Below are 55,521 nucleotides of genomic sequence, written 5' to 3'. Positions count from 1 at the left end.
GGCGGTTTCGTGATGCCCAAGACGACCGCCGATGCTCTGCGCACGGGTGATCCTGCAAGCCTCGGGCCATTCCGAAGCGGGTCCGACCGTGGAACAGCGGCCCGAGATTTCTCGGGACGAGCAGACTCTCTAGATGAAGGAGGTGAGCAATGCACAAGGTAATCGTCAGTCCATTCCTTGACGGGTTTCTGGCCGTCCAACCAGGCAACGCGGCAGGAATCCGACTGCCGGAAAGCCACTACAGCGAACTGCGCTCGTTGACCGGGACGGAATCCCCGTGTCCTTCTTGGCTCGTCAACGCAGCCAGGGAAGCCTGGGGGCTCGAACTCGAACATGAGTCTGCCAACGGTGCCCTGCTCGTCCGTGAACCGTCTGAGTACGGATTCGGGCGAGCAAGCTGGGAAATCAACCTCGGCTGTAACTTCGCGTGCAAGCATTGCTATCTGGGACTCAAGGAGTTTTCCGGGTTATCCTGGGGCGAGAAAGTCACCCTGCTCGACATCATGCGTGACGCCGGGGTTCTCTGGCTTCAAATCACGGGCGGTGAACCGACGATCGACAAGCATTTTCAGGATGCTTATCGGTACGCGGCTTCCTTGGGCATGATGCTCACGATTTCCACGAACGCATCCCGGTTGTGGGAATCGTCGCTTCTCGCGATGTTCGAACAGTACCCCGCATACCGCATCGTGGTAAGCATCTACGGCGCAAGTGAAGCAAGCTTCGACGGCCTCACCCAACGTCGTGGTGCGTGGAAGTCGTTCCAGCGTGGTATGGCCGCAGCGCGCGAGGCCGGACTTCCGGTGCGGCTGAATATCGTGGTCACGGAAGACAGCGCCCAGGAGATTGATGCCATGGTCGCCATGGCCGAAGACTGGGGACTGAAGCACCACGTCTACACCAACATGACGCCGACCATCTACGGCGGCCCCGAATCCCTGCTGGCACAGTCCAGCAAGCACCTGCGCGAACGCACACCCTTCCAGGGCTGCAATGCGGGCCACACGTTCTTCCATGCCGACCCGCACGCCAAGGTCAGTATCTGCAAAGTCGGTCGAGACGATCAGATTGACCTCATGGCTGAGGGAATTAAAGGACTACGCCGACTTCCTGGCGTGGCCGACAAATTGATGCTTCGCACCGGGGGCTGTTCCGGTTGCCAGTTGTCGGGCTCATGTCTCGTGTGCCGACCACTGGCCAAGCAGTTCCAGGAGGCGAAGGCACCACTACACAACTACTGTCAGCACGGCCAACCAAAGAAGGAGACGGTTACCGCATGACCGCAGTATCTGTGACCATTCTCCCGGCCCCGCCGAAGACTCGGCCGGAACTGCCGGAAACCCTCGTGGCGACGCCAACGCTTGTTGTCGTGAGCGACGTGGATGACCTCATGAGCGGCATCGCCTGCTCGTGCAGTGGCAGCGACGACAACCCGCACTGATCCCGACCGGTCAACTACCGCGCAGGCCCCGACGTTTAGGCGTCGGGGCCTGTGTGTCGTGTGGGCAAGGAGAGTAGTCTGCCCCCATGCGACTTCGTTGGGACTGGCTCCGACCGGTTGTAACCGTTCCCTTCGTGCCGACCCTCGGCCCTGTACATCCATCGGTATTCACCGATGACCTGTTCAGACATACTCTGGAAGTCGCGCCCAGCCGCCGTTTTCTCAGGTATGACAAAGACGTTCGTTGGTCTGAGTCCAAGGAAGAGACTATTCTCACCGGGGATGTGATCCATGGCCCGGGTGAGACCCTGATTCCTACGATCACCCGCCGTGGCTCAGGAACAGTGAAGCTCCACGTTTACAGCGTTCGTCCGGACAGCGCCATCGTGGCGACTGAGCTAGCCCAGAAACTCAGCGCCATTCACGGCACAGCCACAGCGCGCGTCGTTCACTTCCTCGGTCCAGAGACGCCGCACGCACGTGGCACACGAATTCAGCTCAAAAACTTCCCTTCTTTCCCATGCCACAAGCCTGACGGACCCGTGCGCCCATTCGCAGAGTGGCCCGTCAGCGTCCAGCAGAGTTTCGGGGACTTCGCACAGGAGATGGCCGCAGACGGGTTCTCCTTCCTCTATGACCAGATGCAGGCGGGAAGGGTGGGCCCGGTTCTAGTAGCTGCCCGGTCGGGCAAGGCCGTTGCAGCAATCGGACCCATGGAGATCAGACCCGACGCGATTGGCTCCCCGCAACTCATGCCACAATACTTTGGTGTCCTTCCCGAGCACCGGGGGAAAGGACTCGGGCGGCTGCTCTGGCGCGCCGCGATGCACTGGGGGAAATCCCACGGAGCGGCGTACCAACTGCTGCAAACCGAAGTCGGCGGAGCCTCAGACCGACTGTGCCAGTCCGAAGGGCTCAAGTCACTGGGCTTTGTGCACTCGGATCATGTCTAGCCGGTAGTCCGCACAGAGCAGTGGGTGCGGGTGCGGGCGTGGGTGTGCGTGTAGAGGTCGCGCAGCAGGCACACCTCGGAGAGATGGTGGATCAGCTCGCGGTGGATGTGCAGCACGAGATCGGCCATCGGGGCCTCCGGGTAGGGCTCCTTCTCGCCGACCGGGACGGCGAGCCCGGCGCCGCCGAGGCCGCGCACCCCGGCTGTCCACAGGCCGAGCTGGGCCTTGAGCTGGTCGAGCGCGGCGGACGCGCTCCCCGCGTACTCCCATGTCTCGTACGACGCCGCGGGCGCCCCGAAGTGCGCGGCGTTGCGCGCGGCGAGCACGCCGACGATGACATGGCCGAGCCGCCACGCGATGGTGGTGAACGGCGCGGGAACGGGCTCGGGGAAGGCGTAGTCGACCGTGAAGTCCCCCGCGCCGAACGAAGAGGTCCCCGCGGAGGTGCCGCGCGGGCGCACGGTCCAGGCGTTCGGGACCGGCGACCAGAGGTACTCGTCGTCGGTGAGGCCGTCGAACCGTGGCCTGAGGTGGTGGTTCCAATGGAACTCCCACTGTTCGAGCAGCGTGCGGTTCCAGTCGAGCGCGGGTGCGGCGGTGGTGTCTGCGTTCATGGCGCCACCCTGGCAGGCCAGGCGGACAGGAACGGTCCGCTTTCCGCGCTTGTCTGGCGGGGTGGATGGCATGGACGGGGCGGCGAGCGGTGACGATCTCGGGACGACGGAGCGGGTGCTCACCCTGCTCGGGCTGCTGCAAGGGCGCCGGGTGTGGACCGGGCCCGAGCTGGCCGAACGCCTCCGGGTCACGCCGCGCACCGTGCGGCGCGACGTCGAACGGCTGCGGGCGCTCGGCTACCCCGTGCACGCCGCCCAGGGCGTCGGCGGCGGCTACCAGCTCGGGCCCGGGCGTGACCTGCCGCCGCTGCTCCTCGACGACGAGGAGGCGATCGCCACGGCCGTCTCGCTGCTGGCCGGGGCGGGCGGCGCGGTCGCGGGGGCTGGCGAGGCGGCGCTTCGCGCGTTGACCAAGCTCGACCGGGTGCTGCCCACCCGCCTGCGGCAGCAGGTGCGCGCGCTCTCGCACGCGGTGGACTACTTCGACGGGGGGCGCGCGCCGGTCGACCCCGAGGTGGTCATGACGCTGGCGCGGGCCTGCCGCGACGAGGTGGAGGTCGGCTTCGCCTACGCGCCCGCGAAGGGCGAGCCGCGACGGCGGCGGGTCGAGCCCTACCGGGTGGTCGCCTCGGAACGGCGCTGGTACCTCTTCGCGCACGACCTCGACCGCGACGACTGGCGCAGCTTCCGCGTCGACCGGATGACCGAAGTGGCCGCCCGCACCTGGCACTTCCGTCCGCGGGCCGCGCCGGACGCGGCGGCGTATGTGCAGGAGGGCGTGGCGAGCAGGGTCTATGCGCACCAGGCGCGCTTCCTGGTGCGCGCGCCAGCAAAGACGGTGCGGCGGCAGATCCCCGCGGCGGCGGCCGTGGTGCGGGCGCGGGGCGATGGCCTGTGCGAGGTGGTCAGCGGCGCGGACAACCTGGACTTCGTGCTCATGCGGGTGGTCCTGCTGGGGCACGACTTCGAGGTGATCGACCCTCCTGAGCTGCGGGAGCGCTGTCGCGCGCTGGCGGAACGGCTGCTGTCGGCCGGGGAGTCGTGAGACCCGCCATGACCAGGGCGACGAGACGGTCGGACCGCGCCCGCGCGTCCGCGGTGAGGTCCGTGGGGTCCATGGGTCCCGTGCGCTCCGCGAGCCAGGCGATCGCGCTGGTGAGGGCCAGGATGTCGGGTGGGGGCACATCGGTGCGGATCGCCCCGGCGTCGCGGGCGCGTTCGATCAGGGCCAGGCCGGTTTCGGTCACCGCGAGGCACGGTGTGTGCAACGGCGAGCGTTCGTCGTGGGACGCGGCCAGCAGCGCCGCGGGCAGGCCAGGGTAGACCGTCGTCCTGCGGGTGAGCGACCGCAGCCAGGCGGCCAGGGCCTCATGGGGCGACTCGGAGCGCAGCAGGGTCGCGCCGCGCGCGACGAGCGCGTCGAGGCGGTCGCGCAGCAGCGCGGCCAACAGGGCGTCGCGCGTGGGGAAATGACGGTACAGCGTCCCCGGGCTGACGCCCGCGCGGCGGGCGATTTCCCCCAGCGAGGCCCCGGTGCCGCGTTCGCCGAAGACGGCGTGGGCGTTGGTCAGCAGCAGGTGGCGATGGCGGCGCGCATCGGCGCGCTGGGGCGGGCTCGACACGCCTCAGGGTATCCCTGGCCGGGGCCCCGCGGGCGGCGGTGGGGGCCGCTACGGGCTGCACGTCCTCCCGCTCGCCGTCCGCCGAGCGCCGCTTTCGTGTAGCCGTCCTCACCCCTCCACCGCGAGGCGCGACGCCGCGTACGGATTCGTCAGCAGGCCGCGGGCCATGGCCGCGTTGACGAGGAAGAGGCCGCGCGTGACCAGCGGAGCGGTCAGGAGCGCGACCAGGCCGAGGCCCGTGGTGAACGCGATGTTCGCGCTCTCCGACGAGATGTCGTACGTCAGGTCGAGCAGCCCGGTCTCCTCGTCCTCGGGCAGCGCCCACGACCACGTCACATAGAGCAGCATCCCGAGGCCGCCGACGACCCAGGTCACCGTGAGGCAGAAGTTCACGATCCGCAGCGGGAACGAGACGATCGCGTGCGCCAGATCCCGCCACGACTGCGGCTCGGCCAGCGCCGCGATCAGCCCCTTGACGCTCCTGTCGCCGCGCTCACGGTAGACGTGCGGCGGAAGCGGGCGCCCGGTGACGGACTCGACGCGGCGGCGCTCGCCGCGCGCCAGGCCGCGCGCCGCCAGGAGCGTGCCGACCAGGATCGGCACCCCGAGGTAGACGATCGCGGTCGCGACGCCCGCCGCGAGGCCGAGGAAGCCGACCGTGAAGGACACGACGCCGATCGGCAGCGAGGAGACGAGATAGCCCAGCTCGCGGCCGAACCGGACGGCGGCGGACGGGGGTTGGGCCGCCGCGGGAGCGGCGGCGGCGCGGGGGAAGGTGTCGGGGGAAGTCATCGGCGTCATGGTTCCACCCTGTCGCGCCCGCCCGCGCTCCTCCAGCCGCCTAACCCGCCGAGGACAGGTGGAGTCAGCACCACCCGACGCCGGAAGAACGCCCGTTGATGAGACATTCGCCCGAAGAGGGCGCCATGGGCGCGCCGTTGACCGCGCGCCGCGGCGCACGCGCCGCGCACCCCCCGAGCCCCATCCACAACTGCCCTCTTCCCACGCAACAGTTGGCGCATTGGCGCGCTTGTGTGGCCCCCGCCCCCCGCTTAACGTGACGGTGCGCGATCGATCATCTCCGTGTCGCAATCAGGAGGTTGTTGCCGTGAACGAGTCACAGGACATCGAACAGGCGGAGCCCACCGAGGTGTACGAGACCCCGCTGATGGTGGAGGTCGGGGAGTTCAGCGCCGACACCCAGGCCCTCTACCAGTACACGCGCCCCGAGGGCAATGGCCTGCGGTGGTACTGAGCGAGCCATGCGGCGGGTGCTGGTTCGTGGTCATCCCTGACCACGAGGCGGCGCCCGCCGCGCTCCGCGCGCTGCGCGGGCGCCACTGCCGGACCCTCACCCATGCGTCAGGGCGCCCCTGGCTGATCGGCTGCTGGAACGACGAACAGCTGACGTTCGCCACCGCGGGCGAGACGCGCCTGGCCGTCACCAGCCCCTGCTCGCTCGGCCCTGACGCGTTGAACGCCCGGGCCGCGACGGTCCGTTCGGCCGCCGACGCGGAGGGCGCGGTCAGGGGCGCGGTGGGGCGTTTCCACGTTCTGGCGTCGCACGCGGGTGAGGTCTACGCGCGGGGCAGCGCCTCGGGCGCGCGGCGCCTGTACCGGGCGGCCGTGGACGAGGTGACCGTCGCGGCCGACCGGGCGCGCACGCTGGCCTGGCTCATCGGGGCCGAGCCCGACCCCGCCCACCTGGCCGCGCGGCTCGCGGGCCCCAGCCTGCCCCACCCGCTCGACAGCGCCGCCCCCTGGCGCGGCGTGCACGAGGTGCCCGCGGGCCACGCCCTGGCGATCGACCGGCGCGGGCGCGCGTCCACCGGCGCGTGGTGGAGCCCGCCACCGGGCGAACTCCCCCTCGCGGAGGGCGCGTCGGCCGTTCATGACGCGCTGCGCGCCGCGGTGGCGCTGCGCGTCAAGCCGGGCGTGCCCCTGGCCGCCGACCTCTCGGGCGGCCTCGACTCCACATCGCTGTGCTTCCTCGCCGCGGGCGAGGGCGCCGAGCTGGCGACGGCCACCCTGCACTGGTCCGACCCGGCCAACGAGGACCCCCGCTACGCCCAACGCGCCGCCGCCGCGCTGGCCGGGCGCACGCGGATCACGCGGCTGGTGTTCGAGCCGCGCGACCTGCCGCCGCTGTTCGCCGGGGCCGACGAGCCCGACGACCCGGACGACGAGCCGTCCACGGCGCTGCGGGACCGCGTTCAACAGCGGCTCATCGGCGAGGCGTTGAGCGCCAGGGGCGCCACGCTGCGGCTCACGGGGCTCGGCGGCGACCACGTCGCGACACCGCCCGCCTCCTACCTGCGCGCCCTGCTGCGCCGCCGCCCCGTCGCCGCGCTGCGCAGAACCGCGGCCCACCGGGCGCGCCAGCGCTGGTCGTTGGCCGACAGCGCGCGCATGCTGCTCGCCGGAGGCTCCTACGCCCGATGGCTCGCGGGCGCGTCGCGCGCGCTGCGCGCGGGTGAGCCCGCCCCCGCGCCCCTGACCGAGCCCCCCGGCTGGGGCATCCGCCCCCGGCTCCCCGCCTGGGCGAACGACCGCGCCACCACGGCGTTCTGCGATCTGATGGACGCCACGGCCGAGAACGCCGAGCCGCTGGCCGCCGAGCGCCACCTCCACGGCTGGATCCGCCAGATGCGGCAGGGCGGCCGCACCGCGGCCCGGCTCGCCCACCGAACTGCCCTGTGGGGCCTGCCCCTTGACGCCCCGTTCTGCGACGACGCCGTGCTTGAGGCGTGCCTCGCCCTGCGCCCCGATGACGTCTGCACCCCCTGGTCCTACAAGCCGCTGCTGACCGAGGCGCTGCGCGGCGTGCTGCCCGACACCATCAGGGCGCGGACGACGAAGGACCACTGCGAGCCCGAGTGGTTCGCGGGCCTGCGGGCCGGGCGCGCGGTGTTCGCCCGGTGGGCCGATGACTCGCGCCTTGCCGCCGCCGGGCTCGTGGACCAACGGACCCTGCACCGCGCGGTGTCGAGCCCCGATCTGCTCTCGGCGGGGGCCGCAGAGCTGGAGGAGACCCTTGGCGTCGAGTCCTGGCTGCGCGGCATCGAGGCACATCCCGTCCCCGCCCACCTGCGACTTCATGAGGAGAACGACCTTGCGGGAGAAGCCCCTTGGGCCCCTGAGGCTGCGCGCTGACGTCACCGCCGCCGACACCGAAGGGGCGACGGTCCTGCTCGACGGGCGCAGCGGGCGCTACTACCAGCTCAACGCCACCGGAGCGCTCGTCCTGCGCGACCTCCTCGCGGGCGCGGCACCAGGGGAGATCGCCGGGCGCCTGGCCGCCACCCGCCCGGTCACGGCCGAACGTGCCCGCGCCGACGTGGCCGCGCTCCTCGACCACCTCACGCGCGCCGGACTCGTGGTGCCCGCATGAGCCAGGTGCTTCCCTCCCCCGCCGCCAGGCCGCCGCTGCGCCGCCGCGTTCCCGCGCACGCGGCCGTGGCCGTCGCGCGGCTGCTCGCGCACCTCTCCCCCGCGCGCCTGACGTCGCTGCTGCGCGTCGCGCGCCGGGGCGCCGCGCCCGCGAGCCATGAGCAGGCGCTCGCCGCGCGCCGGGACGTCACCGGCAGCAGCACGTTCTGCTCGGGGCGTTACTGCCTGCAACGCTCCCTCGCGACCGCCCTGCTCTGCCGCCTGCGCGGCACATGGCCGACGTGGTGCACGGGCGTGCGCACGCCGCCGTTCGCGGCGCACGCGTGGGTCGAGGCGGAGGGCCGCCCGGTGGGCGAACCCCCGGAGATCACGGCGTTCACGCCCTTGCTCCAGGTCCCTCCCGGGAGGTGAGCGGACCCCTCCGGGGGCCTGGTCGGCGGCTTCGAAGGACATAGTCGGTCTCTCGTCAGGCGAACTCGGGTGTCATGGCGGCGACCATCTTCAGGTGCATGACCGCCTCGTCGTCTCTGCCGAGGCGCTGGAGGGTCCGCCCGAGCATGAGTCTCGTGTACGAGTCGTCCGGCGCGTCCGCCACCAGTTGCCGCAGCATGTCGTGGGCCCGTGACAGCTGGGCCGAGTGGAAGTAGCTGCGGGCGGCGAGGCGTCGGACGTTCAGGTCGTCGCCGTGGTGGGCGAGCAGGGGCTGGAGCAGGGTGAGGGCGCCCAAGGGGTCGCGCTGGTCCAGCAGGGATTCCGACCAGCGCAGGCGCTGGACCTCTTCGGGTGTTTCCCGTATGGGTACGCTCGCTGCCGCGGTGATGAAGTCGGCCATCACCGCGGGGGGCTGGGCACCGGCGAGCGCCCGATCGCCGACCACGATCGTGGGCGAGGTCGCGATGCCCCGGGCCTTGCCGATCAGGAGGAGTTCACGTACCTCGCGGGCGGCGGCTCCGCCGTCCAGGAGTGTGCCGGCGTCGGGGATGCCGGCCCGGTCGGCGATACCGTCCAGCAGGCGGCGGTCGCTGATGTCGAGGTGGTCGAGGAAGTGAGCATGCAGGAGCCGCTCGGCGACCTGGTCCTGCGGGACGCTGCCGCCGTGTTCGTAGGCCAGGGCGAGGAGGCCGTGGGCGTCGAGGCTGTCGGCCCGCCAGGCGGCTCCAAACTCCGGCCCGAACCCCTCTTCGGCAGCAACCTGAGACACGAGCACCCGGTCCTGCGCCGGAGACGGATCGAGGGTGCGCGAGGCCGCGTCGCCGTCCGTCACCGCGTCGGGGGAGGACTCGTCCACTGGGGTGGCTTGCGCGGGCGCGGTCGGATCGATCCGGTACGGCCGCCATACCACCTCGGCGTAAAGGCCAGCCAGCGCCGGGTCGGCCAGGGCCTTCTCCAGGCGTCGCTTGCCGATGTAGGCCCATGGGCAGACCATGTCCGCCCATACTTCGATTCGCATGGCGGTCGCCTCCTGTCGCGTCCTGCGTTGCGTCACTGCTGGTAGCGCACGTCGCGGACGTGGGCCTCGTCGGGATTCCGGCCGAACTCGCGGCGGGCGACACGCTGGCGCAGCAGGTCCCAGCACTGGTCGAGGGTCTGCTCCGCGGTCGTGAGCCGGGATCGCCTGTCCGCGGTGGTGTCCGCCTGCCCGTCACGCAGTTGGTGCTCCTCCCGTACGAGCTCATCGATGCGACGGTAGATGTCCTGTTCCCGCACAAGTGTGCCCTTCTTGGGCCGGTCTGAACGCAACGTCATGTCAGCCCGTCGATCTTGCCGGTGGACACGGAGGTCAGGGGCGGGCCCGGCGGCCCGGGCCCGCCTTCCCTGACGTGGCTGTCCTGCCCGGGGGTTACCGCCCCTGGCTCTTCGCCTCTTCGGCGATCTGCTTGCGTACCTCGTCCATGTCGACCTTCCGCGACTGCTCGATCACATCGTCGAGGGCGGACGCGGGTAGTGCGCCGGGCTGCACGAAGATGGCGACCTTGTCCCGGATGATCGCAAGCGTCGGGATCGACTGGACGGAGAATGCCTGCGCGAGCCCCGGCTGCGTCTCGGTGTCGACCTTGCCGAAGACGAGATCGGGGTGACGCTCCGATGCGGCCTCGAAGACCGGGCCGAACATGCGGCACGGAGGGCACCATTCCGCCCAGAAGTCGACAAGGACGAAGCCGTTCTTCGACACGATCTCGTCGAAGTTCTCCTTGGTGAGTTCCAGAGTGCTCACGGGTTGCTCCCTTTCGGGTCGATGGGTTGTGTCAGAGCTGGGTGCTGCCGCCGTCGACGGGCAGGTCGGCTCCGGTCATGTAGCTGTTGTCGTCGGAGGCGAGGAACAGGACCGCCTTGGCGATCTCCTCCGGCTCAGCCAGGCGGCCCATGGGGACGGTGCCGGCGAGTCCGGCGCGCACGGCCTCACCGTCGGCGGCGGTCTGGCCGGCGTACAGGCCGTCGAGGATGGGGGTCTCGACCGGCCCCGGGGCTGACGGAGGTGACCCGGATCCCGAGGTCCTTGAGCTCGACGGCCCAGCTGCGGGCGTAGGAGCGCACGGCGGCCTTGCTGGCCGAGTAGGCCGTGAAGTCCGGCCAGCCCACCCGATGGGCGACACCCGACATGAGGACGATGGGTCCTCCGTCGTTGAGCGGGGCAACGCCTTCTGCACGGTGAAGAAGGTGCCGCGGGCATTGATGGAGAAGACCTTGTCGAAGTGCTCGGGCGTGGCCTGGGGCAGGGTGGCCGCCTCGGCGATGCCGGCGTTGGTGAAGATGATGTCGACGGAGCCGCGCTCCTCCTTCACCCGCTCCCACAGCCGGTCGAGGTCGTCGAGGTCGGCGATGTCGCCCCACACGGTGGCGACGTTGTCGCCGATCTCGGCCTTGGCCTTGGCGAGCTCCTCCTCGCGGCGGCCGGTAATGTACACGTACGCGCCCTCGGCACGTACGCGCCCTCGGCGACGAACTTCTTCGCGGTCTCCAGGCCGATCCCGCTGCCGCCGCCCGTGATGACCGCGGTCTTGCCGTCCAGCTTGCCCACGGGGTGATCCCAACTTTCTTGTTTAGTTGTCGTTAAAGAAGAGGACGCCTACACTGTAACGAGCCCTAAAGAAAAAGCAAGCCGGAGCCCGCGGCCGGTCCGGAAGGGAGATCGGGAGATGCCGAGAGGACGCAAGCGCACGTTCGACGAGGACGCCGCGCTGCAGACGGCCATGGAACTGTTCTGGCGCCAGGGTTACGAAGGCACCTCGATCGCCGACATCTGCCAGGCCCTCGGCATCCAGCCGCCCAGCCTGTACGCGGCCTTCGGTAGCAAGCGCGATCTTTTCGAGAAGGCGCTGGACCGGTACATGTCCCGCCCGACCGCCGACCTGCGGGAGGCGGTGGAGCGGCCGACCGCTCGCGAGGCCGCGCTGCATCTCCTGACGAGCAGGGTGGAGGCATTCACCGCCCCCGGTCTGCCTCGCGGCTGCATGACCGTGCGGGCGGGGCTCGCGTGCGGCGAGGCACACAGTGAGGTCGTCGACCTCCTCGCGGCCGTGCGGGACGAGACGCGGAAGACGGTGCTGGAGCGGTTCGAGAAGGCGGTTGCCGACGGTGACCTGCCCGCCGGGACCGACTGCGGCGCCCTGGCGCGCGGCCTCATGGCCACCATCTACGGACTCAGTGTCGAGGCCGCGTCCGGCGCCCAGCGGGATGAGCTGCTGGCCGCTGCCACCCTCGCCGCGCAGCTGGTACCCGCCGGCTGACCTTCCGGGCCACGGACCCGGACGTCGCCGGCGCTACCGCTGGGCGGGCAGGGGGCGCGTGGCGACGACCTGCTTCATGACGATGGTGGAGTTGATGCGCTGCACACCCGGCAGCCGGATCAACTTCCCTCGTAGAGACGCTGGTACGCGGGGAGGTCCGCTGTGACCAGCCGCAGCAGGTAATCGGGGTCGCCGAAAAGGCGCTGTGCCTTCACGACGTCAGGGATCGCGGTGACGGCCTCATCGAAGGCCGTCAGGGTGTCCGCCGACTCCTGGCGCAAGCTGACGAATACCCGCTGCGCCGACTCACCGTTGACCAGCTCCGGCGCCGTACGAGCCCGAAGTGGAGGACGTACCCGGAGGATGTGCTGCCGCTGTGGGTTGCCGAGATGGACGTTCCCCTGGCCGAGCCCGAGCTCGGCCAGGCCACCATCTCCGTCAACGGCTCTTGGCAGGACGGTGTCCGGCTCGCCGCGCAGAACGGCGCGATGCCCCAGGGCGGACCGCCACCGATCTCGCGGTGATGCTCGCCGACGGCGGTGAGGCGATAGCGGATCTGGCCGCGCTGCGGGACCAGGGCGAGCTATTCGGGTCGGTCTCCTCCACGCCCACCGCCTGGCGGTTACTCGCCGACACCGACGGGGCAGTACTCGCTTCGCTGCGAGCGGCCCGCGCCTCAGCCCGGGAAGTCGCCTGGACGCAGGCCGCCGAGACCGGCCAGGGCATACCCGCCGTCCAGGCCGGCGGACGACAACTTCCCGGCCTGGTCCTGGACCTCGACGCCACGCTGATCACCTCCCACTCGGAAGAGGAACAGGCCGCGCCCACTTACAAAGGCGGCTTCGGCTTTCATCCGCTGCTGTGTTTCCTCGCGAACACCGGCGAGGCCATGTCTGGTCGACTGCGGCCCGGCGATTCCGGCTCCAACACCGCCGCCGATCACATCGCGGTGCTGGACGACGCCCTCGCGCAGATCCCCGACGCTCACCGGTACGGCACCCAGATCCTGGTCCGCGCCGACAGCGCCGGATCCGCGAAAGCCTTCCTCACCCACATCCGGACCTTGCGCGAGCACGGGTTGAACCTGCGGTTCTCTGTCGGATACGCGGTCACCGAGCCAGTCCGTCGTGCAATCCGCTCACTGCCCGAAGCTCTCTGGCCGATCTCGGCGCCCTGACCCTTCAGACACGAACTGGCCACGGCTTTCCACCGCCTTGCCGCACTGCCCCGACCGGTTGACTGACCTGCGGCCCCCCGCCCACCCACGATCCGAAGGACCCGGAGAACCCGACCATTGCGCCGGGACTCCACCATGCCCAGGCAACAGAATCGCCTCGACCACCCAAGGGTTGATGATCAACCCAGCCGCCTCAGCCCAACCGAGACGGCGAGGTTAAGGGTCAGGGCGTTGCCGCGCCGTCGAGGGTGATGGCCACCTTGATGTCGCCGGGGCGCGACTCGTATGCCTCGTGGCAGCGCTCCAGCGGGACGCGGCGCGTGATGAGGCGGTCGAGCCAGTCGAGGTCGGCGTGGGCGAGGGCCTGGGCGGCCTGCTGGTAGTGGCGTGGGTTGGCGTTGACCGAGCCGACGACGGCGTCGTTCTCCAGGACCAGCTCGCGGTTGAGCGAGCTCGCGTCAACGGCGAGAGGGCGGCCGGATGAGGAGACGCCGGTGAGGCAGACGACGCCGTAGCCGCCGGTGCCGGTCAGCACGTCGAGCACGACGGGGCCCGCGCCTGTGGCCTCGATGACGACGTCGGGGCGCAGCGCGTCGGCGACCTCGGCGGCGTCGTCGGTGTGGTAGGTCGCCCCCAGGTCGGCGACGAGCCCCGGCTTGGGCCCCTCGGTGACGCGGTCGAGGACGTGCACGTCGAGGCCGCGTTTCACGCCGAGCAGGGCGGCCAGCAGGCCGACCGGGCCCGCGCCGGTGACCAGCACGCGCCGGGGGTCGAACCACGCGCGGGCGCCGACGCGTTCGACCTGCTCCCACGCCTTGGCGACCACGGAGGTGGGCTCCATGAGCACGCCGACGCGTTCGAGGCGGGCGTCGAGGGGGATCGCGTAGTCAGGCTCGATGGTCCAGCTCTCGCTGGCGTAGCCGTCGCGCTCCTTGATGCCGCGCTCGGTGTAGCGGCCGTTGCGGCACATGTCGAACTCGCCGCGTCGGCACGCCCCGCAGGGCTCGGGGTCGGGGCGGCGGACGACGCCCATCACCAGGTCGCCCTGGGTAAAGCCGCTGCCGGGGGGCGCGGCGCGGACGCGGCCCAGGGACTCGTGGCCGATGACCAGGCGCTCGTGCCCCAGGGGCGCGGCGCCGTAGTCGCCCGCGACGATCTCGTGGTCCGTGCCGCACACGCCGATGGCGAGCGCGTCGACGAGCAGCTCGCCGTCGGCGAGGGCGGGCTCGGGGACCTCGTCCACCCGCAGCGAGCCGGATTGTCTGGGTTGCACCGTAATCGCACGCATCATCTCCCACGGTCGCACGGCGGCGCCGGGTCGGCCACCCGGGGGCGCCCCTGCCCCCTTCCGCCGCCCACGGTCTGCTCGATCATCGTGATCACGGGCGCGGGCGGGATGTTCGGGGCGGTGCCGCGCGGGCCAGCGGCAGCGGGGAAGCGCTCTCGGAGAGCCTGTCGGAGCTCGGACTGCCGGTCGTGGTCGCCGCGTTCATCATCGCCGGGGCCCCGCGGGTGGCCCAGGGCTCGGCCACGGTGGCGCTCACGACGGCCGCGGGGCTCGTCCAACCCCTCGTCGACGGCGGCGACTTCAGCTCGGTGGCGGTGGCCGCGCTGGTGCTCGCCCTGGCGGCCGGGTCGGTGATCGCCAGCCATGTGAACGACTCGGGGTTCTGGCTCGTCGGCCGACTCATGGAGACGGACGTCAAGACGACGCTCAAGACGACGTTCAAGACGACGCTCAAGACGTGGACGGTGATGCAGAGCACGATCCCCCTGAGGGGCTTCGCCCTCGCCTCCCCGCTCTACGCGGCCGCGTGATCGCCGGAGGGCGGCGGGGAGATCGGGGTCGTCGCGGTCTCGCGGTCAAGCAGCGTCGCCGACGCGCAGCCGCGCGGCAGGCGCCCGGCCTCCAGCTGCGCCACCAGCCGCGCCACCGCGCGCCGGTGGCGGGCGAACGCGCGCCGTGACACGCTCCTGCCGCGTTCGCGCTGCCCGGCCAGGGCCGTCTCCGGCGCGACGTCGAGCACCACCAGGTGGAAGCCGGTGCCGCGGCGCCCGGCGTCGCGGCCAAGCCAGTGGCGAACCCACGCCGCGCGCCCGCAGTCGTGCACCAGGACGCCGCGGCCCGAGCGCAGCGCGCGGTGGAGCCTGACGTAGTGCGCGAGGCGCGCGGCGGGGCGGTAGACGGCGTAGGGCAGCCAGCGCGGCAGGCGGCGCTCCCAGCGCTCCCTGACCTCCTGCGCGTCGATCAGCAGCACCGAGCGGTGCGCCTCGGCGGTGAGGCGCATCAGCGTGGACTTGCCGCTGCCCGGCAGCCCTGAGATGACGACGCGTTGGCCCTCGGGCCAGCGCGGCGGATCGTCCGTCAGCGGAAGGGCCGCCGAACAGCCCTGACGGGCCGTGGGACTTCGAAGGTCTCGCACGCGGTGCGCCATGGCCGACGCTCCCTTCCGGACCGGTGCAGCGCGCCCTCGCGCGGGCGCCGGGCGCCGGGCGGCGCGCGACGGCGAGACCTGACCGCGGACTTGGTGAAACCGTAACCTTTGCGTCCGCCGCCGCGCAACGCCCACTCCACCCCCGCCCACCTCGCCGAACTCCCGTACGACCCAAGGGAGTCAGGCGCGGGCGACCGCCTCGGCGACGCGGTGGGCGAGGGCCAGGATGGTGAGAACGGGGTTGACGCCGCCGTTGGTGACATGGAGGGAGGCGTCGGCGACCCACACGTTGCGCATGCCCCACACCCTCCCCCACGGGTCGGTGACGGACGTGGCCGGGTCATCGCCCATCCGGCACGTGCCCGCCTGGTGCTGGCCGCCGCTCGGCACCCCGACGGGCGGGGCGCCATAGGGGAAGACGGTCTGCGCGCCGCTCGCGGTGAGCCACTCGGCGGCCTTGCCGGCCAGGAACGCGGCCGTGCGCGCGTCCTCGGGGTGCGTCGTGCCGCCGAGCCTGGCCACCGGGATGCCGAAGCGGTCGCGCGTGGCCCGGTCCACGGTGACGCGGGCGGCCGGGTTGGGCACCTCCTGGATCGGCCCCGTGACCAGCGCGAGGCGCCGGTAGAGGGTGCGCATCCCATCCCGCGCGCCCGCCCCCGTCGCGGGGATGACGCCGAGCCGCACCAGCGTGGCGTAGGTCCCGAGCGGCGTGGGCACGAAGTCGTTGGCCAGGAGGCCGCCCCCGACGATGCCGTCGTTGTGGTGGCGGTGGTCGTTGGTGGCGATGCTGGGGCCAGGGCCGACGCAGTCCTGCACGTCCTCGTCGAACAGGCCGAACGCGCCCGCGTAGACGTGGCCTTGGAGGTGGCGCCCGAGCTGGTCGTGGCCGTTGCCGATTCCGGCGCCCTCGCCCTCGGCCCAGCTGTTGAACAGCAGCCGCGGCGTCTCGACCGCGCCCGCGGCCAGGACGAAGCGGGAGGCGGACACCGAGCGCCTGACGACCTCGCCGCCCCGCTCGGCGAACAGGGTCACGCCGGTGACCCTGGGGAAGCGGGGGTCGGCGTTCAGATATCCGGCCTGCACGCCCGTCATCAGGTCGCAGCGGCCCGTGGCGATGGCGCGCCTGATGACGGTGTTGCGGGTGTCGTTCTTGAAGTCGCCCCGGCAGCCGAATCCCACGCACGTCGCGCAGCCCACGCACGCGCCACGGCCGTCGCGCGGCACGGAGTTGATCAGCAGCGGCACGGGCGAGGTGCGCAGGCCCAGCCTGCGGGCGCCGTCGGCGAGCGGGCGCGCGGTGCCGTTGGGGGCCAGGGGCGGCATGGGGTAGCCGCGGGTGCGCGGGCCCGCGTGGACGTTGCCCTCGGGGTCGCCGCAGACGCCGATCTCCCACTCGGCGCGGTCGTAGTGCGGCGCGAGGTCGTCGTAGGAGAGCGGCCAGTCGGCCAGGGAGCTGCCGTCGGGGACGCCATAGGTGCGGGCCATGGCGAAGTCCTCGGGGCAGAAACGCCACGCCTGCGCGCCATAGACGCGGGTGCCGCCGCCGACGGTCATGGCGTTGTTGGACCAGCGGGAGTCGCCCGGGGCGACGGTCACGTCGCCCTCGGGGCCAGCGGAGACGCGGGGGTTGCCCTCGGCCGGGGGGCCAGCGGGGGTGTCGTAGCGGTCGGTGTAGCCGGGTATGACGCGCTGGTTGCGCAGGTGGTCGGGGGCCAGGTCGCGCGCGGTGAGCCAGGGGCCGCGTTCCACCAGGAGCACGCGCTGACCCGCCTCGGCGAGCACGCAGGCCACGACGCCGCCGCCCGCGCCCGCGCCGATGACCACGGCGTCGTAGTGGCCGCTCGCCTCATCGAAGGCGAGGGTGGGCGGGGTGTCGTCGGGGGCGAAGGGCGCGGCGCCCTCGGGCGCGGCCCGGTAGCCGATGGCGTCCCAGGCCGGGCCAGGGCGGCCCCAGTAGCCCTGGGCGCACAGCCGCACCAGGTCAGCGAGCCCTGGGTCTTCGGCGAGCAGCCGCTCCTCCTCATCGGCGGTGCGGCGCCCGTCGAGCAGGGCCAGCGGGGCCAGGTCGGCGCCCGAGGCGGCGATGAACTCGCCCACCCCCGCGGCCCAGCCGCCCGGCACCACCCGTTCGACAAACGCCCTGAGCAAGTCCTCTCGCGCCATGGCCCCTCCTCGCACACCGGCTGACGGCCGGGGCCCACGGTACGGCGGTCAGAGCTCCTTCGTCTCCTCGGGGAGGCGGGCCATGACCCGGCCCGTGGTGACGCGCGTCTCGAAGACGGGCTGCGGCGCGGTCGCCGGGCCCCTGATGTTCCAGCCGTCGCTCAGCCGGAAGACGCTGCCGTGCCACGGGCAGGTCACGCAGCCGTCGGCGATCTCGCCCTCGGAGAGCGGCCCCGCCATGTGGCTGCACCGGTCGGCGATCACCCTGACCGTGTCGTCGGGCTCGCGCAGCACCATGACGGAAACGCCGCTGGAGACCCGCACCACGGGCGTTCCCACGGGGAACTCGCTGAGCGAGCCCAGCAGGTGCCAGCCCGGCTCGACCACGGCGGCGACCTGCTCGGCGTGGTTGGCCCCCGCGGCCTGCCGGTAGGCGAGGTGGCCGCCGAGCGCGCCGCCGACGGTCGCACTGGTCAGCCCGGCGAAGCCGAGGGCGCGGCCGCGCAGGCGGCGGCCCCTGAGGCGGGCGAGCAGCGAGGCGGCGTAGAACGCGATGGCCGCCGAGTTGGCCGCGGCGTGCACCAGGCCGACCCTGGCCTGCGGCTTGCGCAGGTCCGCCCAGTCGGCCAGGCCCGCGGCGGCGGCCGGGGCGGCCGAGACCAGGCCCACGGCGATGAGCGCGCCCGCGCCCCTGCCCTTGCCGGGGATGAGGTCGAGCAGCGCGGCCGATGTCCATGTGCCCATCGGCACCTGCACGAGCGCGGGGTGCGCGGGGTGGCCGAGCCATCTGCCGTGGAGGACGTCGCGGGTGGGCGGCGGCAGCCTGCGGACCACGCCGCGCAGCTGCTTGATCAACGGGTCGGCCCACCTGGCGCCCTCGATCCGGTCCATGGCGGTCAGCACCCGGCCCGGGCCCTCGGGGTCGGGGAGGAGTGACGTGGCCGCGGTGGTGGCGGTGTCGGCGGTGTCGGCGGTGTCGGCGGCTTCGGTGGCGCGGGGAAGTCTCTCGAAGAAGGCCATGCCGTCCAGTTCCCCTCCCGCCCCAGGGCAAACAGCCCATACGGCGCGTCGCCGCCGCCGTCACGCGCGTGATGGCGGCGCCGATGGTGCGGGGATGGTGCGGGGATGGCTGCGGCACGCGGGCCTAGCGATGGACGAGCCGGACGACCCACCGCTCACCTGGCCGACCGCGTGCGCGGCCACCCCTGCCCCCATGCCGCCGTGTGTGTGAGGCCGCGTCCCGCTGGGGACGGGTGCGGCCCCACGGGCACACCGGACAGGGCTTCCCTGTGGAAGTCACGCAGAGCATTCTCGTCACGGCTAAGCGCGACATTCTTCTCCTCGCCACGGTGATGGACCACGTCAGGTCCAGGATGCGGGCGGCGCAGCAGCGACTGCGGAACGCGGTCGCGGAAGCGGAGGAAGCTGGCTATCAGGTCAGCGCGCGCGGCTGGGTGGAGCCGAAGGCAAGGGGCCCGGCATACGACGATGTCCCGCCCGCGGACGTGACGCTGCGGGAGGCGAACGAAGTGGGGGCCTCCCGGGCCCGAATCGAAGAGGCCATCGCGGAGGCGAAGGAGGCGAGCGGGGAGGGCTGGCGGGCCCTGCGTGAGCTGGACTGGTTCACCCTTGACAAAGAGTACGGGGCCCAGAGCGCTCTGGAGAGCGCTGAACGCATCGCCGAGGTGCACGGCATCGGCATGCATGGCCCCGGACGCTGTTCCGGTCGATGGGTCACCCGAGGAGAACGCTCGCTGGTGGGCCGGGCTGAGCGATATGGAGCAGGAGACCCTACTCGCTTCATACCCTGGGCAGATGGGGGCGCTGGATGGCCTACCCGCCGATATCCGCGACCAGGCCAAACGCGCACGGTCGGAGCGGCCGATGCGGGCGGGAACGGCTTGGGCGCGGACAACATCATCCTCGGAGAAATACCCGAGGCCGCACACCGCGGCTCTTCTTATGGTCGTTGGGCTGGCGCTTGGAGGATGCGTGTTCGGTGGCGATGATAACGACGACGGAATCAACGATCCACTGCCGCGGATGAGCAGATCTGACGCCGAGGCGTGGGCCGCGCACTGGACCGAGTCCATGGCTCGAACCGCGCGGGCGGAGATCGATCACGAGACGGAGCGCATCAGGTTCTCGGACTGCGTGGGCAGGAATGACGAGGTCGCGGATGACGGCCGTTTCCCTCTCATGTACTCGGTACGAGCCAATATCGCGCCCGAGCGGCGAGCCGAAGCCGTCCGTAACATCCGAGATGCGCTGGCAGAGCAGGGTCTGGTCATCCAGGGGTACCGTTCGGATCCCTCGATGAACCCGGCCAACGCGGTGGGCGCCTGGCACCCCGAAGACCACCCAACGATCACGGCGGAGGACAGTGGCGACGATCAACTGCTGCTGATCGCCGACACCCCGTGCCTCCTGCCGCCTGGCGTGGAGCAACAGCAACTCTGACCGGAGCCGACTCACCGAGCGCGAGGGATGAGAACGCCACGCGTGTCGAGATGAGCCCGGACGGGTCACGACGGGCTCAGAGCATCCTTCGAGGCCGCTGGCACAATGCCCCCCATGGAGCAACGGACATTCCACAGGACGGGCCGCTCGGCGTCCGTCGTCGGCCTCGGCACCTGGCAGCTCGGCGCCGACTGGGGCGAGGTCGGCGAGCCCGAGGCGCTGGCCGTGCTGGCGAAGGCCGTCGAGGCGGGGGTGACGTTCCTCGACACCGCGGACGTCTACGGGGACGGCCGCAGCGAGCGGCTGATCGGCGCGTTCCTGCGCGAGCGCCCCGGCGCGGGGCTGACGGTGGCCACCAAGATGGGCCGCCGCGTCGAGCAGGTCCCCGAGAACTACACGCTGGACAACTTCAGAGCGTGGACCGACCGTTCCCGCGCGAATCTGGGCGTCGACCGGCTCGACCTGGTCCAGCTGCACTGCCCGCCGACGCCGGTCTTCGCGTCCGACGAGGTGTTCGACGGCCTGGACACGCTGGTGGACGAGGGCCGGATCGCTGCCTACGGCGTCAGCGTGGAGACGTGCGAGCAGGCGCTGACGGCCATCGCCCGCCCCGGCACGGCGAGCGTGCAGATCATCCTCAACCCCTTCCGCGTCAAGCCGCTCGAGCGTGTGCTGCCCGCGGCCCTTGAGGCGGGCGTGGCGATCATCGCCCGGGTGCCGCTCGCCTCGGGGCTGCTGTCGGGCCGTTACACCAAGGACACGGTCTTCGGCGCGGACGACCACCGCGCCTACAACCGGCACGGTGAGGCGTTCGACCAGGGCGAGACGTTCTCCGGCGTGGACTTCGCCACCGGCGTCGAGGCCGCGGCGGCCTTCGGGGAGCTGGCCCCCGAGGGCGCGACGCCCTCGGCGACGGCGCTGCGCTGGATCATCCAGCAGCCGGGCGTGACGACGGTCATCCCGGGGGCGCGCACCCCGGAGCAGGCGCTGGCGAACGCGCGGGCCGCGGAGCTTCCGCCGCTCTCCGACGCGACGCTCTCGGCGATCGCGGCGCTCTACGACGAGCGGATCAGGCTCCACGTGCACGACCGCTGGTGAACGCCCGGTGAGGCTGGTGAACGCCGACCGCGCTCCGGTCGGTCAACGGGCGGGGTCGCGCTGGCAGTCGGGGCACCACGCGGTGGTGCGGCCCGCGACGCGGTCGCGCCGCATGGGCCCGCAGCCCTTCGGGCAGGCGGCGCCGGGGGCGTCGCGGTGCCCGGTCAGCCAGGACGGCCTGGCCGGGACGCGGCCCGCCTTGACCGAGGCGCGCAGGACGGAGCGCATGGCCGTGGCGAGCGAGCGCCGCTCGCCGCGGTCGAGGTCGTTCGCCGGGCGTGAGGGGCGGATCCCGGCGCGCCACAGGATCTCGTCGGCCAGCAGGTTGCCGAGCCCGGCGATGACGGTCTGGTCGGTGAGCACGCTTTTGATCCGGCCGCGCCGCCCGCTCAGCAGCGCCTCAAGACCGGCGGGGGTGACGTCGAGGGCGTCGGGGCCCTGGTCGCCGATGAGGCGCTCGACGTCGGACTCGCTCTCGGCGAGCCAGATGCCCTTGAGCTTGCGCTGGTCGCGGTAGCGGAGCTGGTGGGCGCCGCCGTCGAGCACAAACGTGACGCGGTCGTGGCGCGCGGGCGGGTCGGTGGCCTCCTGGCAGACCAGGCGGCCCGTCATGCCGAAGTGCAGCAGCGCGGTGGGCCCGTCGGTGCGGGCGAGAAGCCACTTGCCGCGGCGCTCGGGGGCGGCGACGCGGCGGCCCTCGAGCGCGTCGCGCAGCCGGGGCGCGGTCGTCCCGCGCAGCACCCCGGCGTCGGCGACGTCGATGCGGGTGATGCGGCGGCCCCGCCCGCAGGAGTCCAGAATGCGGCGATAGTCCTCAACATCCGGCAACTCGGGCATGACCTCACGGTACGTCGTGGGGGGCCGCCTCCGCGCGCGGACGGAGGATGGTCAGGATGTAGTCCTCGGCCGTGGCCGCCATGCCGACGTCCCGCTGGGCGCGCTCGGACAGGTACCAGCGGTGTTCGAGCAGCTCGTGGTAGATCTGCGCGGTGTCGATGCCGTCGCGCAGCTCGCCGGGGACGGCGCGCACGGCGGGGCGGAAGACGTCGCGGACCCAGCGGTGGGCCAGCACCTCGGGGCGGGCGCCGAGCGGGTCGCCCGGGGCGTAGTCCTCCTGGGTGGCCATCCAGGTCTCCAGGTCGTTGAGCAGGCTGCGCGCCTGGTTCTCCTCGGCGTCGAGCCCGGTCAGGCGCAGCAGCTGCCGCTGGTGGTGGCCCGCGTCCACGACCTTGGGCAGGAACGTCACGGCGTCGCCGTCGGGCGAGCGCTGGATCTGCATCTCGGCGACGTCGAAGCCCAGTTCGTTCAGGCGCCTGATGCGGTGGTCGATGTAGTGGCGCTTGTCGCGCGGGTAGATGGACGTCCTGGTCAGCTCGTGCCACAGGTCGCCGTAGCGCTCGACGATCTCCTGGCCGAACGGGACCGGGTCGACCGAGGGGTGTAGCGAGCCGCCCGCCTCCAGGTCCATCAGCTCGCCCACGATGTTGACCTGGGCGACCTCCAGGTCGTAGTCGCGCTGCCCCTGGGAGAGCCTGGGCTGTATCTGGCCGGTCTCGGCGTCCACCAGGTAGGCGGCGTAGGCGCCCGCGTCGCGGCGGAAGAGGGTGTTGGAGAGCGAGCAGTCGCCCCACGCGAAGCCGCTGAGGTGCAGCCGCACCAGCAGCACGGCCAGCGCGTCAAGGAGCCGCTTGATCGTGGTGGGGCGCATCGTCGTCTCGAACATGGAGCGGTAGGGCAGCGAGCCCTTGAGCTGCCGGGTGATGAGCACCGGCTCAAGCGGCTCGCCCTCGGGGTCCACGCGCCCCGTGACCACGGCGACCGGGTCGACGGCTGGCACGGCGAGCCGGTCGAGGTCGCGCAGCAGGGCGTACTCGCGAACGGCCGCCCACTCGCCGACCTCCTTGACCGCGAAGACCTCGCTGCCCGCCCGCGCGAAGCGCACGACGTGCCGGGAGATGCCGCGGGGCAGGGCGACCAGGTGCTTCTCTGGCCACTCGGCCAGCGGGACGTCCCACGGCAGGTCGAGCAGCGTCGCGGGGTGTGCGGGGTCGGTGGCGGTGATCTGAAGCTCCATGGGTCCAGTCTGCGCCAGGATTCCCGCCGGGGGACCCGGGTCACCCGGCGGGGCGCTCGACCGGTGTGGTGGGCGGAGGCCGCGGTGGTGGGCGGAGGCCGCGGTGGCGGCCCTTGGCTCGGTCGTGTCGCGGTCTTGGCTCGGTCCTGTCGCGCGGCGCCGCGGCGGTCAGCCGTCGGGGCCAGGGGGGCGTTCCCCGGCGTCGCGGACGGTGCGGACGGCCCGCCGCGCCGTGTCGCCGGTGTCCCTGCCAAGGCGCTGGGCCGCGTCCACGGACGCCTCCCGCAGCGGCTCGGCGGCGGCGCGTTCCTCCGGTCGGGTGCCGGGGGCCAGCGCGGCGGCCAGCAGCCCCGCGCCGAACGCGATGACGCCCGCGGCCAGTTGGCCGCCCGAGCCCCGGTCGCCTCGCCCCGGGGCGCGCGGGGCGCGGCCCTCGCGCGCGGGGGTCATCCGCTCGATCCGCTCCCTGAGCTGGGACGCGGACTCGCGCAGGTGCTCGCCGCCGCGGCGGGCCACCCCGCGCGGGGACGCGTGCGACGCCAGCTCGTCGAGGTCGGCGGCCAGCTCGGCGCGGGTGGCCTCGATGTCGGCCCTGATGCGGTCGGGGGTCAGGCTCATGGCGTCTCCTCCTCGCGGGTCTCACCGGTTCGGGTGCCGGGCGGACGCGCGGAGAGCGCGCGGGCCCTGGCGCGGCCCGCGGCGAACAGCGCGGCGCCGATGACCAGCCACGCGCCCGCGACGACGAGGGCGGCGAAGGCGGCGTCCATCACATGGGCGAGACCGAACGCGCCCGCGAGCGAGCCGAGGACGGCCACCATGCACGCGGCGAACCCGGCCCCGCCGAACAGGCCCGCGGCCAGGGCCGCGGACGCCGCCTCCTGGCGCGCCTCGGCCTTGGCCAGCTCGATCTCCTGCCGGAAGAGGCGTTGGGTGTCGGCCGTGACCCCGGCGAGGGCGCCCCTGAGGGAGCCGTCGCGCGGCGTCGGCCTCCCGGCGTCCCTCGGCCCGGCGTCCCCCGGCGCGGTCGCCATGTCACACCTCCGGGCGCTCGACGCGTTTGGGCCCGGGCTGCGCACCGCCGTCCCGCTGCGCACCGCCGTCCCGCCCCGCCGCGCCCGGCGCGTCGGCCGCCGCGGCGCGGCCCGCCCTGACCAGGCGGCCTACGGCGAAGCCCGCGAGCGCGGCGCCGCCGATGAACGCGGCGGGGCGGCGGCGGGCGAAGTCCCGCAGCTCGTCCACCAGCCCGTCGACGCCGCGCTGGTCGAGGCGGTCGGCGGCGCGGTGCCCGGTCTCGGCGGCCCGCGCGGCCAGACCGCGGGCCGGGGAGTCGCCCGGCGCGTTCTCCGCGAGCCCCGCGATGTCGTCGGCCCACCGGCGCACGGCGCCCGCCGCGCCCCTGGCCTGGACGCCCGCCTCCTCGGCGAAGCGCCCCCGCAGCTCGGCGGCCGCGGCGCGCGCCTGGCCCCTGGCCTCGTCCGCGGTCCCGCGGACACGCTCGGTGCCCGACCGCGCAGCCTGCGTCATGGTCTCTCCCTCTCCCTGCCCTCTTCGCCCTCATCCCTGACGGCGGAGCCGTATAGCCCCGGGTTACCTCGGCGAACAGGGCGAAACCACCGCAAAACAGCGCATCGGCGGCTCGGCGGGCACGCGGACGTGCACGAGGGGTTCCGACGGGGCACCCGGGGGGCGAACGAGCGACGAGACGGCCGACGAAACGGCCGTGGAAACGGCCGTGGAAACGACCGAGGAAACGACCGAGGAAACGACCGAGGAAAGGGGCCGACGACATGGCGGAGCAGGCGCACATCGGGGTGACCGGGCTCGGGGTGATGGGCCGCAACCTCGCGCGGAACTTCGCCCGCCACGGGCACACCGTTGCCGTTCACAACCGGACGGTGTCGCGCATGAGGCGGATGATCGACGAGTTCGGCGGCGAGGGCGCCTTCGTGCCCGCGCAGTCGCCCCGCGACCTGGTCGCCGCGCTGCGACGCCCGAGGCGGCTGGTGATCATGGTGAACGCGGGCCCCGCGACCGACGCGGTGATCGACGAGTTCGCGCCGCTGCTCGAACCAGGCGACATGATCATGGACGGCGGGAACGCGCACTTCCAGGACACCAGGCGCAGGGAGGCCGCGCTCAAGGAGCGCGGCCTGCACTTCGTCGGCTGCGGCATCTCGGGCGGCGAGGAGGGCGCGCTGCGCGGCCCGAGCATCATGCCGGGCGGCTCCCGCGAGGCGTACCAGGCGCTCGGCCCGCTGCTTGAGAGCATCGCCGCCCAGGTGAACGGCGAGCCGTGCTGCACCCACATCGGCCCCGACGGCGCGGGCCACTTCGTCAAGATGGTGCACAACGGCATCGAGTACGCCGACATGCAGCTCATCGCCGAGTCCTACGACCTGCTCCGCAAGGTCGCCGGATACGCCCCGGACCGGATCGCGGACGTCTTCCGCGGCTGGAACGAAGGGCGGCTCGACTCGTATCTCATCCAGATCACCGCCGAGGTGCTGGCCCACGCCGACGCCGCCACGGGAGGGCCGTTCATCGACGTGGTGGCCGACCGGGCCGAGCAGAAGGGCACGGGGCGCTGGACGGTGCAGACCGCGCTCGACCTGGGGGTGCCGGTCTCGGGCATCGCCGAGGCCGTCTTCGCCCGCTCGCTCTCCGGCCACACCGAGCTGCGCGACGCGGCGGCCGGGCTGCCCGGCCCGGCGCGGCCCGAGCTGCACCCCGACGATGCGCGGCGGTTCACCGACAACGTCGAACAGGCGCTGTACGCCTCGAAGATCGTGGCCTACGCCCAGGGCTGGCACCTGATCCAGACGGGCAGCCGGGAGTATGGCTGGGACATCGACCGGGGCGCGGTCGCCGCGATCTGGCGCGGCGGCTGCATCATCAGGGCGCGCTTCCTCGACGAGATCCGCTCCGCCTACAGCGGGGGCAGGGCGCCCGTGACGCTGCTCACGGACCCGACGTTCCTGCGGGCGCTCGACGAGGCGCAGAACGCGTGGCGCCATGTCGTCGCGCAGGCGACGGAGCTCGGCGTGCCCGCGCCCGGCTTCTCCGCGGCGCTCGCCTACTACGACGCGCTGCGCGCGGGGCGGCTGCCCGCGGCGCTGGTGCAGGGCCTGCGGGACTACTTCGGCGCGCACACCTATGAACGGACCGACAGGGAGGGCTCGTTCCACACCCTCTGGGGCGGCGACCGCTCCGAGGAGAGCGCCTGAGCGGCGGTTCACCTCAGGACGGCAGGGTCCAGCGGATGGCCGTGCGGCGCCATGCCTCGTCCCACGCGGCGATGCGGCGGCGTTCGATGGCACGGACGGCGACGGCGTGGACGACCTTGCCCCCGAGGGCGCCGGGATCCGGGGCATGCGCGAGCGCGCCCCGCTGGTGGGCGCCACCCTCGACATCGCGCCGGGGCCCGAAGGCGGCACCCGGGTGCTGCTGACGCCCGCGCGGGCGGCGAGGTGCCCGACGGCGTGCTGACGCCCCGCGAGGAGGAGGGCTCAAGCTCGTCGCCGAGGGGCACTCCTGGCAGGACATCGCCAACACCCTGGTCATCAGCGTCAAGACCGTGCAGCGGCACCGCGCGAACCTGCTGCACAAGCTCGGCGTGCGCGACCGCCTGGAGCTGACCCGCTATGCCATCCGCGCGGGGCTCATCGAGCCCCGAAGGAAAAGGGGGCGCCGGGCGCACGGGCCCGCGCCCCCTTTCCTCCGGGAGGCAGCGGTCAGTGGCCGCGCGTGAGGCGGACCGTTTCGCGGTACCAGGCGCCGCTGTCCTTCACGGTCCGGCGCTGGGTGTCGTAGTCGACGCGCACGATGCCGAACCTCTTGTCGTAGCCGTAGGCCCACTCGAAGTTGTCGAACAGCGACCAGGCGAAGTAGCCGCGCACGTCGGCGCCCGCCTCGCGGGCCGCGCCGACCGCCCGCAGGTGCTCGGCGAAGTACGCGATGCGGTCGGCGTCGTGCACGGTGCCGTCCGCCTCGGCGACGTCGTCGAACGCCGCGCCGTTCTCCGTGATCACCAGCGGCAGCCCGTACTCCTCGTGCAGCCTGACCAGCAGCGCGGTCAGGCCCTCCGGCACGATCTCCCAGCCCATCGCGGTGACCGGCCTGCCGAACGGCACGGCGCGCACGACCGGTTGCCCTTCGGCGTCGGTGGTCGAGCCGTCCTCAGCGGTGCCCGCGAACTGGTGGCTCGAGTAGTAGTTGATGCCCAGCACGTCGAGCGGCGTCGAGATGGCGGCCAGGTCGCCGTCCTGGACCGGCAGGGTGACGCCGCGGGATGCCAGGTGCTCGACGACGTCCTCGGGGTAGTGGCCGCGCACCAGTGGATCGAGGTAGACGCGGGCGGCCAGGCCGTCGGCGCGGCGGGCGGCGTCCCTGTCGGCCTGCGAATCGCTCGCGGGGGTGGCGTGGCCCATGTTGAGGGTGATGCCGAGGTCGAGGTCGGCGCCGCCCTTGGCGCGCAGCCGCCGAGCCGCGAGGCCATGGCCGAGCAGCAGGTGGTGCACGGCGTGCATCGCGGCGCCGAAGTCCCTGCGCCCCGGGGCGTGGACGCCCTGGTCGTAGCCCAGCATCGCCGAGCACCAGGGCTCGTTCAGCGTCGTCCAGTGCACGACCCGGTCGCCCAGGGCGTCATGGGCAAGATCGGCGTAGTCGGCGAAGCGCAGCGCGGTGTCCCGCGCGGGCCAGCCGCCCGCGTCCTCAAGATCCTGGGGCAGGTCCCAGTGGTACAGCGTCACCCAGGGGGTGATGCCGCGGTCGAGCAGGGTGTCGACGAGGCGGTCGTAGAACGCGATGCCACGCGCGTTGACGGGGCCGCGGCCGCCCGGCTGGATGCGGGGCCAGGCCAGCGAGAAGCGGTAGGCGTCCACGCCGAGCCCGGCGATGAGGTCGACGTCCTCGGCGTACCGGTGGTAGTGGTCGCACGCGACGTCGCCGTTCTCGCCGCCCGCGACAGCGCCGGGGACGCGGCAGAAGGTGTCCCAGATGGAGGGGGTGCGGCCGTCCTCGGCGACCGCGCCCTCTATCTGGTACGAGGACGTGGCGACGCCCCAGCGGAAGTCGCGGGGCAGCCCGGGGATGGCCTGGGGCTCGGCCGCGGGGGCCGATGGCTTGGTGGTGGCGGTCATGGCGATGGCGCTCCTGGTCAGTGGTCGGCGTGCAGCCAGCACGCGACGGTGCGGGCGCTGCCTGGCTCGACGGGTCGCAGCACGGGAACGCGCCGGTCGCAGGGCTCGAACGCCTTGGGGCAGCGCGGGTGGAACGCGCACCCCGCGGGCATGGCCGTGAGGTCGGGGGGCGATCCGGGGATGCCGTTCAGCTCGCGGCGCGGGCCGTGCAGCGCGGGGAAGGAGTGCAGCAGCCCGTCGCTGTAGGGGTGGTGGGCGTTTTGGTAGATCTCCCTGGACTCCGCCTGCTCGACGATGCGGCCGCCGTACATGATGGCGATCCGGTCGGAGAACTCGATGAGCAGCGAGATGTCGTGGGTGATGAACACGACCGCGAAGTCCAGCTCCCGCCGCAGCCTGGCGAGCTGGCGCAGGATCTGGCGCTGCATCACCACGTCGAGCGCGGTGGTGGGCTCGTCGAGGATGACGATCTCGGGGTCGAGCGCGAGGGCCATGGCGATCATCACGCGCTGGCGCATGCCGCCGGAGAGCTGGTGGGGGTAGCTGGAGAGCCGGTCGGCCGAGATCCCGACCAGGGCCAGCAACTCCTCGGCGCGCGCGACGCGTTCGGCCCGGCTCATCCCGGGGCGGTGCGCCTTGAGCACGTCGGTGAGCTGCGAGAGCACGGTGTGGACGGGGTTCAGCGAGTTCATCGCGCCCTGGAAGACCAGGGAGATCTCCTGCCAGCGGAACGCGCGCAGCTGCTCGGGCGAGAGCGAGAGGATGTCGGTGGAGCCGCCGTCGCGCGGGTGGTAGCGCACCTCGCCGCCGGTGACGACGCCGGGTGGCGACAGCAGCCGGGTCACGCCGTAGGCGAGGGTGGACTTTCCGCTGCCCGACTCCCCTGCCAGGCCGAGGACCTCGCCGCGGTGCAGGGTGAGGCTGACGTCGCGCACCGCGCGCACGGCAAAGTCCCCGAGGCCGTAGTCGACGCACAGGCCGTTGATGTCGAGAACGGCTGGGTTGGTCACCGAGGCTGTCACGGCCGGTCGTCCTTCCGGATGGTGGTCCCAGGGGCGGTGGCGGCGGGCGGGCGCGGGGCCGCCTCGGCCTCGGCGTGGGCGCCGCCGCCCTGGCGGACGACGGGCGTGAAGCCGACGCGCATCCTGACCTTGCGGTCGGCGCGCCCGTCGGAGCGCAGCCTGGGGTTGATGAACTCGTCGATGCCGAAGTTGATGAGGGCGAGCGCCGTGCCGAGCAGCGCGATGCACAGGCCCGCGGGAACGAACCACCACCAGGCGTCCTGGGCGAGCGCCTGGTTGGACTGGGCCCAGAAGAGCACGGTGCCCCAGTTCCAGTGGGAGATGTCGGCGACGCCTATGAACGCCAGGGTGATCTCGGAGAGCACGGCGAAGATCACGGTGCCGATGAAGCCCGACGCGATGACCGGGGTCAGGTTGGGCAGCAGCTCGAAGACGATGATGCGCCACGTGGACTCGCCCGTGGCGCGCGCCGCCTGGACGTAGTCGCGGCCGCGCAGCGACAGCGTCTGCGCGCGCAGCACGCGCGCGCCCCAGGCCCACGACGTGAGGCCGATGACCAGCGCGATGGTGAAGTCGTTGGTCTCGGGCAGCTGGCTGGTGACGATGATGATCAGCGGCAGCCCTGGGATGACCAGGAACACATTGCTGAGCGACGAGAGCACCTCGTCGCCCACGCCGCCGAGATACCCGGCGGTGACCCCGATCAGGACGCCGAGGACGGTGGCGATCACGGCGGCGAGCAGGCCGACGACGAGCACGCCCCTGGTGCCCACGAGGATCTGGGAGAAGATGTCCTGCCCGGTCTGCGTGGTGCCGAACGGGTGGTCCCAGGACGGCGGTTGGAGCAGTTCGTCGCTGCGCGCCGACGGGTCGTAGGGCGCCAGCCATGAGCCCGCGATCGCGAGCAGGACGAACACGCCGAGGATGGCCAGGCCGACGAGCGTCTTGCCGTTGCGCAGGAAGCGCAGCCGGTCGCGGCGCGGGCCCCCGGCGTCATCGCCCGCCGCGATGGCGGTGTCTGTGGCTTGGAGTGCCATGGCGCTACGCCTCCCGTCGGGTGCGTGGGTCGAGGAGCAGGTACACGAGGTCGGCCACCAGGTTGGCGGCGAGCACCGCGAGGGTGACGAAGAGGAAGACGCCCTGCATGAGCGGGTAGTCCTTGGCGCCGACGCCCTGGAAGAGGACGTAGCCGATGCCCGGGTAGGAGAAGACCATCTCGACCAGGAGCGTTCCGCCGACGATGAAGCCGAGGGAGAGGGCGAAGTTGGAGATGTTGGGGAGGATGGCGTTGCGGGCGGCGTAGGAGAACATCACGCGGCGCTCGGGCAGGCCCTTGGCGTGCGCCACCAGGACGTAGTCCTCGGCGGACACGGACACCATCATGTTGCGCATGCCGAGGATCCAGCCGGCGATGGCGCTGATGACGATGGTGACGCCGGGCAGCGTTCCGTGGTAGAGCGCGCTGGAGATGAACTCCCAGTCCCAGCCGGGCACCAGGCCGTTGTCATAGCCGCCTGAGGCGGGGAAGAGCGGCCACCGCACGGCGAAGAGGGCGATGGCGATCAGGCCGAGCCAGAAGTAGGGGATGGCCGAGATGAACGTCGTGACCGGCAGCATGCCGTCAAGCCACGAGCCGCGCCGCCAGCCCGCGTAGACGCCGATGCCGGTGCCGAGCAGGAAGCTGAGGACGGTGGTGATGCCCATGAGGGTCAGCGTCCACGGCATGGACTGGCTGATGATGTCGGAGACGCCGGTGGGGAAGTAGGTGAACGAGGTCCCCAGGTCGCCGCTGAACAGGTTGCCCCAGTAGTCGAGGTACTGGCTCCACAGCGACGCCTCCTGGTCGAGGCCGAAGAGGGTGCGCAGCGAGTCGATGGCCTGGGTGCTGAGCTGGCCCTGGTAGCGGGTGATCAGCGCCTGCACCGGGTCGCCCGGCATCATGCGGGGGATGAAGAAGTTGACGGTGATGGCCGCCCAGGCGCTGAAGAGGTAGAAGCCGAGGCGTTGCAGCAGATACCTCACGCCGACGCCTCCTTCGGGGCGGGCGCGCTCCGCTCCGTGCCGTCCGTGCCGTCGTACAGCCAGCAGGCGGCCCACTGCCCTCCGGGCAGGTCGAAGCGCGGGGGCACGTCGGTGCGGCAGCGTTCCATCGCCATCGGGCAGCGCGGGTGGAAACGGCAGCCCGGGGGCGGGGAGATCAGGCTGGGCGGCTCACCCGCGGTCTCCTGGCCCTCGCTGGCGTCGGCGCCCTCCGCCGCGCCGCCACCGGTGCCTTCGCCTGTGCCGTTGCCGTCGCTCATGGCCGCGATCCGGTCGGGGTCGGGCGCGGAGCCGATCAGCAGCCGGGTGTAGGGGTGGGCGGGCCGCTGGGTGACGGTCTCGCTGTCCCCGCCCTCGACCAGGCGGCCCGCGTACATCACCAGCGTCTCGTCGGCGAAGTAGCGGGCGGACGCGATGTCGTGGGTGATGTAGAGGATCGCCAGGTCGAGGCGTTCCTTGAGGTCCCTCAGCAGGTTGAGGATGCCGAGGCGGATGGAGACGTCGAGCATCGAGACCGGCTCGTCGGCCAGCAGCACCTTGGGGTCGGCGGCCATGGCGCGGGCGATGGCGACGCGCTGGCGCTGGCCGCCCGACAGCTCGTGGGGGAAGGAGCTCAGATAGCGCTCGGGCGGCGTCAGGTGCACGCGGGCCAGCAGCTGGGCGAGCGCCTGCTCGAGCTCGGCCGAAGTGCGCCCCGCGCGGCCGTGGATGCGCAGCGCCCTGGTGAGGTGGTAGCGCACGGTGTGCGTGGGGTTCAGGGAGCCGAACGGGTCCTGGAAGATCAGCTGCACCTGGCGGCAGTAGGCGCGGAAGGCGCGGCCCTTGGGGGCGCGCACGGGCTCGCCGAGCAGGCGCAGCTCCCCCGAGGTGGCCGGGTAGAGCTGGGCCAGCAGCCGCGCGATCGTGGACTTGCCCGATCCCGACTCGCCCACCACGGCCGTGACGGTGCCGCGCCGCAGCCGGAGCGACACGTCGTCGACGGCGTGCACCACGGGCCGGTCGCGATCGGCGAAGGTGCGCAGGGTGCGTCGGACGCGGAAGTGCTTGCTAAGGTCGCGGGCCTCCAGCACGACGGCGCTGCCGGGCGGAGCGGCGGGCGGGGTGTCGGGTGGGGTGTCGGGTGGGGTGGAGTCGTCGCGCGGTGGCGCGTCGGGTCCTTCGGGCATGACGGGAGTCCTGTCGTACATCGGCCGTTGAGCGGCTGGACCGTTGAGCGGCTGGGTCGTTGATCGGCGAAGGGGCGCCCGCCCCCGCCGCGGCAGGCGTGGGGATGAGGTGCGGCGGGGACGGGCGGGCGGGAGACCGGCTGCGCCGGCGTCAGTCGGCCGCGTTGGCCGGTTCGAGGTTCAGCACGACGTCGAGCGCGCCGCGCTGGGTGGGCTGCGGGGCCGCGTACGGGTCCTCCTCGGTCGGCCAGCCGACCCAGTTCTTCTCGCTGTACTCGGCGCCGATCGGGCCCGCGACGGTCGGGATCATCGGCACCTCGTCGACGAGGACGCGCTGGAGGGTGTACAGGGCCTCGGTGCGGGTCTCCTCGTCCGCGGCCTCGGCGTAGTCGCGAAGGGCCTGGTCGGCCTCCTCGGACCGGAAGCGGCCGAAGTTGCCCGCGGGGGACGCCTCGCCGATCGGCTTGTAGTTCGCCCCGTCCATGATGTGCTGGTACATGTCGTACGGGGTGGCGCCGGTGTTGGTCCAGTGCAGCGTGGCGTCGAAGCCGCCCGCGTTGACGGCGTTGGTCCAGGCGTCGACGGTCTGCGTCTCGACGGTCGCCTCGATGCCGATCTCGGCCAGGTTGTCGGAGATGATCGACAGGGCGGTCAGGTAGTCGGACCAGCCCGCGGGGTCGATCAGGGTCAGCGAAACGGCCTCGCCCTCGGGGGTGTTGAGGGTGTTCCCGTCGAACTGGTACCCGGCGTCCTCGAGCAGCTCGCGGGCCCCTTCGACGTCGCGCTCCTGGGTCGCGCCCTGGAACTCGGGCGCGAGGAACGACTCACCTGCGGGCATCGGCAGGCCCGTGGGGTTCTCCAGGGCGGGGTAGAGGCCCGCGTGCGCCTGCTCGTGGATGGCCTGACGGTCGATCACCATGCCCATGGCGCGCCGCAGCTCGGGGTCGTCGAACGGCTCGCGCTCGTTGTTGATCCAGAGGCCGTGGATGCCAAGCCCTGTGGGGAACCACAGCTTGTGGTGGTCGGGGTCCCGGTTGATGAAGACGTTCTCATAGTCCGGCATAAAGACGAACGACCACTCGCTGTCGCCGTTGGCCAGGGCGGTGGTCTGCGCGTTGTTGTCGTTGTACGACGTGTAGCGCAGCTCCTCGACGGCCGGTAGGTCCTGCCAGTAGGTGTCGCGCCGGGTCAGCGTCACCGTCTGCGGCGTGAAGGTCTCCAGCACATAAGGGCCCGTGCCGACCGGCTCCTGGTTCTCGAAGGTCTCGGGCACGCCGACCTCGGACCATATGTGCTCGGGCACGATGTAGGTGTCCAGGATCCGGTTCTGGTTGACGAACTGCGAGGCGCCGAAGGAGACGGTGACGGTGTCGCCCTCGAGCACGACGTCCTCGTAGGGGATCCCCGCCGTGTTGAGCGCGTCATTGCTCATCAGGAGATCGAACGTGAACTCCACGTCCTCGGCGCTGAACTCCTCGTCGTCCGACCAGGTCGGGCCGTCCTGGATGGTGAACGAGACCTGCCGGTAGTCCTCCGACCACTCCCACGCCGAGGCCAGCCACGGCTTGGGCTCCGAGTCGGGCACGACGACGTTCGTCATGGCCAGCGGCTCGTAGATCATGGCCCGGTAGCCGAGCGACGCGCCGGCCGAGGTGTCGAGGAAGGGGTTGCTGTTGTTGGCCTGGGGGCCGTTGGGCATGCCGACGTTCAGCACACCGGTGCCGCCGCTCCCCGGACCCTCGGGCCCTGACGAGCCTGAGCAGCCAGCCAGGACCGCGAGGCTGAGCAGGGCGCTCCCTGCGGTCGACAACGTGCGGCGCGATCGCGCGCGGACTCTCATGGGGTAACTCCAGAAGTCTGTTCTCGTGGACAACGGTGGGGTCGGACTCGGCGGGGGGACCGTCATCCGGGGGCGGACGACCGAATGACGAACTCGGTGGGCAGGACGGTCGGACCCGCCTCGAGCGGAACGACCCCGCCGAGGTGGTCGAGCATCCTTCGGGCGGCCGCGACCCCCATGGCCCGCATCGGCTGACGGACCGTGGTGAGGGGCGGCTCGGTGTAGGCGGCGATCGGTATGTCGTCGAACCCGATCACGGCGACGTCGTCGGGCACCCTGCGCCCGGCCGAGCGCAGGGCGTGGAGCGCGCCGGTGGCGCTCAGGTCGTTGTGCGCGAAGACCGAGTCGAACGCGACGCCCTCGGAGAGCGCGCGCTCGACGACGGTCTGGCCGCAGCGGACGGTGAAGTCGCCCTCGGCCACGCGCGACACGGGCTGGGTGACCCCGTGCTCGCGCAGCACCCCGACGAAGCCGGTGAGCCGGTCCTGGACACAGCCGAAGTGCCGGGGCCCCGTGATGACGAGCGGGGCCCGGCGCCCGGTGGTGAGCAGGTGGGACGCCGCGGCGGCGGCACCCTCGGCGTTGGTGGTGGACACCGAGGGGAAGTCGGGGCGCTGGCCGCGGTCGTCGACCAGGACCATGGGCAGGCCCTGGCGGTGCAGCAGGGCGATGGAACGCAGCGTGTTCTCCGGCTCGATGACCAGCACGCCGTCGAAGGCGCGCGCGGACACCTGGCTGGTGAACTGCGCCATCGACACCTCGCCGCGGTTACAGGTGAACAGGAGCAGCCCGTATCCGGCCGCCTCAACGGTGTCGGCGACGCCCTGAAGCACCTCGCCGACCCAGGGCCAGGTCAGCGAGGGGACGAGCATGGCGAGGGTGCGGCTGTGGCCGCGGGCCAGGCCGACCGCGCGTGAGCTCGGCACATAGCCGAGCTCGGCTATGACGGCGCGGACCCGGTCCGCGGTCTCGGAGTCCACCTCGCCCTTGCCGTTGAGCACGCGCGAGACGGTGGTCTTGCTGACGGCCGCGTTACGGGCGACATCGGCGATGGTGACTCGCATGGCGGCCTCCCCGGCACGCTGACCCGGCTGCCTCGCGACATACGGCGGCAGCGCCGACACCGGTTCCGGAACCGGTTCCGGCGGTGGTGCGTGGGAGTTAACCGCTCAGCTCCAGAGGCGTCAATAGATCACACCAGATTCTTTTGAGAGCGCTCTACTTGGGGATTTGGCTTCAAGTAGTGAAGTGATAAATCCTTTTACTTGGTCTGACCAGGGGGGAATGCCAACGTCGGGGCCGCCTGACGCGCGTGGAACCGTCGCATACGCCCCGTCAGATGTGCGCCATCGGACGGACGCGGCGCACGGCGGGCGGCCTGCCTACGGGAGCCGCCCGCGCGCGCCTGACAGCGTTCCCACGGGGTACTCGGACAAGCGGTCGATCCGATGAGAAGCGCGGGAAACGGCGGAAGGTGTGACGATGCGACTCGGGTACGAGCTGGCGGCCGAGGCGTTCGGTCCTGGCGAGCTGGTGCGGCAGGCGGTGCGGGCCGAGGAGGTCGGGTTCGACTTCGTCGAGATCAGCGACCACTACCACCCGTGGCTCGACAACCAGGGGCACTCGCCGTTCGCCTGGACCGTGCTCGGGGCGATCGCGGCGCGGACGGAGCGGATCGGTCTGGCGACCGGCGTGACGTGTCCGACGATCCGTTACCACCCGGCGGGCGCACGCGGGTGCGTTGGGGGGCGTCAAGACCGTAGCCGCCGTCACCTCATCCGCTTCAACTCCCGTTCCGCTCGCCGAGCGGAACGCCGCATCCGGCGTAGCGAGGGCCATGGATCCCCCCGCGACTCCAGACGGGAGGGCAGCGTCGCGAGCGTGAAGTCGCGCGGGCCGACGCCGTCGTCGAGCTCATCCCACGCCAGCGGCGTGGCCACCGGCGCGTGGGGGCGGGCCCTGACCGCGTAGGGGGCGACGGACGTCTGGGCGAACGCGTTGCGCTGGACATCCAGATAGAGGCGGTCGCCGCGGCGGTTCTTGCGGACCTCCGTCGTCAGACGGTCGGGGCGGCGCGCGGCCATCACCTCCGCGATCTCGCGCGCGAAGGCGCGCACCGCGTCGAAGTCCGCCGAGCCGTCCAACGGCACCAGCACATGCGCGCCACGCGAGCCGGTCGTCATCACCAGCGGCTTCAGGCCGAGTTGGGCCAGCAGCTCGCGCAACTCCCGCGCCGTCTCGCGCACCAGCGCGAAATCCTCGCCCGGCGGGTCAAGATCGAAGATCATCCGGTCGGGGCGGTCCAGGTGGTCGGCGCGGCTGAGCCACAGGTGCGGGGTCAGGCACGCCTGGTTGGCGAGATAGGCCAGCGTGGCCGTGTCGTCGCACACCGTCATGTCGAGGCTGCCGCCCTCCTTGGGCACCCGCTCGCGGTGGATCCAGTCGGGGAAGTACGGCGGCACCTTCTTATGGAAGAACGACTTGCCGCGGTACCCATCGGGGTAGCGCTCCATCGCCAGCGGCCGCCCCTTGAGGTGCGTGAGCATCGGGCCCGCCACCGACCGGTAGTAGTCGACCAGGTCGCCCTTGGTGATGCCGTCCTCGGGGAACAGTTCCTTGCCGGGGCGGGTCACGTCGACGCGCCTGCCGCCGACCGTGATCTCCCTGTGTCCACCTCGTGCGCTCATGACCGCTCACGGGTTCCCGCCGGGGTCCGCGGGAAACGCCGCGCCGTCGGGTTTCCGGCTCCGCCCCGCCGGATACCCGGGCCCTGAGCCGACAGTGTTTCGACGTACGACCTGAACATACGAGGTGAAGCGCATGCGTATCGCATTCCTGATGGCGCCCGATGGCGTGGAGCAGATCGAGCTCACCGAGCCCTGGGACGCGGTCTCGGAGACCGGCGAGACCCCGCAGCTCATCTCCACCAAGCCGGGCGAGATCCAGGCGTTCGACCACCTGACGCCCGCCAAGACGTTCCCGGTGGACGCCACCGTGGACCAGGTGTCGGTGGACGACTTCGAGGCCCTGGTGCTGCCGGGCGGCGTCGCCAACCCGGACGCGCTGCGCCTCGACCCGCGGGCCGTCTCGTTCGTGCGCGGCTTCTTCACCGCGGGCAAGCCGGTCGCGGCGATCTGCCACGCGCCCTGGACGCTGATCGAGGCCGACGTCATCGACGGCAGGACGCTGACCTCGTGGCCCAGCCTGAAGACCGACCTGGTCAACGCGGGCGCCACCTGGGTCGACGAGCGGGTGCGCATCGACAGCGACGGCCCCAACACCCTGGTCACCAGCCGGAAACCGGCCGACCTGCGGTACTTCAACGAGGCGATGCTGAGCGAGTTCGGGAAGGTCAACGCCTGATCATGGACATGGGATTCCTCAACCCGCTGCTGCACAGGGCGGGGCCCTGGGCCTCGGTCTACATGGACACCTCGGCCGTCGCGGAGGACGCCGTGGCGGTGCGGGAGCTCCAGGCGCGCGACGCCTGCGAGCGGCTGGCGGAGACGGGGGCCGACGAGGCGACGTGCCGGGCGGTATTCGACACGCTCAGCGGCGTCACCCGCGAGGACGCGGGGCAGGCCGTGTTCGCCACGGACGGCGAGGCGGTGCTCAGGGTGCCGCTCTCGGTCCCGCCGCCCTCCCCCGCGCCGACCAGCTGGGCCGCGCTGCCGCGCATCGCCCCGCTGCTCGACTACGGCGAGCGGGAGCCGACGTGCCTGGTCGCGTTCGTCGACCGCAGGGGCGCCGACCTCCAGCTGCGCGGCACCCACGGCAGGCCACGGCCCGCGGGGCATGTGGAGGGCGACCAGCAGTGGCCCATCCACCGCACCGGCAGGGCCGACTGGTCCGAGCGCCACTTCCAGCTCGCCGTGGAGAACACCTGGGAGCAGAACGCCGCCCGCATCGCCGAAACCCTCGCCGCGGACGCCGAGGCGTCCCACGCCGAGCTGCTGGTGCTGGCCGGTGACCCGCGCCAGCGGCGTTCGGTGCACGAGCGACTGCCCGAGCCGCTGCGGGAGATCACCGTCGAGTCCGAGCACGGCGGGCGCTCGGCCGGGACCAAGGACAACCGGCTCGACGAGGACGTGGAACGCGCCCGCGGCGAGCGGGCCAGGTCCCGCGCCGAGGAGACGCTCGACCGCTTCCGCGCCGGGCGCTCGATCGCGGGGGACGGCATCGACGCGGCCGAGGGGCTGCCCGCGCTGGTGGACGCCGCGCGCGAGCACCGGATCTCCTCGCTGCTGGTGCGGCCCGACGGCCCTGACCTGCACCGGGACGTGTGGGTCGGCGCCGAGCCCGACCAGGTGTCGGTGCGGAAGTCCGACGCCCAGTACCTGGGTGCCACCATGCCCGCCGCGGCCCGCGCCGACGACGCCCTGCTGCGCTCGGCCGCCGCGAACGGCGCCGAGGTCATCGCCCTGCCCGCGGCGGACGGCGACCCGCGCGAGGTGCCGGTGGGCGGGCTCGGCGCCCTGCTGCGCTGGCCGTTCAGCGACGGCAACCCCGGCGGCGGCATCCGCCCCGGCCACTAGGGTCCGCCCGCCACGGCCCCGCGCCATGGACGGCCAGGCCCCGTGCGGTCGTTAGGCGGCGGGCGGCCCGGGTACCCGCGCACGGAGATCCATGCCGACGCAGGAGGCAGGAATGACCACAGACCAGTACCTGGCCGAACTCGGGCAGCAGCTCCGCGTGGACGCCGTCCGGATGACGGGGCACGCCGGGTCGGGGCACGCGACGTCGTCGATGTCGGCCGCCGATCTCATGGCCGTGCTGCTGGCCCGTCACCTGCGCTACGACTTCGACTGGCCCAAACACCCGGGCAACGACCACCTGATCCTCTCCAAGGGGCACGCCTCGCCCCTGCTGTACGCCGCGTACAAGGCCGCGGGGGCGCTCAGCGACGAGGAGTTGATGACCTACCGCACCCTGGGCAGCAGGCTCGAGGGCCACCCCACGCCCCGGCTGCCCTGGGTCGACGTCGCGACCGGCTCGCTCGGGCAGGGCCTGCCCATCGGCGTCGGCATCGCGCTCGCGGGCAAGCGCCTCGACGAGATGCCCTACCGGGTGTGGGTCATGTGCGGCGACAGCGAGCTGGCCGAGGGCTCGATCTGGGAGGCGTTCGAGCACGCGGGCTACGAGCGCCTGGACAACCTGACCCTCGTCGCCGACATCAACCGCCTCGGCCAGCGCGGCCCGACGAGGCACGAGTGGGACCTGGACGCCTACGCCCGCCGCGCGGACGCGTTCGGCTGGCACGTCGTCGAGGTCGACGGGCACGACCCCGTGGCCATCGACGCCGCCTACCGGGAGGCGAACGGCGTCACCGACCGGCCGTCGGTCGTCCTGGCCCGCACCGTCAAGGGCAAGGGCGTGGCCGCGGTGGCCGACAAGGAGGGCAAGCACGGCAAGCCCGTGCCCGACCCCGAGGAGGCGGTCGACGAGCTCGGCGGGGCGCGCTCGCTGCGCGTCGAGGTCGAACGCCCCGCCGCGACCACCGCGCCCCGGCAGGCGCACGGGGTCCACGCCGACCTGCCGCGTTACGAGGTCGGCGACACGGTGGCCACAAGGAACGCCTATGGCGAGGCGCTGGCCGCGGTCGGCCGCGACCGGGGCGACGTGGTGGCGCTCGACGGCGAGGTGAGCGACTCGACGCGCTCGCAGCTCTTCGCCGAGGAGCACCCGGGGCGCTTCTTCGAGTGCTACATCGCCGAGCAGGAGCTGGTCGCCTCGGCCGTCGGGATGCAGGTGCGCGGGTGGACGCCGTTCGTCTCGACGTTCGCCGCGTTCTTCAGCAGGGCGCACGACTTCCTGCGCATGGCCGCGATCAGCCGGGCCTCGCTGAGCCTCGCGGGCTCGCACGCGGGCGTCGCCATCGGCGAGGACGGCCCGTCGCAGATGGGGCTCGAGGACCTGGCGATGTTCAGGGCGCTGCACGGCAGCACGGTGCTCGCGCCGTGCGACGCCAACCAGACGGCCAGGCTGACCGCCGCCATGGCGGACGGCGGCGGGATCCGCTACCTGCGCACGGGGCGCGGCGGGAGCCGGGTGATCTACGGGCCCGACGAGGAGTTCGCGGTGGGCGGCAGCAAGGTGCTGCGGCGCTCGTCGCGGGACCGGCTGACGATCGTGGCGGCCGGGGTGGCCGTGCACGAGGCGCTGCGCGCGGCGGACGAGCTGGCCGAGGGCGGCACGGCGGTGCGGGTCATCGACCTGTACTCGGTCAAGCCGGTGGACGCGCACACGCTGCTCGAGGCCGCGGAGGAGACCGGCTGCCTGCTGACCGTGGAGGACCACAGGCCCGAGGGCGGCCTGGGCGACGCGGTGCTCGACGCGTTCACCGACGGCAGGGCCGCGCCGCGGCTGATACGGCTCGCGGTGGACACCATGCCGGGCTCGGCGACCGAGGCCGAGCAGCTTGAGGAGGCCGGGATCAACGCCTCCGCCATCGTGGCGGCCGTGCGCCGTCAGGTGTCGGACGCGTCGGCGACGGCAGCCTGAACGATCCGGCCCGCGGCGCGCCCGGCGGCGGATCGGACCGTGGGCAGGCGCATGCCGGTCAGGGCTCGAAGCGGGCGGCGGCGCGGTATTCGGGGCGGGGGTCGAGGGCGGCGGCCAGCCGGAAGTGGCGCAGGGCCTCGCCCTTGCGGCCCGCCCGCTCCAGGGTGCGGGCCAGCGCGAAGTGGGCGAACGAGTTGTCCGGCTCGCGCTCGAGCACCAGCTGGAACTCCAGCTCGGCCGAGCGCAGCTGGGCGGCGAGGAAGAACGCCCTGGCGCGCAGCAGCCGGGCCGAGGTGTTCTCGGGGTGGGCGGTGATCAGCGGGTCGAGCAGCTTGAGGGCACCCCGCGGGTCGCGGGCGTTGAGCAGCTGCTCGGCCGCCCGGTAGGCGATGACATGGGTCTCGGGTGTGGAGTCGGGCACGAAACCTCCTCGTGGCGCAGGGTTGGCGGTCGGCACGTCTTCCAGGGTGGCCCCAACGCTCGCGGCGCGGGCCCCTATTCCCCGGGGTGTTCCCTGGGGGATTCCCGTGGGCCGCCCGGGCTACCCGCGGGGCGCCCCCCTGACCTCGCCGATAGGCTTCGCCCAGATGCCGGACATTGATGCCCTCAGCCGCCCGCGCCGTCTCCTGGTGCTGTCGATCTGCTGCATGAGCCTGCTGATCGTCAGCCTGGACGTGACCGCGCTCAATGTGGCGCTGCCCTCGCTGGAAAGGGAGTTGGGCGCCGACGTCTCGGGGCTCCAGTGGACCGTGGACATCTACACGGTGGTGCTCGCGTCGTTCCTGATGCTGTCGGGCTCGACCGCGGACCGGGTGGGGCGGCGGCGGGTGTTCAAGACGGGGCTCGTTCTCTTCGTCGCCGGGTCGCTGCTGTGCGCGCTCGCGCCGAGCCTCGGCTGGCTGATCGCCTTCCGCGCGTTCCAGGCGATCGGCGGCTCGATGCTCAACCCCGTGGCGATGTCGATCATCACCAACACGTTCAGGGATCCCAGGGAGCTGGCCCGCGCGATCGGCGTGTGGGGCGGGGTGGTCGGGATCTCGATGGCGCTCGGGCCGATCCTGGGCGGCGCGCTCGTGGCCTCGTTCGGCTGGCGGGCGATCTTCTGGCTCAACATCCCGATCGGCCTCGCCGCGCTCGTCCTCACCACCCGCTATGTCCCCGAGTCGCGCGCGGCCCATCCGCGGCGCCTCGACGTGGTGGGGCAGCTGCTGGTGATCGTGCTGCTCGGCTCGCTGACGTTCGGCATCATCGAGGGCGGCCACGACGGGTGGGGCTCGCCGCTGCTGCTGATCTGCTTCGGCATCGCGATCGCGGCGCTTGCCTGCCTGCTGTGGTACGAGCCGCGGCGCAAGGAGCCGCTGCTGGAGCTGCGGTTCTTCCGCAGCGCGCCGTTCAGCGGGGCGTTCGCCATGGCGCTCGCGGCGTTCGCGGGCCTGGGCGGCTTTCTCTTCCTGAACACGCTCTACCTCCAGAACGAGCGCGGGCTCGGCGCGTTCGATGCGGGGCTGCACCTGCTGCCGATGGCGGCGATGACGCTGGTCTTCGCGCCGCTCTCGGGCTATCTGGTGAGCCATGTGGGGCCGCGGCTCCCCGTGCTGCTCTCGGGGGTGGCGATCACGGTGGGCGGGGTGCTGCTGACGGGCCTGACGAGGGACACGTCGCTGGCGTATCTGTTCAGCGCGTATGTGACCTTCGGCATCGGGTTCGGCCTGGTGAACGCGCCCATCACCAACACGGCCGTGACCGGGATGCCGCGCAGCCAGTCCGGTGTGGCCGCGGGCATCGCCTCGACCGGGCGGCAGGTCGGCTCGGCGCTCGGCGTCGCGGTGGTGGGCACCGTGCTCGGCACCAGCTCGCGGGACACGGGCTGGTGGGTGCTCGCGGGCTGCGGGGCGCTCGTGCTGCTCATCGGCCTGCTCACCACGGGGCGCGGGGCGCGGCGCACGGCCGAGTCGGCCATGGCGCGGATCGCCGAGGAGGACGCGGCCGAGCGCGCGCGGTCAGCCGAGTGACGGCGGCCCCTTTGGGGCCCGCGCCGTGGTGCCGCGCGGGGTGAAGCGGGCGGGCGGTGAGCGGCGGGCGGTGACCGGGCCGCCGTCGATCAGCTCAAGGACGGACTCGGCGACCATGACGCCGAACCTGTGGACGTCGACGCTCATGGTGGTAAGCGGCGGCGAGGCCAGGCGGCACATCGTGGAGTCGTCCCAGGCCACCAGGGACAGCTGGTCCGGCACGGCGATGCCCAGGTCCTTGGCCACGCCGAGCCCGGCGATGGCCATGACGTCGTTGTCGTAGAGGATCGCCGTGGGCCGCTCGGGGCGGCGCAGCAGCTGGGCGGTGAGCTTGGTGCCCGCCTCGGCGGAGTAGTCGCCCTCGACGAGCACGGGCTCGATGCCCGCCGCGGCGCAGCCATCGGCGAGCGCCGCGGTCCTGGCCCTGGTGTGCACGAGGTCGGCGGGCCCGGTGACGCGGGCGATGCGGCGGTGGCCGAGGGCCAGCAGCTCGCCGAGCGCCTCGCGGACCGGGGCGGCGTTGTCGGTGGCGACCACGGGCAGGTCGGGGCCGCCTTCCCAGGCGCCCGCGAACACCGCGGGCAGGCCGAGCGTGGCGAGCACGCCGGGGCGGCGGTCGCCGACGGTCAGGTTGACCACGACGACCGCGTCCACCAGGCAGCGCTCGGCCCACCGCCGGTGGGTGGCGATCTCCTCGTCGTGCGTGGCGACGACGTGGAGTAGCACGGAGAGGCGGCGCTCGGCGAGCCGTTCCTCGATCCCGGCGATGAACTCCATGAAGAACGGCTCCACCCCGAGCAGCCTGGCGGGCCGGGCGAGGACGAGGCCGATGGCCTCCGTTCCGTCCACCGAGGTGTCGCTCACCGAGTCGCGCTCGTGGGCGCGTGCAGGGCGTTGGCGCTGCGCAGCACGAGCGGCGCGGTGAACGAGGCGGGGTCGACGCGCGCGTCGGTGCGGACGGTGAACGAGTGGGTCTCGCCCGGCAGCAGCGGCACCAGCATGTCGTCCACCCGCGCGTCGGGCGCCACCCGGTCGGCCAGGATCGCGACGTCCCTGGCGAACGACGTGGCGGTGACGTCGATCCGGTACCCGCCCGGCACCGCGACCGCGTCGGCGGTCAGCGCGTCCGGGTCGTACGCCAGGTCGCGGTCCTCGGCGAACAGATGGACCGCCCTGGCCCCGTCCGTGGTGGCCACCAGCACCTCCCGTGCCACGTCCGCGGGCTTGACCAGTGAGTCGGACAGCTCGAACTCGGCGACGGAGCGCGCCGAGACGTCGAGGGAGATCGTAGCGCCGTCCAGCACCTCTCCGCCGAACGAACGGCGACGCAGGAGGAGTTGGCCGTGCCAGGCGTCGTCGGTGTCGTTGACCGCGAGGAGCGAGGTGCGGCCCTGCCTCGGCTGGAACGTCAGCAGGCGGGGGGCGTAGACGTGGCGCAGCCCGTACCACAGGGGCTTGGGCCGCCCGTCGCCGTCCACCGCGGCCCAGGAGGTGACGGGCCAGCAGTCATTCAGCTGCCACACCAGGGTGCCCGCGGTCCTGGGCCACCAGGAGCGGAAGTGCTCGACGCCGAACGCGACGGCGCGGGCCTGGTTGAGCTGGGTGGCCCAGTGCCACTCCTCGAAGTCGCGGGGCTCGGGCAGGTGGGGGGCCAGCCCCCGGTCGAGCTTGCCGTTGCCGTCGTCGGCCTTCTGGTGGAGCAGGAACGCGGGCGACGTGGGGCTGATCGGCTCGTCGTGGATCCACGCGGACAGGGTGGCGCGGGTGGGCGGGCCCTGGAAGCCGAACTCCGAGCAGAACCGCGGGATGTGGTCGCGGTAGGTGGTGTAGTCGAGGCGGTTCCAGACCTGCCACTCGTGGCGGGTGCCGTGGTCCTGGTCGTTGGGGTGCTTGTCCTCGGGGGCGAAGCGCGGGCTGTAGGGGCTGCCGTCGGCGTAGGCGCGGGTGGGGTCGAGCTCGGTGACGACGCGCGGGAACAGCTCGGTGTAGTAGCCGAGGCCCCAGGTGCGCCCGTCCAGGCGCTCCTGCCAGCCCCAGTCCATCCAGCCCCAGAGGTTCTCGTTGCCGCCGTTCCACAGGGCGAGGGAGGGATGGGGGGTCAGCCGGGCGACGTTCTCCCTGGCCTCGGCCTCGAACTCGTCCCAGAGCGGGGCCTCTTCGGGGTAGGCGGCGCAGGCGAGGAGGAAGTCCTGCCAGACGAGGACGCCGCGCTCGTCGCAGATGTCGTAGAAGTCCTCGGACTCGTAGATGCCGCCGCCCCACACGCGCAGCATGTTCATGTGGGCGCCGAGCGCCTGGTCGACGCGGCGCTCGAGGCGCTCGCGCGTGACGCGGGTGAGGAAGTGGTCGTCGGGGATCCAGTTGGCGCCCTTGGCGAAGATGGGCTTGCCGTTGACGACAAAGGTGAACGGGGTGCCGATGGCGTCGGGGGTGGTGTCCACCGCGATGGTGCGGAAGCCGATGCGGCGCTCGTAGCTGTCAAGCGGCTCGGTGGTGGCTCCCGCGAGGGTCACGGCCAGGTCGTGGAGCGGCTGTTCGCCGTGGCCGACGGGCCACCAGAGGGGGGCGTCGGGGACCTCGACGGTGACGGCGGCGGTGGTGGCGCCCGCCGGGACGGTGACGGTGGCGCGGCGGCCCGCGACGTCGGCGGTCAGGGTCAGCTCGGTGTCCTCGCCCAGGCCCGAGCGTTCGATCACGGCGTGCACCTCGGCGCGCCCCGTGCCGTCGTCGGCCACGGTGACCAGGGGGCGGACCTCGGCGAGCCGGGCGGTGCGCCAGCGTTCGAGGCGCACGGGCTTCCAGATGCCTGCGGTCTGGAGGTCGGGGCCCCAGTCCCAGCCGAAGCTGCACGCCATCTTGCGGACCATGTTCATGGGGTGCTCGTACGCGCGGGGCCGGGCGCCAAGGCGCTCCTGCGTCTCCTCGGCGTACTCGAGGGCGGGGCGGAAGGCAACGGCCAGGTCCGCGGGGGCGCCGTCGAGCAGGGCGCGGACGTCGAAGCGGTAGGAGCGGTGCATGTTGGCGGTGGTGCCGAGCTTCTGGCCGCCCCACTCGACGGTCGCGACGGTGTCGAGCCCTTCGAAGACGAGGTCGACGCGCTCGTCGTCGGCGGGCGCCGCCGCGAGGTCGGCGGGCACGGTGGTGGCGTAGCGCCAGTGGGTGCGGTGGGCCCAGACCAGCTCCTCCTCGACCCGGTCAAGATAGGGGTCGGGGATGAGGCCGGCGGCCAGCAGGTCGAGGTGGGCGCTGCCGGGGACCTGGGCGGGGACCGTGCGGCCCGCGATGTCCTGGGGGACCGGCCCGGCAGTCGCCGTCAGCTGCCAACCGTCGTGCAAGGCGTGACGGATCATGGTGGAACACTCCCTGGGGATCGTCTGCGTCGTCTGCTCGGACCGGGGTTGATGGTTATGCAACTGAACGAAGTAACTCGATGGCACCTCTCCCCCGCGTTCGGGCGCACAGGCACGCGGCCTGTGCGCCCGTTTCTCGCGATCGCTTCTCGGGATCGTTTCTCGCGTTCCTTCGGAGAGCGCGGGTCCTCGGTCAGCCGCGGTGGGTCCCCACCGGGTCGGCCAGCGCCTTGGCGATGGGCGCCGCCTTGCCGAACGGGCGCCACTCACCCGCGTAGTGGTCATACGTCCTGGTCAGGTCCTCCTGGCTGATCGCGCCCGGCGATTCGGCCAGCGAGCGGCCCCGCTCGTCGGGGTTGGGCGCGGCGGCGGCGAGCAGCTTGGTGTAGGAGTGCCGCGGGTGGAGGATCACGTCGTCGGAGGGACCGCGCTCCACGACATGGCCCCGGTACATCACCAGGATGTCGTCGGAGAAGTGCCGCGCGGTGGCGAGGTCGTGGGTGATGTAGAGGACCGCGAGGTCGTCCTCGCGCTGGAGCCTGGCCAGCAGGTTGAGCACGCCGAGCCTGATGGAGACGTCCAGCATCGAGACCGGCTCGTCGGCCACGACCACCTGCGCGCCCGGCGCGAGCGCCCGCGCGATCGCCACGCGCTGGCGCTGCCCGCCGGACAGCTCGTGGGGGCGGCGCGGCGCCATGGTGTCGGCGGGCGTGAGGTTGACGCGTTCGAGAAGCTGCTCGACCTGCCGCCTGGTGTCGGCCGCGCCCTTCGCCCTGCCGTGCAGGCGCAGCGGGCGGGCCAGGTGGTGCTCGATGGTGTGGAAGGGGTTGAGCGAGGCGAACGGGTCCTGGAAGACCATCTGCACATGGTCGCGGTACTCGCGGTCGGAGACCGGCGTCCCGTCGTCCTTCAGCGCCACGATCTCGCCGCCCGTGGGGCGTTCGAGCCTGGCGATCATCTTGGCCACGGTGGACTTGCCCGAGCCCGACTCCCCCACGAGCGCCACGGTGCGGCCCGGGGTGAGGGTGAACGACACGTGGTCGACGGCGCGCAGCGTGGAGCGCCGCAGGCCCGAGCGGATCGGGTAGTCCTTGACGAGGTCGCGGACCTCGAGTGCGGTCATCGCGGGGTCCTCTCACCGGTGCGGATGAACGCGCCCCGCTCGCCGGTCAGGCTCGGGAACGATTCGAGGAGCTGCCGGGTGTAGGGGTGCCTGGGGTTGTCGTAGATCTGGCCCGCCTCGGCGTACTCGACGATCTCGCCCGCACGCATGATCGCGACGCGGTCGCTCAGTTCGAGCAGCATCGGCAGGTCGTGGGTGATGAAGACGACGGCAAAGCCCAGCTCGTCGCGGAGCCTGATGATCTCGCGCAGGATGCCGCGCTGCACCACCACGTCGAGGGCCGTGGTGGGCTCGTCCATGATCATGACCTGGGGGTCGAGCAGCATCGCCATGGCGATCATGACGCGCTGGCGCATGCCGCCCGACAGCTCGTGCGGGAAGGAGGCGAGGCGCGCGGGGTCGACGCCGACGAGGCGAAGCACCTCCTCGCAGCGGGCGCGGCGCTCGGCGCGCGGCATGCCGGGGCGGTGGGTGGTGAGGACGTCGTCGAGCTGCTCGTTGATGGTGATCACGGGGTTGAGCGAGTTCATCGCGCCCTGGAAGACCATCGAGAGCTTGGCCCAGCGGAAGCGCCGCAGCTCCTCGTCGCCCAGCGTCAGCAGGTCGATGTCACCGCCGTCCCTGTCGTGGAACGTCACGCTGCCCGAGGCGACCTCGGCGGGCGGCCTGTGCAGGCGGTTGATCGCGTAGGCCAGGGTCGTCTTGCCGCAGCCCGACTCACCGGCCAGGCCCAGGATCTCGCCGCGGCCCAGGGTGATCGAGACGTCCTTGACCGCGTGCACCGGCTGGGCGGTGCGGTAGACGACGTTGAGGTCCTTGACGGTGAGGACGGCGTCGCGGCGCTTCTCGACGCGCACGACGCTGGGCGCCTTGGGCGCATCGGCGGCGGCGCCCTCGACGGGCACGGGCGCGACGGCGACCTCGATGGCCGCGGCGGCGTCGCCCTTGGGCGGCTTGGGGACGCGGAGCTTGGGGTTGATGATCTCGTCGATGCTGAAGTTGATCAGCGCGAGGCCGCAGCCGAAGAGGGCGATCATGGCGCCTGGCGGCACGAACCACCACCATGCCTCGTTCTGGAGGGCGAAGCCGTTCTGGGCGAAGTAGAGCATCGTGCCCAGGGTCTGGGAGCCTGAGGCGCCGAGGCCGAGGAACGACAGGCCCGCCTCGGCGAGGATGCCCGCGATGATCGCGAAGACGAACTGCGAGGCCAGCAGCGGCAGAAGGTTCGGCAGGATCTCCACCGAGACGATGCGCCAGCGCTTCTCGCCCGCGACGCGCGCGGCGGCGACATAGTCGCGATTGCGCAGCGAGAGCGTCTGGGCGCGCAGCACGCGGGCGGAGGCGGCCCAGCTGGTGATCGCGAGCACCAGGCCGATGGTCCACCAGCCGCGGTCCTGCACGGGCACGAATCCCGCGATGACGATCACCAGCGGCAGCCCTGGGATGACCAGCATGACGTTGGAGAAGAGGGAGAAGCCCTCGTCGATCGCGCCGCCCGCATAGCCGCCGATGATGCCGAAGACGGCCGAGAGCAGGGTGGCGAGGACGCCGACCAGCAGGCCGATCTGGAGCGATCCTCGGGTGGCGTGGGCGAGTTGGGCGAAGACGTCCTGACCCGTCTGGGTGGTGCCAAGCCAGAAGTCGCCGCTCGGCGAGGTCATGCCCATGCTGTCGATGGCGTTGGGGTCGCCCACGAACATCGGCCCGAAGAGGCCGAACAGGCCGATGCCGAGGACCAGGACAAGCCCTGTGGCGAGCTGGGGCGACCACGTGGGCACCAGGGCGCGCATGCCGCTGGCGCGTGGGCGCCGCCCTGGCGAGGGGGCGGGGTCGGTCCCCGCGAGCGCAGCGCCCTCGTCGGCGCTGCCGGTGAGCGGGCTGATATTGGTCACGGTGCCTGCTCCTTCCTGGTCAGTTCTCGACCCGGGTGCGGGGATCGATGAGGCCGTACAGCAGGTCGACGATCAGGTTGGCGCCGAGCACGGCGATCGTGATCACCAGGAAGATCCCCTGCATCAGGGCGTAGTCGCTGTTCTCCACGGCCTGGAGGAGCTTGGAGCCGATGCCGGGGTAGGAGAAGACCTGTTCGGTGACGATGGATCCGGAGACCACGAAGCCCAGGGAGATGGCGAACCCCGCGACCGAGGGCAGCACGGCGTTGCGGGCGGCGTAACGGGTCATGATCCGCCGGTTGCGCAGGCCCTTCGCCTGGGCGGTGAGGATGTAGTCCTCCGACATGGTCGAGACCATCATGTTGCGCATGCCGAGCAGCCAGCCGCCGACGGAGGAGACCACGATGGTCAGCGCCGGAAGGAAGCCGTGGTACACGGCGGAGTTGATGAACTCGTAGTTCCAGCCGGTCGCCAGCGTGACGTCGTACCCGCCGCTGCGCGGGAACCAGCCGAGCGACGACGAGAACACGAGCGCGAAGATCAGCGCGAGCCAGAAGTACGGCACGGCCGAGAGCACGGTGGTGGCCGGGACGAGGGAGTCGAGCCAGGAGCCCCGCCTCCAGCCCACCACCGTGCCGAGCACTACGCCCACCAGGAACGACAGCAGGGTGGCGATGCCGATCAGCACGACCGTCCAGGACAGGGACTGCGAGATGACCTCGGTGACCGGGGCGGGGAAGGCGCTGACGGACACGCCGAGCTCGCCCCTGAACATGTTGCCGAGGTACTGGGCGTACTGCTGGAACAGCGGATCACCGGTGTCGGCGCCGAGCAGCAGCTCGTAGGACCTGCGGACGTCGGGGCCGACCGAGCCGCCACGCTGCTGGAGCTTGATCAGCAGCGTGTCGACCGGGTTGCCCGGCATCATTCGTGGAATGAGGAAGTTCAGGGTCAGCGCCGCCCAGAGGGCGACGAGGTAGAACCCGAGCTTCCGGGCGTAGTACCTCATCGGACTGTGTCACTCACCGGCCGGCTCGAGGCTGAGGTAGATCTCGGACTGGTCGGGCTTCTGCCAGACGGCCGGGTACGCGTACAGGTTCACATCCGTGGGCCAGCCGGTGAACTTCTCGGCGTTGAACTGGCTCGTGGTGCCGCCGGTCAGCACCGGGATGTAGGGCATGTCCCGTTCGAGCGCGGTCTGGATGGTGTCGTAGTACGGCTGCCGCGCGTCGGCGTCTTCGGGGTCGATCTGCGCGAGCTGGGAGATGGCCTCGTCGACCTCGGCGTTCTCGTACCGCGCGAAGTTGGGGTTGGCGGTCTCCCCGACCGGGGCGGTGTTGGCGCTGTTGAAGAAGTTGTTGTACACGAAGTACGGGTCGGGCAGCGGGCCGGGGTAGATCGAGTCGATCATCAGCTGGTAGTCGCCGCGGCCCCGGGAGTCCGACATCTCGTTGAACGAGACCTGGTTGACCGTCAGCTCGATCCCGGCCTCGCGCACCTGCTCGGCCAGGGTGTTGACGGCCGTGATGTGGTCGGTCCAGCCGGCGACCGCCGTGATGGTCAGGGAGACCTTCTGGCCGTCCCTGGCGTAGATGCCGTCGTCGCCCTGGCGGTAGCCCGCGTTCTCCAGGATCTCCTGGGCGCGGTCCACGTCGGCCGTCATGAGCGCGGTCTGGTTCTCCAGGTCGGCCGAGACATAGCCGGCGTCGCGCTCGGGGAGGGCGAATCCGGGCGAGATCTCGCTCGCGGTGTTCTGGAAGGCCAGCGAGTTGAGCTGCTCGCGGTCCATTGCCCAGTAGATCGCCTGGCGCACGGCCGGGTCGGTCTGCGGGCCCTCGCAGCCGAGTTCGGCGCTTGAGCACGTGTTGAGCGCGATCTGGAAGGCGTGGGCCGTGATGCTCTTGTAGCCGGGGTAGTCGGACTCGGTGTTCGCGATGTCGGGCACGGGCCCGGTGTTCCAGTCGATGTCGCCGCCCGACAGGGCGTCGGCGGCGGCCTGGTTGCCCGAGAGGGCCGTGTAGCGGACGTTCTGGAGCGCGGGCTCGCCGCCCCAGTAGTCGGCGTTGGCGGTCAGCGTGAACGCCTGCGGCCTGAAGTCGGAGAGCGTGAACGGGCCGGTGCCGACGGGCTCGGCGATCGTGTTCGTCGCCGGGTCGTCGATCTCCCCCCAGATGTGCTCGGGCACGATCCAGGTCTTGCCCAGCAGGTCGGCCGCCCTCATGTAGGCGGGCTCGGGGAAGGTGACAAGCACCTCGGTGGGGCTGACGACCTCGACATCGCCGTTGAACCCCTGGGTGTTGAGGGCCTCGTGCTCCTTGAGCATGTTGAAGGTGAACGCGACGTCGTCGGCGCTGAACTCCTCGCCGTCCGACCAGGTGACCCCGTCGCGCACCGTGATCGACAGCTCGGTGCCGTCGTCGTTCCAGGTGTACTCGGTGCCCAGGCGCGGCTTCGGGTCGTCCTGCCGGGCGATGTTGAAGAAGAACAGCGGCTCGAAGATGGTGCCGTCGCCCTCGTTCCTCCCCGGCAGATACGGGTTGAAGTTCCGCTGATAGTCCGTGGCCTGGCCGTTGAAGACGACCAGGGTGTCGCTGTCCGTGCTCGAGCCGCCTCCGCTCGAGCCTCCGCAGCCGGCGGCGACCAGCCCTATGGACACCGCTCCTATCGCCGCATTTCTTACGCGCCGCCACCTTGCGTGCAAGGACATGTACGTTCCTCTCTTGGCCTGCCCCACCGTTGGGGCATGGGCGGAGTCACCCAGGGGTATGTGATTGTTAAGCCGTCGAATTAACAAAGTCAACCCCCCAAAGACACGAACGGACAACGACGGGCATGAATCGTGACCGGCACGGTGCGTCTCCACAAGACCACCCTCCGCCACGAGATGTGCGACGCCGTCGCCGCCGGGGAAAGACCTGGCAGACTTGTTCGTCAGGCAAATAAACTAAGCATTGCTCAGCGTGACACCGACGCTGCGCAGTGATGTCGCGGACTCCCGTGAACGATGCGGAGGACTCAGTGAGCGGACCAGCGGGCGCCACCCCCCATGCCAGCAGCAGGGCGGCCGTCCTCGATGTGATCCGTGCCGCAGGCACCATCAGCCGGGTCGGGATCGTCAAGGCGACCGGCTTCACCGGCGCCACCATCTCGACCGTGGTCAGGCGTCTCATCGACGACGGCCTCGTGCTGGAGACGGGGCGGGCGGAATCCACCGGCGGCAAGCGCCGGGTGCTGCTCCAGCTCAACCAGTCCTCCCGTTTCGCGGTCGGCGTGCATCTGGACCACGCGGGGCTCACCTACGTCCTCACCAACCTCGGTGGGTCGGTCGTCGCCCGGATGTCCCGCGCGGGTGTCGGCACCGACGATCCACCGGCCGTCGTGGACAGGATCACCACGGAGGTCGACGCGCTGATCGACGGAGCCGGTATCGACCGAAGCAGGATACTGGGCCTCGGACTTGTGGCTCCGGGGCCCTTGAACCAGACCGGCGGCATGCCGCTCTACCCGCCCGCGATGCGGCAGTGGAAGCACTTTCCCCTCGACAGCGAGCTGGCCGCGACCACGCGGCTGCCCGTCGTCCTGGAGAACGACGCGACCGCCGCCGCGCTCGGCGAGCACTGGTCGGGCGACGTCGGCGGCACCGCCACGTTCGCCGCCGTCTACATGGGCACGGGCATCGGCGCCGGCCTGATGGTCAACGGAGTCACCTACCGCGGATTCGGCGGGAACGCCGGGGAGATCGGCCACATCTGCCTCGACCTCGAGGGCCCCGACTGCTGGTGCGGGGCGCGTGGTTGCACCGAGCAGCTCGCGGGCCCTGGCGCGGTGGTGGCTGCGGCGCTCGCCGACCCCGAGCTGACGCGCTCGGCCGAGCTCTCCAGCGGGGGCGAACCGCCCCGCAGAGTCGCGGACTTCGCGGCCGTCACGCGCGCCGCGCTCCGCGGCGACCGGGCGGCGCGCGCGCTGCTCGAGCGCTCCGCGCGCTATCTCGCGGTGGCCGCGCGGACGCTGGCCAATGTGATGGACCTGGAGCAGCTGGTGCTCACGGGGCCGAGCCTCGCCATCGCCGGCTCGTTCTATCTGCCGGTGGTGCAGGAGGAGCTGGACCGCGCGTTCTTCTCGCGCGCCACCCACTCGGTCACCGTCAGGCTCTCCCGCTCGGCCGCCACCGCCCCGGCGATCGGCGCCGCCGCGCTCGTCCTCCAGTCGGAGCTCGTGCCGCTGCGCGAAGGGCTGCGCCTCCCAGGGAACCTCGCGGACGCCGAGCCGCTGGGCCACCCCGCGGCGGGCTGACCCGGGGGCCGACGGCGGGGCCCGGCGGCGGGTCCGGGAGGTCCGGCGGCGGGGCGGCGCGCGGCCGCGCGAGCGAGCCGGGCGCCGCCCCTTCCACGCTGGCCAAGGGCCGCGCCCGCTTTCCCACACGGCGTCATAATCACCACCCCAGCCTTCCCCGAAAGGGTTAATTCGCCCCGCACGGCACATGATCGGGCGGGCCAGGGGGGACACACCGGTCGTCCAGGCGAATGGGCCGTCGCACCGTTGCGCAACGGCGGCCCACAACGATGGGAGCATCGGGGTGGAGCCCTCAGAGACCGTGTTCACCTGCCCGTTCGACTTCGCCGACGGGCTGGAGTTCGACCCGTCGCTCAGGCAACTGATGACGCAAGCGCCCATCGCGAGGATCCGGATGTCCTACGGCCAGGGCGAGGCGTGGCTGGTGACCCGCTTCGAGGACGTCAGGGTCGTCACCACCGACCGCAGATTCAGCAGGGCGGCGGTGGCGGGGCGCGACTTCCCGCGGATGACCCCGGCCCCGATCGTGCAGGACGAATCGATCAACCTGCTCGACCCGCCCGAGAGTTCGCGGCTGCGACGGCTGGTGTCCCAGGCGTTCACCGCGCCCAAGGTCGAGGCCATGCGCCCGGCGACCCAGCGCATCGTGGACGAGCTGATCGACGGCATGGCCGAGCAGGGCCCGCCCGCCGACCTCGTCAAGCACGTGTCGAGCCTGCTGCCGCTGACGACCATCTGCGAAGTGCTCGACATCCCCGAGGCGGACCGCCCCGAGCTGCGCGGGCGCGCCATGGCGATGATGAACGTCGGCGCCACCACCCGCGAGGCGGCCGTGCGGGCCAAGGCCGAGCTGCGGGCGTACTTCGCCGACCTGACCGCCCGCCGCCGCGCCGATCCCGGCGACGACCTGATCAGCTCCCTGGCGACCGCGAGGGACGGCGACGAGGTGCTCGGCACCGACGAGTTGACCGTGATGGCCATGGTGCTCCTGATGACGGGGCACGACACCAGCACATACCAGCTCAGCAACATCACCTACACCCTGCTCACCCACCCCGAGCAGCGCGAGAAGCTGCGCGCCACGCCCGAGTTGCTGCCCAAGGCGCTCGAGGAGCTGCTGCGGTACATCCCGTTCCGCAAGGGGGTGGGCATCCCGCGCATCGCGACCGAGGACGTGGAGCTCGGCGGGGTGACGATCAGGAAGAACGACACGGTCCACGTGTCCTACCTGGCCGCCAACCGCGACCCGGCGCGCTTCGAGCGCCCCGACGAGCTGGACCTGGAGCGGCCCACGGCGCCGCACATGACGTTCGGCTGGGGGGCCCACCACTGCATCGGCGCGCCGCTCGCGCTGATGGAGCTTGAGCTGGCGATCGGCACGCTGCTGCGGCGCTTCCCCGGGCTCGCCCTCGCGGTCCCGGCCTCCGAGGTGCGCTGGAACGACGAGTCGATCTGGCGCTACCCGTATGAGCTCCCGGTCACCTGGTGACCGGGCCGACCGACGACACAGCCATCGGTGCCACGGCGTCGTCACGCTGACGACGCCGTGGCAAGGGGAGGGGATCATGGCCATTCTCTGTAGACCTTCGATCGCGGTTCCCGAGTATGTGCTCACGATGGAGCACACTCTGGAGCTCGCGCGCACCCTGCACGCCGACCATCCGCAGCTCGGCCTCGCGCTGCGGCTCATCGAGAACACCGGGGTGAAGACGCGGCACATCGTCCAGCCCATCGAGGAGACGCTGCGCCACCCGGGCTTCGAGGCCCGCAACACCGTGTACGAGGAGGAGGCCAAGCGGCACGTCCCGCCCGTGGTCTTCCGCGCGCTCGACAACGCCGGGCTCGGCGTGCACGACATCGACCTGATCGTCTATGTGTCGTGCACGGGCTTCATGATGCCGTCAATGACGGCCTGGCTCATCAACACCCTGGGCTTTCGGACCGACACCAGGCAGCTGCCCATCGCCCAGCTGGGCTGCGCGGCGGGCG

General features: G+C 71.9%; 50 protein-coding genes and 7 pseudogenes (1 of these 57 cut by a window edge). 25 read left to right on the top strand and 32 right to left on the bottom strand.

What is annotated here, in order from left to right; translation table 11 throughout:
* Window positions 1–149 precede the first annotated feature (149 nt).
* The 3 genes from DEH69_RS25055 (at window position 150) to DEH69_RS25050 (ending at window position 2,394) form a co-directional block, all read left to right on the top strand.
* Window positions 150–1,280, top strand: coding sequence for a radical SAM protein (locus DEH69_RS25055; protein ID WP_113689239.1), 1,131 nt, complete (start codon window positions 150–152; stop codon window positions 1,278–1,280).
* Window positions 1,277–1,441: a hypothetical protein gene (locus tag DEH69_RS31775; protein WP_181727595.1), complete on the top strand. Its 165-nt coding sequence runs from the start codon at window positions 1,277–1,279 to the stop codon at window positions 1,439–1,441. The genes DEH69_RS25055 and DEH69_RS31775 overlap by 4 nt, the downstream gene beginning before the upstream one ends.
* Before the next feature lie 86 nt (window positions 1,442–1,527).
* Complete coding sequence (locus DEH69_RS25050) at window positions 1,528–2,394, top strand: GNAT family N-acetyltransferase (protein ID WP_113689238.1); 867 nt, start codon at window positions 1,528–1,530, stop codon at window positions 2,392–2,394.
* Here the strand turns inward: DEH69_RS25050 and DEH69_RS25045 are convergent.
* Window positions 2,391–3,008: a DinB family protein gene (locus DEH69_RS25045; RefSeq protein WP_113689237.1), complete on the bottom strand. Its 618-nt coding sequence runs from the start codon at window positions 3,006–3,008 to the stop codon at window positions 2,391–2,393. The two genes, DEH69_RS25050 and DEH69_RS25045, sit on opposite strands and share 4 nt — an antisense overlap.
* 70 nt (window positions 3,009–3,078) lie before the next feature.
* On the opposite strand from DEH69_RS25045, the gene DEH69_RS25040 reads away from it, so the two are divergent.
* Window positions 3,079–4,053: a YafY family protein gene (locus tag DEH69_RS25040; protein WP_113689236.1), complete on the top strand. Its 975-nt coding sequence runs from the start codon at window positions 3,079–3,081 to the stop codon at window positions 4,051–4,053.
* Here the strand turns inward: DEH69_RS25040 and DEH69_RS25035 are convergent.
* Both DEH69_RS25035 and DEH69_RS25030 read right to left on the bottom strand, forming a co-directional pair.
* Window positions 3,944–4,630 carry a TetR/AcrR family transcriptional regulator gene (locus DEH69_RS25035; RefSeq protein WP_113689235.1) on the bottom strand — a complete coding sequence of 229 codons (687 nt, stop codon included), beginning with the start codon at window positions 4,628–4,630 and terminating at the stop codon, window positions 3,944–3,946. The genes DEH69_RS25040 and DEH69_RS25035 overlap by 110 nt on opposite strands.
* 108 nt (window positions 4,631–4,738) lie before the next feature.
* Entirely contained in the window at window positions 4,739–5,431 is a 693-nt protein-coding gene (locus DEH69_RS25030; RefSeq protein WP_113689234.1) for a sensor domain-containing protein, read from the bottom strand.
* 307 nt (window positions 5,432–5,738) lie between these two features.
* Between DEH69_RS25030 and DEH69_RS31770 the strand changes: the two genes are divergently transcribed.
* From DEH69_RS31770 to DEH69_RS25010, 4 genes are read left to right on the top strand one after another with little or no spacing between them, the layout of a single operon-like run.
* On the top strand, window positions 5,739–5,885 hold the full coding sequence (locus DEH69_RS31770) for a lasso RiPP family leader peptide-containing protein (RefSeq protein WP_181727593.1): 147 nt from the start codon (window positions 5,739–5,741) through the stop codon (window positions 5,883–5,885).
* Window positions 5,886–5,911: 26 nt separating this feature from the next.
* Complete coding sequence (locus DEH69_RS25020; protein ID WP_113689232.1) at window positions 5,912–7,783, top strand: asparagine synthase-related protein; 1,872 nt, start codon at window positions 5,912–5,914, stop codon at window positions 7,781–7,783.
* Window positions 7,743–8,021 carry a lasso peptide biosynthesis PqqD family chaperone gene (locus DEH69_RS25015; RefSeq protein WP_258534941.1) on the top strand — a complete coding sequence of 93 codons (279 nt, stop codon included), beginning with the start codon at window positions 7,743–7,745 and terminating at the stop codon, window positions 8,019–8,021. Before DEH69_RS25020 ends, DEH69_RS25015 begins: the two co-directional genes overlap by 41 nt.
* On the top strand, window positions 8,018–8,431 hold the full coding sequence (locus DEH69_RS25010) for a lasso peptide biosynthesis B2 protein (protein WP_113689230.1): 414 nt from the start codon (window positions 8,018–8,020) through the stop codon (window positions 8,429–8,431). Before DEH69_RS25015 ends, DEH69_RS25010 begins: the two co-directional genes overlap by 4 nt.
* Window positions 8,432–8,486: 55 nt before the next feature.
* Here the strand turns inward: DEH69_RS25010 and DEH69_RS25005 are convergent, their stop codons facing one another.
* The 4 genes and pseudogenes from DEH69_RS25005 to DEH69_RS24990 form a co-directional block, all read right to left on the bottom strand.
* Entirely contained in the window at window positions 8,487–9,470 is a 984-nt protein-coding gene (locus DEH69_RS25005) for a DsbA family oxidoreductase (RefSeq protein WP_113689229.1), read from the bottom strand.
* A gap of 32 nt (window positions 9,471–9,502) precedes the next feature.
* Window positions 9,503–9,766: a DUF2630 family protein gene (locus DEH69_RS25000; protein ID WP_113689228.1), complete on the bottom strand. Its 264-nt coding sequence runs from the start codon at window positions 9,764–9,766 to the stop codon at window positions 9,503–9,505.
* Between the two features lie 94 nt (window positions 9,767–9,860).
* Window positions 9,861–10,235, bottom strand: a complete 375-nt coding sequence (locus DEH69_RS24995) for a co-chaperone YbbN (RefSeq protein ID WP_113689227.1) — start codon at window positions 10,233–10,235, stop codon at window positions 9,861–9,863.
* A 31-nt stretch (window positions 10,236–10,266) separates the two neighbouring features.
* Window positions 10,267–11,039 (bottom strand): annotated as a pseudogene (locus DEH69_RS24990) (SDR family NAD(P)-dependent oxidoreductase).
* Window positions 11,040–11,157: 118 nt separating this feature from the next.
* On the opposite strand from DEH69_RS24990, the gene DEH69_RS24985 reads away from it, so the two are divergent.
* Window positions 11,158–11,748 carry a TetR/AcrR family transcriptional regulator gene (locus DEH69_RS24985; protein WP_113689226.1) on the top strand — a complete coding sequence of 197 codons (591 nt, stop codon included), beginning with the start codon at window positions 11,158–11,160 and terminating at the stop codon, window positions 11,746–11,748.
* 33 nt (window positions 11,749–11,781) lie between these two features.
* Here DEH69_RS24985 and DEH69_RS33115 read toward each other — a convergent pair.
* Window positions 11,782–12,041 (bottom strand): annotated as a pseudogene (locus DEH69_RS33115) (Lrp/AsnC ligand binding domain-containing protein); the annotation flags it as partial.
* On the opposite strand from DEH69_RS33115, the pseudogene DEH69_RS33110 reads away from it, so the two are divergent.
* Both DEH69_RS33110 and DEH69_RS24975 read left to right on the top strand, forming a co-directional pair.
* A pseudogene (locus DEH69_RS33110) lies at window positions 12,021–12,161 on the top strand (pyridoxal phosphate-dependent aminotransferase); the annotation flags it as partial. The pseudogenes DEH69_RS33115 and DEH69_RS33110 overlap by 21 nt on opposite strands.
* Before the next feature lie 80 nt (window positions 12,162–12,241).
* Window positions 12,242–12,889: pseudogene (locus tag DEH69_RS24975) on the top strand (transposase); the annotation flags it as partial.
* Window positions 12,890–13,148: 259 nt separating this feature from the next.
* On the opposite strand, the gene DEH69_RS24970 reads toward DEH69_RS24975, so the two are convergent.
* Window positions 13,149–14,198: a glucose 1-dehydrogenase gene (locus DEH69_RS24970; RefSeq protein WP_258534940.1), complete on the bottom strand. Its 1,050-nt coding sequence runs from the start codon at window positions 14,196–14,198 to the stop codon at window positions 13,149–13,151.
* Between the two features lie 203 nt (window positions 14,199–14,401).
* On the opposite strand from DEH69_RS24970, the gene DEH69_RS24965 reads away from it, so the two are divergent.
* Window positions 14,402–14,743: a hypothetical protein gene (locus tag DEH69_RS24965; protein ID WP_258534939.1), complete on the top strand. Its 342-nt coding sequence runs from the start codon at window positions 14,402–14,404 to the stop codon at window positions 14,741–14,743.
* Here the strand turns inward: DEH69_RS24965 and DEH69_RS24960 are convergent.
* From DEH69_RS24960 to DEH69_RS24950, 3 genes are all read right to left on the bottom strand, one after another.
* Window positions 14,728–15,360 carry an AAA family ATPase gene (locus DEH69_RS24960; protein ID WP_113689225.1) on the bottom strand — a complete coding sequence of 211 codons (633 nt, stop codon included), beginning with the start codon at window positions 15,358–15,360 and terminating at the stop codon, window positions 14,728–14,730. The genes DEH69_RS24965 and DEH69_RS24960 overlap by 16 nt on opposite strands.
* A 180-nt stretch (window positions 15,361–15,540) precedes the next feature.
* A complete protein-coding gene (locus DEH69_RS24955; RefSeq protein ID WP_113689224.1) occupies window positions 15,541–17,523 on the bottom strand; it encodes a GMC oxidoreductase in 1,983 nt (660 codons plus the stop codon).
* 48 nt (window positions 17,524–17,571) lie between these two features.
* Window positions 17,572–18,414 (bottom strand): Rieske (2Fe-2S) protein, encoded by an 843-nt coding sequence (locus DEH69_RS24950; protein WP_258534957.1) that lies wholly within the window; start codon window positions 18,412–18,414, stop codon window positions 17,572–17,574.
* Between the two features lie 924 nt (window positions 18,415–19,338).
* Between DEH69_RS24950 and DEH69_RS31125 the strand changes: the two genes are divergently transcribed.
* Window positions 19,339–19,983: a hypothetical protein gene (locus DEH69_RS31125; RefSeq protein ID WP_147255830.1), complete on the top strand. Its 645-nt coding sequence runs from the start codon at window positions 19,339–19,341 to the stop codon at window positions 19,981–19,983.
* A gap of 114 nt (window positions 19,984–20,097) precedes the next feature.
* Window positions 20,098–21,081 carry an aldo/keto reductase gene (locus tag DEH69_RS24940; protein ID WP_181727592.1) on the top strand — a complete coding sequence of 328 codons (984 nt, stop codon included), beginning with the start codon at window positions 20,098–20,100 and terminating at the stop codon, window positions 21,079–21,081.
* A 42-nt stretch (window positions 21,082–21,123) separates the two neighbouring features.
* Here DEH69_RS24940 and DEH69_RS24935 read toward each other — a convergent pair whose 3' ends face one another.
* The 5 genes from DEH69_RS24935 to DEH69_RS24915 all read right to left on the bottom strand — a co-directional run bounded on the left by DEH69_RS24935 (window position 21,124) and on the right by DEH69_RS24915 (window position 24,679).
* Window positions 21,124–21,918, bottom strand: coding sequence for an Fpg/Nei family DNA glycosylase (locus tag DEH69_RS24935; RefSeq protein WP_113689220.1), 795 nt, complete (start codon window positions 21,916–21,918; stop codon window positions 21,124–21,126).
* A 4-nt stretch (window positions 21,919–21,922) separates the two neighbouring features.
* Window positions 21,923–23,155, bottom strand: a complete 1,233-nt coding sequence (locus DEH69_RS24930; protein ID WP_113689219.1) for a DUF4032 domain-containing protein — start codon at window positions 23,153–23,155, stop codon at window positions 21,923–21,925.
* 168 nt (window positions 23,156–23,323) lie between these two features.
* Window positions 23,324–23,773 carry a DUF3618 domain-containing protein gene (locus DEH69_RS24925; RefSeq protein ID WP_113689218.1) on the bottom strand — a complete coding sequence of 150 codons (450 nt, stop codon included), beginning with the start codon at window positions 23,771–23,773 and terminating at the stop codon, window positions 23,324–23,326.
* Window positions 23,770–24,186, bottom strand: coding sequence for a phage holin family protein (locus tag DEH69_RS24920; RefSeq protein ID WP_113689217.1), 417 nt, complete (start codon window positions 24,184–24,186; stop codon window positions 23,770–23,772). Before DEH69_RS24920 ends, DEH69_RS24925 begins: the two co-directional genes overlap by 4 nt.
* Before the next feature lies 1 nt (window position 24,187).
* A complete protein-coding gene (locus tag DEH69_RS24915; protein WP_113689216.1) occupies window positions 24,188–24,679 on the bottom strand; it encodes a hypothetical protein in 492 nt (163 codons plus the stop codon).
* Between the two features lie 263 nt (window positions 24,680–24,942).
* Here DEH69_RS24915 and gndA point away from each other — a divergent pair, with 263 nt between their 5' ends.
* From gndA to DEH69_RS24900, 3 genes and pseudogenes are all read left to right on the top strand, one after another.
* Window positions 24,943–26,379 (top strand): NADP-dependent phosphogluconate dehydrogenase, encoded by a 1,437-nt coding sequence (gene gndA, locus DEH69_RS24910; protein ID WP_113689215.1) that lies wholly within the window; start codon window positions 24,943–24,945, stop codon window positions 26,377–26,379.
* A gap of 94 nt (window positions 26,380–26,473) precedes the next feature.
* Window positions 26,474–26,641, top strand: a pseudogene (locus DEH69_RS24905) (sensor histidine kinase); the annotation flags it as partial.
* Window positions 26,608–26,825 (top strand): annotated as a pseudogene (locus DEH69_RS24900) (response regulator transcription factor); the annotation flags it as partial. The pseudogenes DEH69_RS24905 and DEH69_RS24900, both read left to right, overlap by 34 nt.
* Before the next feature lie 61 nt (window positions 26,826–26,886).
* On the opposite strand, the gene DEH69_RS24895 reads toward DEH69_RS24900, so the two are convergent.
* The 7 genes from DEH69_RS24895 to DEH69_RS24865 form a co-directional block, all read right to left on the bottom strand.
* The gene (locus DEH69_RS24895) at window positions 26,887–28,293 is read right to left on the bottom strand and encodes a GH1 family beta-glucosidase (protein WP_113689214.1); all 1,407 of its coding nucleotides are present in this window, start codon (window positions 28,291–28,293) and stop codon (window positions 26,887–26,889) included.
* Between the two features lie 17 nt (window positions 28,294–28,310).
* Window positions 28,311–29,303 (bottom strand): ABC transporter ATP-binding protein, encoded by a 993-nt coding sequence (locus DEH69_RS24890; RefSeq protein WP_113689336.1) that lies wholly within the window; start codon window positions 29,301–29,303, stop codon window positions 28,311–28,313.
* A gap of 8 nt (window positions 29,304–29,311) precedes the next feature.
* Window positions 29,312–30,352, bottom strand: coding sequence for an ABC transporter permease (locus tag DEH69_RS24885; protein ID WP_113689213.1), 1,041 nt, complete (start codon window positions 30,350–30,352; stop codon window positions 29,312–29,314).
* A 4-nt stretch (window positions 30,353–30,356) separates the two neighbouring features.
* The gene (locus tag DEH69_RS24880; protein WP_113689212.1) at window positions 30,357–31,337 is read right to left on the bottom strand and encodes an ABC transporter permease; all 981 of its coding nucleotides are present in this window, start codon (window positions 31,335–31,337) and stop codon (window positions 30,357–30,359) included.
* Complete coding sequence (locus DEH69_RS24875; RefSeq protein ID WP_113689211.1) at window positions 31,334–32,521, bottom strand: ABC transporter ATP-binding protein; 1,188 nt, start codon at window positions 32,519–32,521, stop codon at window positions 31,334–31,336. Before DEH69_RS24875 ends, DEH69_RS24880 begins: the two co-directional genes overlap by 4 nt.
* Before the next feature lie 151 nt (window positions 32,522–32,672).
* The gene (locus DEH69_RS24870; protein ID WP_113689210.1) at window positions 32,673–34,361 is read right to left on the bottom strand and encodes an ABC transporter substrate-binding protein; all 1,689 of its coding nucleotides are present in this window, start codon (window positions 34,359–34,361) and stop codon (window positions 32,673–32,675) included.
* 62 nt (window positions 34,362–34,423) lie between these two features.
* Entirely contained in the window at window positions 34,424–35,425 is a 1,002-nt protein-coding gene (locus tag DEH69_RS24865) for a LacI family DNA-binding transcriptional regulator (protein WP_113689209.1), read from the bottom strand.
* A 418-nt stretch (window positions 35,426–35,843) separates the two neighbouring features.
* Here DEH69_RS24865 and DEH69_RS24860 point away from each other — a divergent pair.
* A pseudogene (locus DEH69_RS24860) lies at window positions 35,844–36,086 on the top strand (LLM class flavin-dependent oxidoreductase); the annotation flags it as partial.
* A gap of 44 nt (window positions 36,087–36,130) precedes the next feature.
* Here the strand turns inward: DEH69_RS24860 and ligD are convergent.
* Window positions 36,131–37,048 (bottom strand): non-homologous end-joining DNA ligase, encoded by a 918-nt coding sequence (ligD, locus tag DEH69_RS24855; RefSeq protein WP_113689208.1) that lies wholly within the window; start codon window positions 37,046–37,048, stop codon window positions 36,131–36,133.
* A 133-nt stretch (window positions 37,049–37,181) separates the two neighbouring features.
* Here ligD and DEH69_RS24850 point away from each other — a divergent pair, with 133 nt between their 5' ends.
* The 3 genes from DEH69_RS24850 (at window position 37,182) to DEH69_RS24840 (ending at window position 40,862) form a co-directional block, all read left to right on the top strand.
* Window positions 37,182–37,724 carry a type 1 glutamine amidotransferase domain-containing protein gene (locus DEH69_RS24850; protein ID WP_113689207.1) on the top strand — a complete coding sequence of 181 codons (543 nt, stop codon included), beginning with the start codon at window positions 37,182–37,184 and terminating at the stop codon, window positions 37,722–37,724.
* Window positions 37,725–37,726: 2 nt separating this feature from the next.
* Window positions 37,727–38,896, top strand: a complete 1,170-nt coding sequence (locus DEH69_RS24845; RefSeq protein ID WP_113689206.1) for a Vms1/Ankzf1 family peptidyl-tRNA hydrolase — start codon at window positions 37,727–37,729, stop codon at window positions 38,894–38,896.
* Window positions 38,897–39,008: 112 nt separating this feature from the next.
* Window positions 39,009–40,862, top strand: a complete 1,854-nt coding sequence (locus DEH69_RS24840) for a transketolase (protein ID WP_113689205.1) — start codon at window positions 39,009–39,011, stop codon at window positions 40,860–40,862.
* Between the two features lie 58 nt (window positions 40,863–40,920).
* On the opposite strand, the gene DEH69_RS24835 is transcribed toward DEH69_RS24840, so the two are convergent.
* On the bottom strand, window positions 40,921–41,283 hold the full coding sequence (locus DEH69_RS24835; RefSeq protein ID WP_113689204.1) for a tetratricopeptide repeat protein: 363 nt from the start codon (window positions 41,281–41,283) through the stop codon (window positions 40,921–40,923).
* A 166-nt stretch (window positions 41,284–41,449) separates the two neighbouring features.
* Between DEH69_RS24835 and DEH69_RS24830 the strand changes: the two genes are divergently transcribed.
* On the top strand, window positions 41,450–42,874 hold the full coding sequence (locus DEH69_RS24830) for an MFS transporter (protein WP_113689335.1): 1,425 nt from the start codon (window positions 41,450–41,452) through the stop codon (window positions 42,872–42,874).
* On the opposite strand, the gene DEH69_RS24825 is transcribed toward DEH69_RS24830, so the two are convergent.
* From DEH69_RS24825 to DEH69_RS24800, 6 genes are all read right to left on the bottom strand, one after another.
* A complete protein-coding gene (locus tag DEH69_RS24825; RefSeq protein WP_258534938.1) occupies window positions 42,863–43,738 on the bottom strand; it encodes a LacI family DNA-binding transcriptional regulator in 876 nt (291 codons plus the stop codon). The two genes, DEH69_RS24830 and DEH69_RS24825, sit on opposite strands and share 12 nt — an antisense overlap.
* Entirely contained in the window at window positions 43,735–46,224 is a 2,490-nt protein-coding gene (locus DEH69_RS24820; protein WP_113689203.1) for a glycoside hydrolase family 2 protein, read from the bottom strand. The genes DEH69_RS24825 and DEH69_RS24820 overlap by 4 nt, the downstream gene beginning before the upstream one ends.
* A gap of 193 nt (window positions 46,225–46,417) precedes the next feature.
* Complete coding sequence (locus DEH69_RS24815; RefSeq protein ID WP_113689202.1) at window positions 46,418–47,347, bottom strand: ABC transporter ATP-binding protein; 930 nt, start codon at window positions 47,345–47,347, stop codon at window positions 46,418–46,420.
* Window positions 47,344–49,239: a dipeptide/oligopeptide/nickel ABC transporter permease/ATP-binding protein gene (locus tag DEH69_RS33510; protein WP_309302903.1), complete on the bottom strand. Its 1,896-nt coding sequence runs from the start codon at window positions 49,237–49,239 to the stop codon at window positions 47,344–47,346. The genes DEH69_RS24815 and DEH69_RS33510 overlap by 4 nt, the downstream gene beginning before the upstream one ends.
* A 19-nt stretch (window positions 49,240–49,258) precedes the next feature.
* Window positions 49,259–50,248, bottom strand: a complete 990-nt coding sequence (locus DEH69_RS24805) for an ABC transporter permease (RefSeq protein ID WP_113689201.1) — start codon at window positions 50,246–50,248, stop codon at window positions 49,259–49,261.
* 9 nt (window positions 50,249–50,257) lie between these two features.
* The gene (locus DEH69_RS24800) at window positions 50,258–51,895 is read right to left on the bottom strand and encodes an ABC transporter substrate-binding protein (protein ID WP_258534937.1); all 1,638 of its coding nucleotides are present in this window, start codon (window positions 51,893–51,895) and stop codon (window positions 50,258–50,260) included.
* Between the two features lie 362 nt (window positions 51,896–52,257).
* Between DEH69_RS24800 and DEH69_RS24795 the strand changes: the two genes are divergently transcribed.
* From DEH69_RS24795 to DEH69_RS24785, 3 genes are all read left to right on the top strand, one after another.
* On the top strand, window positions 52,258–53,532 hold the full coding sequence (locus DEH69_RS24795; protein WP_258534936.1) for an ROK family transcriptional regulator: 1,275 nt from the start codon (window positions 52,258–52,260) through the stop codon (window positions 53,530–53,532).
* A 283-nt stretch (window positions 53,533–53,815) separates the two neighbouring features.
* The gene (locus DEH69_RS24790; RefSeq protein WP_258534935.1) at window positions 53,816–55,021 is read left to right on the top strand and encodes a cytochrome P450; all 1,206 of its coding nucleotides are present in this window, start codon (window positions 53,816–53,818) and stop codon (window positions 55,019–55,021) included.
* Between the two features lie 76 nt (window positions 55,022–55,097).
* On the top strand, window positions 55,098–55,521 hold the 5' portion of the coding sequence (locus DEH69_RS24785) for a type III polyketide synthase (protein WP_113689197.1). 671 nt of this gene lie beyond the right edge of the window; the window shows 424 of its 1,095 coding nt (coding positions 1–424); the start codon lies at window positions 55,098–55,100; the stop codon falls past the right edge of the window.

Origin of the sequence: Streptomyces sp. PT12 (assembly GCF_003311645.1) — a bacterium.
Classification (GTDB): domain Bacteria; phylum Actinomycetota; class Actinomycetes; order Streptomycetales; family Streptomycetaceae; genus Streptomyces.
The sequence above is the reverse complement of the archived record's forward strand: the minus strand, read 5'-3'. Positions and strand labels throughout refer to the sequence as shown.

Excerpts from the sequence above, each read along its gene's own strand:
- DEH69_RS24805 (WP_113689201.1), bottom strand. The coding sequence starts at position 50,248 with ATGAGGTACTACGCCCGGAAGCTCGGGTTCTACCTCGTCGCCCTCTGG.
- DEH69_RS25045 (WP_113689237.1), bottom strand. The coding sequence starts at position 3,008 with ATGAACGCAGACACCACCGCCGCACCCGCGCTCGACTGGAACCGCACG.
- DEH69_RS24845 (WP_113689206.1), top strand. The coding sequence starts at position 37,727 with ATGGACATGGGATTCCTCAACCCGCTGCTGCACAGGGCGGGGCCCTGG.
- DEH69_RS24915 (WP_113689216.1), bottom strand. The coding sequence starts at position 24,679 with ATGACGCAGGCTGCGCGGTCGGGCACCGAGCGTGTCCGCGGGACCGCG.
- DEH69_RS24930 (WP_113689219.1), bottom strand. The coding sequence starts at position 23,155 with ATGGAGCTTCAGATCACCGCCACCGACCCCGCACACCCCGCGACGCTG.
- DEH69_RS25005 (WP_113689229.1), bottom strand. The coding sequence starts at position 9,470 with ATGCGAATCGAAGTATGGGCGGACATGGTCTGCCCATGGGCCTACATC.
- DEH69_RS24870 (WP_113689210.1), bottom strand. The coding sequence starts at position 34,361 with ATGAGAGTCCGCGCGCGATCGCGCCGCACGTTGTCGACCGCAGGGAGC.
- DEH69_RS24895 (WP_113689214.1), bottom strand. The coding sequence starts at position 28,293 with ATGACCGCCACCACCAAGCCATCGGCCCCCGCGGCCGAGCCCCAGGCC.
- DEH69_RS24950 (WP_258534957.1), bottom strand. The coding sequence starts at position 18,414 with ATGGACCGGATCGAGGGCGCCAGGTGGGCCGACCCGTTGATCAAGCAG.
- gndA (WP_113689215.1), top strand. The coding sequence starts at position 24,943 with ATGGCGGAGCAGGCGCACATCGGGGTGACCGGGCTCGGGGTGATGGGC.
- DEH69_RS25055 (WP_113689239.1), top strand. The coding sequence starts at position 150 with ATGCACAAGGTAATCGTCAGTCCATTCCTTGACGGGTTTCTGGCCGTC.
- DEH69_RS24935 (WP_113689220.1), bottom strand. The coding sequence starts at position 21,918 with ATGCCCGAGTTGCCGGATGTTGAGGACTATCGCCGCATTCTGGACTCC.
- DEH69_RS31775 (WP_181727595.1), top strand. The coding sequence starts at position 1,277 with ATGACCGCAGTATCTGTGACCATTCTCCCGGCCCCGCCGAAGACTCGG.
- DEH69_RS24840 (WP_113689205.1), top strand. The coding sequence starts at position 39,009 with ATGACCACAGACCAGTACCTGGCCGAACTCGGGCAGCAGCTCCGCGTG.
- DEH69_RS24850 (WP_113689207.1), top strand. The coding sequence starts at position 37,182 with ATGCGTATCGCATTCCTGATGGCGCCCGATGGCGTGGAGCAGATCGAG.
- DEH69_RS24885 (WP_113689213.1), bottom strand. The coding sequence starts at position 30,352 with ATGGCACTCCAAGCCACAGACACCGCCATCGCGGCGGGCGATGACGCC.
- DEH69_RS25030 (WP_113689234.1), bottom strand. The coding sequence starts at position 5,431 with ATGACGCCGATGACTTCCCCCGACACCTTCCCCCGCGCCGCCGCCGCT.
- DEH69_RS24920 (WP_113689217.1), bottom strand. The coding sequence starts at position 24,186 with ATGGCGACCGCGCCGGGGGACGCCGGGCCGAGGGACGCCGGGAGGCCG.
- DEH69_RS25040 (WP_113689236.1), top strand. The coding sequence starts at position 3,079 with ATGGACGGGGCGGCGAGCGGTGACGATCTCGGGACGACGGAGCGGGTG.
- DEH69_RS24985 (WP_113689226.1), top strand. The coding sequence starts at position 11,158 with ATGCCGAGAGGACGCAAGCGCACGTTCGACGAGGACGCCGCGCTGCAG.
- DEH69_RS24815 (WP_113689202.1), bottom strand. The coding sequence starts at position 47,347 with ATGACCGCACTCGAGGTCCGCGACCTCGTCAAGGACTACCCGATCCGC.
- DEH69_RS24865 (WP_113689209.1), bottom strand. The coding sequence starts at position 35,425 with ATGCGAGTCACCATCGCCGATGTCGCCCGTAACGCGGCCGTCAGCAAG.
- DEH69_RS24940 (WP_181727592.1), top strand. The coding sequence starts at position 20,098 with ATGGAGCAACGGACATTCCACAGGACGGGCCGCTCGGCGTCCGTCGTC.
- DEH69_RS24960 (WP_113689225.1), bottom strand. The coding sequence starts at position 15,360 with ATGGCGCACCGCGTGCGAGACCTTCGAAGTCCCACGGCCCGTCAGGGC.
- DEH69_RS24875 (WP_113689211.1), bottom strand. The coding sequence starts at position 32,521 with ATGCCCGAAGGACCCGACGCGCCACCGCGCGACGACTCCACCCCACCC.
- DEH69_RS24925 (WP_113689218.1), bottom strand. The coding sequence starts at position 23,773 with ATGAGCCTGACCCCCGACCGCATCAGGGCCGACATCGAGGCCACCCGC.
- DEH69_RS25050 (WP_113689238.1), top strand. The coding sequence starts at position 1,528 with ATGCGACTTCGTTGGGACTGGCTCCGACCGGTTGTAACCGTTCCCTTC.
- DEH69_RS24830 (WP_113689335.1), top strand. The coding sequence starts at position 41,450 with ATGCCGGACATTGATGCCCTCAGCCGCCCGCGCCGTCTCCTGGTGCTG.
- DEH69_RS31125 (WP_147255830.1), top strand. The coding sequence starts at position 19,339 with ATGGGGGCGCTGGATGGCCTACCCGCCGATATCCGCGACCAGGCCAAA.
- ligD (WP_113689208.1), bottom strand. The coding sequence starts at position 37,048 with ATGAGCGCACGAGGTGGACACAGGGAGATCACGGTCGGCGGCAGGCGC.
- DEH69_RS24820 (WP_113689203.1), bottom strand. The coding sequence starts at position 46,224 with ATGATCCGTCACGCCTTGCACGACGGTTGGCAGCTGACGGCGACTGCC.
- DEH69_RS25000 (WP_113689228.1), bottom strand. The coding sequence starts at position 9,766 with ATGACGTTGCGTTCAGACCGGCCCAAGAAGGGCACACTTGTGCGGGAA.
- DEH69_RS24955 (WP_113689224.1), bottom strand. The coding sequence starts at position 17,523 with ATGGCGCGAGAGGACTTGCTCAGGGCGTTTGTCGAACGGGTGGTGCCG.
- DEH69_RS25010 (WP_113689230.1), top strand. The coding sequence starts at position 8,018 with ATGAGCCAGGTGCTTCCCTCCCCCGCCGCCAGGCCGCCGCTGCGCCGC.